Annotated in this window: 56 protein-coding genes and 1 tRNA gene (2 of these 57 running past the window's edge); 25 read left to right on the forward strand and 32 right to left on the reverse strand. The window is 66.9% G+C overall.

Annotation, left to right across the window (positions count from 1 at the left end):
* On the forward strand, positions 1–1,184 hold the 3' portion of the coding sequence (locus HN018_RS21075) for a condensation domain-containing protein (protein WP_171836968.1). 124 nt of this gene lie to the left of the window's left edge; 1,184 of the gene's 1,308 nt are visible here — the last part of the coding sequence; its start codon lies off the left edge, out of view; the stop codon is at positions 1,182–1,184.
* A gap of 2 nt (positions 1,185–1,186) precedes the next feature.
* Here the strand turns inward: HN018_RS21075 and HN018_RS21080 are convergent, their stop codons facing one another.
* Positions 1,187–2,104, reverse strand: a complete 918-nt coding sequence (locus HN018_RS21080) for an aliphatic sulfonate ABC transporter substrate-binding protein (protein ID WP_204259603.1) — start codon at positions 2,102–2,104, stop codon at positions 1,187–1,189.
* Between the two features lie 200 nt (positions 2,105–2,304).
* On the opposite strand from HN018_RS21080, the gene ssuD reads away from it, so the two are divergent.
* Positions 2,305–3,474 carry an FMNH2-dependent alkanesulfonate monooxygenase gene (gene ssuD, locus HN018_RS21085; RefSeq protein WP_171837067.1) on the forward strand — a complete coding sequence of 390 codons (1,170 nt, stop codon included), beginning with the start codon at positions 2,305–2,307 and terminating at the stop codon, positions 3,472–3,474.
* 294 nt (positions 3,475–3,768) lie between these two features.
* On the opposite strand, the gene HN018_RS21090 is transcribed toward ssuD, so the two are convergent.
* From HN018_RS21090 to rfbB, 8 genes are all read right to left on the reverse strand, one after another.
* On the reverse strand, positions 3,769–4,497 hold the full coding sequence (locus HN018_RS21090) for an ABC transporter ATP-binding protein (protein ID WP_171836966.1): 729 nt from the start codon (positions 4,495–4,497) through the stop codon (positions 3,769–3,771).
* Positions 4,494–5,252, reverse strand: coding sequence for an ABC transporter permease (locus HN018_RS21095; RefSeq protein WP_171837066.1), 759 nt, complete (start codon positions 5,250–5,252; stop codon positions 4,494–4,496). The genes HN018_RS21090 and HN018_RS21095 overlap by 4 nt, the downstream gene beginning before the upstream one ends.
* Before the next feature lie 246 nt (positions 5,253–5,498).
* Positions 5,499–5,939, reverse strand: coding sequence for a hypothetical protein (locus HN018_RS21100; protein WP_171836965.1), 441 nt, complete (start codon positions 5,937–5,939; stop codon positions 5,499–5,501).
* A gap of 30 nt (positions 5,940–5,969) precedes the next feature.
* Positions 5,970–6,878, reverse strand: a complete 909-nt coding sequence (locus HN018_RS21105; protein ID WP_171836964.1) for a glycosyltransferase family 2 protein — start codon at positions 6,876–6,878, stop codon at positions 5,970–5,972.
* 128 nt (positions 6,879–7,006) lie between these two features.
* Positions 7,007–7,915 carry a dTDP-4-dehydrorhamnose reductase gene (rfbD, locus tag HN018_RS21110; protein WP_171836963.1) on the reverse strand — a complete coding sequence of 303 codons (909 nt, stop codon included), beginning with the start codon at positions 7,913–7,915 and terminating at the stop codon, positions 7,007–7,009.
* Positions 7,915–8,475, reverse strand: a complete 561-nt coding sequence (gene rfbC, locus HN018_RS21115) for a dTDP-4-dehydrorhamnose 3,5-epimerase (protein ID WP_171836962.1) — start codon at positions 8,473–8,475, stop codon at positions 7,915–7,917. Before rfbC ends, rfbD begins: the two co-directional genes overlap by 1 nt.
* A 52-nt stretch (positions 8,476–8,527) precedes the next feature.
* Entirely contained in the window at positions 8,528–9,403 is an 876-nt protein-coding gene (gene rfbA / locus HN018_RS21120; RefSeq protein WP_171837065.1) for a glucose-1-phosphate thymidylyltransferase RfbA, read from the reverse strand.
* A 20-nt stretch (positions 9,404–9,423) separates the two neighbouring features.
* Positions 9,424–10,479, reverse strand: coding sequence for a dTDP-glucose 4,6-dehydratase (gene rfbB / locus HN018_RS21125; protein WP_171836961.1), 1,056 nt, complete (start codon positions 10,477–10,479; stop codon positions 9,424–9,426).
* A gap of 229 nt (positions 10,480–10,708) precedes the next feature.
* Between rfbB and HN018_RS21130 the strand changes: the two genes are divergently transcribed.
* Both HN018_RS21130 and HN018_RS21135 read left to right on the forward strand, forming a co-directional pair.
* On the forward strand, positions 10,709–12,958 hold the full coding sequence (locus HN018_RS21130) for a hypothetical protein (protein ID WP_171836960.1): 2,250 nt from the start codon (positions 10,709–10,711) through the stop codon (positions 12,956–12,958).
* A 100-nt stretch (positions 12,959–13,058) separates the two neighbouring features.
* Positions 13,059–13,721, forward strand: a complete 663-nt coding sequence (locus HN018_RS21135; RefSeq protein ID WP_171836959.1) for a histidine phosphatase family protein — start codon at positions 13,059–13,061, stop codon at positions 13,719–13,721.
* A 27-nt stretch (positions 13,722–13,748) separates the two neighbouring features.
* Here the strand turns inward: HN018_RS21135 and HN018_RS21140 are convergent, their stop codons facing one another.
* Together HN018_RS21140 and pdxH are read right to left on the reverse strand one after the other, a co-directional pair.
* A complete protein-coding gene (locus HN018_RS21140; RefSeq protein ID WP_171836958.1) occupies positions 13,749–14,642 on the reverse strand; it encodes a universal stress protein in 894 nt (297 codons plus the stop codon).
* Between the two features lie 41 nt (positions 14,643–14,683).
* Positions 14,684–15,289 carry a pyridoxamine 5'-phosphate oxidase gene (gene pdxH / locus HN018_RS21145; protein ID WP_239478880.1) on the reverse strand — a complete coding sequence of 202 codons (606 nt, stop codon included), beginning with the start codon at positions 15,287–15,289 and terminating at the stop codon, positions 14,684–14,686.
* Between the two features lie 180 nt (positions 15,290–15,469).
* On the opposite strand from pdxH, the gene fabI reads away from it, so the two are divergent.
* The 6 genes from fabI to HN018_RS21175 all read left to right on the forward strand — a co-directional run bounded on the left by fabI (position 15,470) and on the right by HN018_RS21175 (position 21,103).
* Complete coding sequence (gene fabI, locus HN018_RS21150; protein WP_171836957.1) at positions 15,470–16,309, forward strand: enoyl-ACP reductase FabI; 840 nt, start codon at positions 15,470–15,472, stop codon at positions 16,307–16,309.
* Between the two features lie 23 nt (positions 16,310–16,332).
* Positions 16,333–17,406: a chorismate synthase gene (gene aroC / locus HN018_RS21155; RefSeq protein WP_171836956.1), complete on the forward strand. Its 1,074-nt coding sequence runs from the start codon at positions 16,333–16,335 to the stop codon at positions 17,404–17,406.
* Positions 17,407–17,517: 111 nt separating this feature from the next.
* Positions 17,518–18,228 carry a lysophospholipid acyltransferase family protein gene (locus HN018_RS21160; protein ID WP_171836955.1) on the forward strand — a complete coding sequence of 237 codons (711 nt, stop codon included), beginning with the start codon at positions 17,518–17,520 and terminating at the stop codon, positions 18,226–18,228.
* Positions 18,225–19,532, forward strand: a complete 1,308-nt coding sequence (locus HN018_RS21165) for a 3-deoxy-D-manno-octulosonic acid transferase (protein WP_171836954.1) — start codon at positions 18,225–18,227, stop codon at positions 19,530–19,532. Before HN018_RS21160 ends, HN018_RS21165 begins: the two co-directional genes overlap by 4 nt.
* Before the next feature lie 4 nt (positions 19,533–19,536).
* Positions 19,537–20,547, forward strand: a complete 1,011-nt coding sequence (gene lpxK, locus HN018_RS21170) for a tetraacyldisaccharide 4'-kinase (RefSeq protein ID WP_408886735.1) — start codon at positions 19,537–19,539, stop codon at positions 20,545–20,547.
* A 193-nt stretch (positions 20,548–20,740) separates the two neighbouring features.
* Positions 20,741–21,103, forward strand: a complete 363-nt coding sequence (locus tag HN018_RS21175; RefSeq protein WP_171836952.1) for a hypothetical protein — start codon at positions 20,741–20,743, stop codon at positions 21,101–21,103.
* A gap of 176 nt (positions 21,104–21,279) precedes the next feature.
* Here the strand turns inward: HN018_RS21175 and HN018_RS21180 are convergent, their stop codons facing one another.
* Entirely contained in the window at positions 21,280–22,746 is a 1,467-nt protein-coding gene (locus tag HN018_RS21180) for a penicillin-binding protein activator (protein WP_239478882.1), read from the reverse strand.
* On the opposite strand from HN018_RS21180, the gene rsmI reads away from it, so the two are divergent.
* Entirely contained in the window at positions 22,728–23,741 is a 1,014-nt protein-coding gene (rsmI, locus tag HN018_RS21185; RefSeq protein ID WP_171837062.1) for a 16S rRNA (cytidine(1402)-2'-O)-methyltransferase, read from the forward strand. The two genes, HN018_RS21180 and rsmI, sit on opposite strands and share 19 nt — an antisense overlap.
* On the opposite strand, the gene nagA is transcribed toward rsmI, so the two are convergent.
* From nagA to HN018_RS21230, 9 genes are all read right to left on the reverse strand, one after another.
* Positions 23,636–24,892 (reverse strand): N-acetylglucosamine-6-phosphate deacetylase, encoded by a 1,257-nt coding sequence (nagA, locus tag HN018_RS21190; RefSeq protein ID WP_171836951.1) that lies wholly within the window; start codon positions 24,890–24,892, stop codon positions 23,636–23,638. The genes rsmI and nagA overlap by 106 nt on opposite strands.
* 203 nt (positions 24,893–25,095) lie before the next feature.
* Positions 25,096–25,278, reverse strand: a complete 183-nt coding sequence (locus HN018_RS21195; protein ID WP_171836950.1) for a CsbD family protein — start codon at positions 25,276–25,278, stop codon at positions 25,096–25,098.
* Between the two features lie 85 nt (positions 25,279–25,363).
* Positions 25,364–25,984: a LolA family protein gene (locus tag HN018_RS21200; RefSeq protein WP_171836949.1), complete on the reverse strand. Its 621-nt coding sequence runs from the start codon at positions 25,982–25,984 to the stop codon at positions 25,364–25,366.
* Between the two features lie 43 nt (positions 25,985–26,027).
* The gene (gene mbfA / locus HN018_RS21205) at positions 26,028–26,984 is read right to left on the reverse strand and encodes an iron exporter MbfA (RefSeq protein ID WP_171836948.1); all 957 of its coding nucleotides are present in this window, start codon (positions 26,982–26,984) and stop codon (positions 26,028–26,030) included.
* Between the two features lie 133 nt (positions 26,985–27,117).
* On the reverse strand, positions 27,118–28,692 hold the full coding sequence (gene purH, locus HN018_RS21210; RefSeq protein ID WP_171836947.1) for a bifunctional phosphoribosylaminoimidazolecarboxamide formyltransferase/IMP cyclohydrolase: 1,575 nt from the start codon (positions 28,690–28,692) through the stop codon (positions 27,118–27,120).
* Positions 28,693–28,739: 47 nt separating this feature from the next.
* Positions 28,740–30,632 (reverse strand): phosphoenolpyruvate--protein phosphotransferase, encoded by a 1,893-nt coding sequence (ptsP, locus tag HN018_RS21215; protein ID WP_171836946.1) that lies wholly within the window; start codon positions 30,630–30,632, stop codon positions 28,740–28,742.
* A complete protein-coding gene (locus HN018_RS21220) occupies positions 30,619–30,948 on the reverse strand; it encodes an HPr family phosphocarrier protein (RefSeq protein WP_171836945.1) in 330 nt (109 codons plus the stop codon). Before HN018_RS21220 ends, ptsP begins: the two co-directional genes overlap by 14 nt.
* A gap of 21 nt (positions 30,949–30,969) precedes the next feature.
* Entirely contained in the window at positions 30,970–31,464 is a 495-nt protein-coding gene (locus tag HN018_RS21225; protein ID WP_171836944.1) for a PTS sugar transporter subunit IIA, read from the reverse strand.
* Positions 31,465–31,786: 322 nt separating this feature from the next.
* Complete coding sequence (locus tag HN018_RS21230) at positions 31,787–32,287, reverse strand: HPr kinase/phosphorylase (protein WP_171836943.1); 501 nt, start codon at positions 32,285–32,287, stop codon at positions 31,787–31,789.
* A 136-nt stretch (positions 32,288–32,423) separates the two neighbouring features.
* On the opposite strand from HN018_RS21230, the gene HN018_RS21235 reads away from it, so the two are divergent.
* The 3 genes from HN018_RS21235 (at position 32,424) to HN018_RS21245 (ending at position 35,477) form a co-directional block, all read left to right on the forward strand.
* Positions 32,424–32,831 (forward strand): Rid family hydrolase, encoded by a 408-nt coding sequence (locus HN018_RS21235; protein ID WP_171836942.1) that lies wholly within the window; start codon positions 32,424–32,426, stop codon positions 32,829–32,831.
* Between the two features lie 116 nt (positions 32,832–32,947).
* The gene (locus HN018_RS21240; RefSeq protein ID WP_172443505.1) at positions 32,948–35,140 is read left to right on the forward strand and encodes a glycosyltransferase; all 2,193 of its coding nucleotides are present in this window, start codon (positions 32,948–32,950) and stop codon (positions 35,138–35,140) included.
* 67 nt (positions 35,141–35,207) lie between these two features.
* Positions 35,208–35,477 (forward strand): DUF3126 family protein, encoded by a 270-nt coding sequence (locus HN018_RS21245; RefSeq protein WP_171836940.1) that lies wholly within the window; start codon positions 35,208–35,210, stop codon positions 35,475–35,477.
* Here HN018_RS21245 and HN018_RS21250 read toward each other — a convergent pair.
* The 3 genes from HN018_RS21250 to HN018_RS21260 are packed head-to-tail and all read right to left on the reverse strand — an operon-like array spanning position 35,389 to position 37,966.
* On the reverse strand, positions 35,389–36,216 hold the full coding sequence (locus HN018_RS21250) for a metal ABC transporter permease (RefSeq protein WP_171837061.1): 828 nt from the start codon (positions 36,214–36,216) through the stop codon (positions 35,389–35,391). The two genes, HN018_RS21245 and HN018_RS21250, sit on opposite strands and share 89 nt — an antisense overlap.
* An 11-nt stretch (positions 36,217–36,227) precedes the next feature.
* Positions 36,228–37,058, reverse strand: a complete 831-nt coding sequence (locus HN018_RS21255; RefSeq protein ID WP_171836938.1) for a metal ABC transporter ATP-binding protein — start codon at positions 37,056–37,058, stop codon at positions 36,228–36,230.
* Complete coding sequence (locus tag HN018_RS21260) at positions 37,055–37,966, reverse strand: metal ABC transporter solute-binding protein, Zn/Mn family (RefSeq protein WP_171836937.1); 912 nt, start codon at positions 37,964–37,966, stop codon at positions 37,055–37,057. The genes HN018_RS21255 and HN018_RS21260 overlap by 4 nt, the downstream gene beginning before the upstream one ends.
* A gap of 65 nt (positions 37,967–38,031) precedes the next feature.
* Between HN018_RS21260 and HN018_RS21265 the strand changes: the two genes are divergently transcribed.
* Together HN018_RS21265 and HN018_RS21270 are read left to right on the forward strand one after the other, a co-directional pair.
* On the forward strand, positions 38,032–38,550 hold the full coding sequence (locus tag HN018_RS21265) for a transcriptional repressor (RefSeq protein ID WP_171836936.1): 519 nt from the start codon (positions 38,032–38,034) through the stop codon (positions 38,548–38,550).
* 129 nt (positions 38,551–38,679) lie between these two features.
* Positions 38,680–39,711 (forward strand): hypothetical protein, encoded by a 1,032-nt coding sequence (locus tag HN018_RS21270; protein WP_171836935.1) that lies wholly within the window; start codon positions 38,680–38,682, stop codon positions 39,709–39,711.
* Here HN018_RS21270 and HN018_RS21275 read toward each other — a convergent pair.
* The 5 genes from HN018_RS21275 to trpB all read right to left on the reverse strand — a co-directional run bounded on the left by HN018_RS21275 (position 39,677) and on the right by trpB (position 44,990).
* Complete coding sequence (locus tag HN018_RS21275) at positions 39,677–40,654, reverse strand: nucleoside hydrolase (RefSeq protein WP_171836934.1); 978 nt, start codon at positions 40,652–40,654, stop codon at positions 39,677–39,679. The genes HN018_RS21270 and HN018_RS21275 overlap by 35 nt on opposite strands.
* A 78-nt stretch (positions 40,655–40,732) precedes the next feature.
* Positions 40,733–42,037, reverse strand: coding sequence for a bifunctional folylpolyglutamate synthase/dihydrofolate synthase (locus HN018_RS21280; protein WP_171836933.1), 1,305 nt, complete (start codon positions 42,035–42,037; stop codon positions 40,733–40,735).
* A 3-nt stretch (positions 42,038–42,040) separates the two neighbouring features.
* Positions 42,041–42,922, reverse strand: a complete 882-nt coding sequence (accD, locus tag HN018_RS21285) for an acetyl-CoA carboxylase, carboxyltransferase subunit beta (RefSeq protein ID WP_171836932.1) — start codon at positions 42,920–42,922, stop codon at positions 42,041–42,043.
* Complete coding sequence (trpA, locus tag HN018_RS21290; protein ID WP_171836930.1) at positions 42,919–43,770, reverse strand: tryptophan synthase subunit alpha; 852 nt, start codon at positions 43,768–43,770, stop codon at positions 42,919–42,921. The genes accD and trpA overlap by 4 nt, the downstream gene beginning before the upstream one ends.
* Positions 43,767–44,990 (reverse strand): tryptophan synthase subunit beta, encoded by a 1,224-nt coding sequence (trpB, locus tag HN018_RS21295; RefSeq protein ID WP_239479357.1) that lies wholly within the window; start codon positions 44,988–44,990, stop codon positions 43,767–43,769. The genes trpA and trpB overlap by 4 nt, the downstream gene beginning before the upstream one ends.
* 242 nt (positions 44,991–45,232) lie before the next feature.
* Here trpB and HN018_RS21300 point away from each other — a divergent pair, with 242 nt between their 5' ends.
* From HN018_RS21300 to rho, 3 genes are all read left to right on the forward strand, one after another.
* Entirely contained in the window at positions 45,233–46,201 is a 969-nt protein-coding gene (locus HN018_RS21300; RefSeq protein ID WP_171836929.1) for a magnesium transporter CorA family protein, read from the forward strand.
* A gap of 14 nt (positions 46,202–46,215) precedes the next feature.
* Positions 46,216–46,767 (forward strand): hypothetical protein, encoded by a 552-nt coding sequence (locus HN018_RS21305; RefSeq protein ID WP_171836928.1) that lies wholly within the window; start codon positions 46,216–46,218, stop codon positions 46,765–46,767.
* 196 nt (positions 46,768–46,963) lie between these two features.
* Positions 46,964–48,238 carry a transcription termination factor Rho gene (gene rho, locus HN018_RS21310; protein ID WP_171836927.1) on the forward strand — a complete coding sequence of 425 codons (1,275 nt, stop codon included), beginning with the start codon at positions 46,964–46,966 and terminating at the stop codon, positions 48,236–48,238.
* A gap of 46 nt (positions 48,239–48,284) precedes the next feature.
* Here rho and HN018_RS21315 read toward each other — a convergent pair whose 3' ends face one another.
* Together HN018_RS21315 and HN018_RS21320 are read right to left on the reverse strand one after the other, a co-directional pair.
* Positions 48,285–49,259, reverse strand: a complete 975-nt coding sequence (locus tag HN018_RS21315) for a quinone oxidoreductase family protein (RefSeq protein ID WP_171836926.1) — start codon at positions 49,257–49,259, stop codon at positions 48,285–48,287.
* Between the two features lie 40 nt (positions 49,260–49,299).
* A complete protein-coding gene (locus HN018_RS21320) occupies positions 49,300–49,770 on the reverse strand; it encodes a methylated-DNA--[protein]-cysteine S-methyltransferase (protein WP_239478883.1) in 471 nt (156 codons plus the stop codon).
* Between the two features lie 103 nt (positions 49,771–49,873).
* Between HN018_RS21320 and mnmE the strand changes: the two genes are divergently transcribed.
* From mnmE to HN018_RS21350, 6 genes are all read left to right on the forward strand, one after another.
* Positions 49,874–51,166 carry a tRNA uridine-5-carboxymethylaminomethyl(34) synthesis GTPase MnmE gene (gene mnmE, locus HN018_RS21325; protein ID WP_171836924.1) on the forward strand — a complete coding sequence of 431 codons (1,293 nt, stop codon included), beginning with the start codon at positions 49,874–49,876 and terminating at the stop codon, positions 51,164–51,166.
* 32 nt (positions 51,167–51,198) lie between these two features.
* The gene (gene mnmG, locus HN018_RS21330; RefSeq protein WP_171836923.1) at positions 51,199–53,058 is read left to right on the forward strand and encodes a tRNA uridine-5-carboxymethylaminomethyl(34) synthesis enzyme MnmG; all 1,860 of its coding nucleotides are present in this window, start codon (positions 51,199–51,201) and stop codon (positions 53,056–53,058) included.
* Positions 53,058–53,708 carry a 16S rRNA (guanine(527)-N(7))-methyltransferase RsmG gene (rsmG, locus tag HN018_RS21335; RefSeq protein WP_171837059.1) on the forward strand — a complete coding sequence of 217 codons (651 nt, stop codon included), beginning with the start codon at positions 53,058–53,060 and terminating at the stop codon, positions 53,706–53,708. Before mnmG ends, rsmG begins: the two co-directional genes overlap by 1 nt.
* On the forward strand, positions 53,680–54,528 hold the full coding sequence (locus tag HN018_RS21340; RefSeq protein ID WP_275434360.1) for a ParA family protein: 849 nt from the start codon (positions 53,680–53,682) through the stop codon (positions 54,526–54,528). The genes rsmG and HN018_RS21340 overlap by 29 nt, the downstream gene beginning before the upstream one ends.
* The gene (locus tag HN018_RS21345) at positions 54,525–55,421 is read left to right on the forward strand and encodes a ParB/RepB/Spo0J family partition protein (protein WP_171836922.1); all 897 of its coding nucleotides are present in this window, start codon (positions 54,525–54,527) and stop codon (positions 55,419–55,421) included. Before HN018_RS21340 ends, HN018_RS21345 begins: the two co-directional genes overlap by 4 nt.
* 129 nt (positions 55,422–55,550) lie before the next feature.
* Positions 55,551–55,626, forward strand: a tRNA-Lys gene (locus tag HN018_RS21350).
* Positions 55,627–55,660: 34 nt separating this feature from the next.
* On the opposite strand, the gene hemJ is transcribed toward HN018_RS21350, so the two are convergent.
* Positions 55,661–55,669 carry the 3' end of a protoporphyrinogen oxidase HemJ gene (gene hemJ / locus HN018_RS21355; protein ID WP_171836921.1) on the reverse strand. Its footprint extends 441 nt past the window's final position, so only the last 9 of its 450 coding nucleotides appear in the window; the start codon falls outside the window, past its right edge; the stop codon is at positions 55,661–55,663.

Consider the following 55,669-nt stretch of genomic DNA (forward strand, 5'->3'; position numbering starts at 1 on the left):
TGCAACTCCAGGCCCGGCATCCGATGCTGTGCGTCGGCATCGTCCAGAAGGGCAAGCGCCCGCACTTCGTCACCCCCGACCCGATCCCCCCGATCAGCCTGCGCATCATCGACCGCACCGACGACGAAGACTGGTTCGAGGCGGTCCGCCATGAGATCGACCTGCCGTTCGACAATGCGCATGGTCCGCTACTGCGCGTGGTCTGGATCCGTTCATCGGCGGTGAGCGAGCTTGTGCTGGTCGGCTACCACTGCATCTGCGACGGCAAGTCGATGCTGTTGCTGACGCGCGAACTGATCGCGGAACTTGGGGGCATCCGGCCGGAGCCGGTCCCGGTGCGGCCGGCGCCGCGGCGGATCGCCACTATCCACGAACTGTTCACCGAAGATCGGCGCCTGAGCCGGCGCTGGCGCAGCCTGCTCTCGCATGCGAGTGCTGCGAAGTGGCTGCTGCACGCCGCGACCGGCCTTGCACGACGCGGACCGGCAGCCGCCGTCTTGCCGAGCTATGTCATCCGCTGGACCCTGGAAGCCTCGACTTGCGATGCCCTGCGGGCACGGTGCCGGGACGAGACGGTGACCCTGTATGCAGTCCTGGCCACCGCTTTCCTGCGCGCGGTCCGCAAGGTTCGGCCCGCGCAGGCCCGCAACCGCCTGCTATGCCCTATCGATGTGCGGCCGATGCTGCCGGCGATCGAGGCGGACATGCTGTTCGGCTATCCGGACACCGTGCATCTGTCGATCGATCGGGCGCTGGACCAGGGCTTCTGGGAGCAGGCACGCAAGCTGAAGCGGGATCTGACCGCGCGCCGGGGGCGGCTCGATCCGAGGCGGACGCTGCTGACCGCGGAGTGGCTGCATGCGCTGTCGGACTGGTTCATCGACCTGCAACTGCATGGCAAAGCCAGGAACGACCTGATGTTTTCCCATGTCGGGGAGGCCGTGGTTCCGCCGGGCGCGTCGGTGCTGGGCTTCCTGTCCTCGATGCCGTGGCGGGGCACCACGGCGGTCTTTTCCCTGCTTGACCAGGGATGCGTGCGGTTCTTCCTGGTCGCGCGGGAGACGTCGCTACCATCAGCCGATGCCGAGCGCATCCGTGCCTGTGCGATGTCTCTGCTGGATGCCGAACTCGGTGTGCCGGCGCAGGCCGCACCCCGAAGCGGCCGGAGACGATCGACGCGGTGAGCTCAGCCGGGCACCCAGACCGCATCCTGCACGGTCAGGTGCGTCGGGATCAGATGCTGGGCAAAGAACGCGTCGGCGATCCGCTGCTGCTCGGCGACCACGTCCGGCGTCATCGGCGATGCGCCGAAGGTCAGGCGGTCGACCGCCTTGGCGACTACAGCGAGGGGCAGGCCGGTATCGGTGGCGAGGTACTGGCTGACCTGATCCTTGTGCGCCTGCGTCCAGCTGTCCGACCGGTTGATCTGGGCCAGCAGCAGATGGACCAGGTCCGGACTACGTGTGGCGAACTGGCGATCGGCCAGGAAGAACTGCCGGTTGCCGACCACGCCGCCGGCCGAGGTCAGGATGCGCGGGTCGGACGCGGCCTGCACCGAGGAAAGGTACGGGTCCCAGATCGCCCAGGCATCCAGGCGACCGCTGTCGAAGGCCGGGCGGGCGGCACCGGGGATGAGGAACACCGGCTGTATGTCGGCCATCGTGAGCCCGGCCTTGGACAAGGCGGCCAGCAGGAGCCAATGGACGTTCGACGCACGGTTCAGCCCGACGGTCTTGCCCTTCAGGCCGGCGATATCGCGGATGGTGCTGGTTTTCGGCACGATGATCGCCTCGCCGAACGGCGCCACCGGCTCGGCCGCGACATAGACGACGCGGTTGCTGGCCGCCTGGGCGAAGATCGGCGGCGCATCGCCGGTGATGCCGAAATCGATCGCGCCGGCCCCCATCGCCTGCAGCATCTGCGGTCCGGCCGGAAATTCGCTCCACGCGACCTTGTCGCCGGTATGGGCAAGCTCGGCCTCGAGGTAGCCGGTATGCTTCAGGATGATGAGGGTACCGTAGCGCTGGTAGCCGATCCGGATCGTGCGCGGGCTGGCGGCCCTGGCTCGCCGCCCGGCAATCCCGGCAACCGTGAGTGCTGCCATAGAAACAACAGTGCGTCTGGTTATCGCCACTTGCATGGTCCCTTGTCTTTCTTCGTGCATTGCATGAAGTCACGAGCTGATCCAGCCTGTTGGCTAAATTAAACGATTGTCGAACGTGATTTAGTTCGCATCGTCAGGAGACTGCGACCTTGGCACCCGATACACACCCTGGCTCCGACCTTCTTAATCCCGCCGGCCCCCTGGAGCCGGATCATGCCGCGCGCGAGGCGGATGTGCTGTGGTTCCTGCCGACGCATGGCGACGGGCGCTACCTCGGCTCGCAGGTCGGTGCACGCCACGTCACCCTGAACTATCTGAGCCAGATCGCGCGTGCCGCCGACGAGCTCGGCTATTTCGGGATGCTGCTGCCGACCGGCAAATCCTGCGAAGATTCCTGGGTCGTCGCATCGTCGATGATCCCGCTGACCTCGCGGGTGCGGTTCCTGGTGGCGGTGCGGCCCGGCCTGTCCGAGCCATCGATGACCGCGCGGATGGCGGCGACCTTCGACCGGCTGTCCGGCGGACGCCTGCTGGTCAATGTGGTGACCGGCGGCGATCCGGCGGAACTGGCCGGCGACGGGGTGTTCCTGGACCATACCGAGCGCTACCAGGCAACGGATGAATATCTCCAGGTCTGGCGCCGGATGATGGCCGGCGAGACGGTGGATTTCGAAGGCAGGCACCTGCGCGTGCAGGGCGCGAAGCTGCTGTATCCGCCGGTGCAGGCGCCGTATCCGTCGCTGTATTTCGGCGGCTCCTCGGAGGTCGGCCAGCAGGTGGCGGCAGACCAGGTCGACGTTTACCTGACCTGGGGTGAGCCGCCCGCCGCGGTCGGCGAGAAGATCGCCGCCGTGCGTGCGCTCGCGGCCGCACGCGGTCGCACCCTGTCGTTCGGGATCAGGCTGCATGTGATCGTGCGCGAGACCTCCGAGGAGGCCTGGCGCGAGGCGGACGCGCTGATCAGCCACGTCAGCGAGGAGGATATCGCGCGGGCCCAGGCGGCATTCTCCAAATTCGACAGCGTCGGCCAGCAGCGGATGGCCGAACTGCACAAGGGCGGCCGCGACCGGCTGGTGATATCGCCCAACCTCTGGGCCGGCGTCGGCCTGGTGCGTGGCGGCGCCGGCACCGCCCTGGTCGGCAACCCCGACGAAGTGGCGGCCCGGATGCGCGAATACATGGCGCTCGGGATCGACCGGTTCATCCTGTCCGGTTATCCGCATCTCGAGGAATGCTACCGCTTCGCCGAGCTGGTTTTCCCCAAGCTCCCCCTGAGATCCACCACCGGAAACGGCTACGCCCCCGCCCGCAACGCCGGCCCCTTCGGCGAAATGATCGCCAACGTCGGAGCGCCCGCCGCCAAACGCTGAGCGCCAGCCTCGGCAGTGCAAGAGCGCGCTGCCGAACGAGAGCTCCCGTCGGGAACACGGGCGGCGGTTAAGGTAACCGGGGCGGAAAAGCCTTATCGGCTGTAGCAACGCTGGCCGGTTGAACAAGTCTCCTTGATCTCGGCGGTGAGAGATCGCTCGAGAACGGGCTGTGCCGAGTGAGAGCTCCCCCTCGGGGGAGCGCCCGTCGTGGGTATCGAGAACCGGAGCGGAGCGGCCGTCGGGCCGTGAGCACCGGCAGCGCAGAGACCCGCGTCGGATCGCCGACACAGCCCGTTATCGAGCGATCTCAACGTCCAGGGCGGTTAGGAGGGCCCGCCGCGCCGGCGCGAACTCAGGATCATCATGGCGCCGGGGCCGCGCCATATGGATCGGCAGGTTCCTGGAGATGCGACCGTGGTCGAGCACGACGGCCCGGTCGCCGAGCAGCAGCGCCTCGTCGACATCGTGGGTCACCAGCAACACGGCGCAGCGGTGCTTCTGCCAGAGCTCGGCCACCATGGCCTGCATGCGCAGCCGGGTCAGTGCATCCAGGCTGGCGAACGGTTCATCCAGCATCAGGAAATCCGGTTCACGCACCATGGCGCGGGCGATCCCAACGCGCTGGGCCTCGCCGCCGGAAAGCGTGAGTGGCCAGGCATCGAGGCGATGGCCGAGGCCGACTTCCTCCAGTGCCGCCACGGCGCGATCGCGCGCATCGCGGCCGGGCAGTCCGAGGGCGACGTTCTGCCAGACCCGCCGCCAGGGCAGCAGGCGGCTCTCCTGGAACACCACGGCGACATTGCGCGGCACCGATACGGCGCCCTCCTCGACCGGATCGAGCCCGGCCAGGGTGCGCAGCAACGTCGTCTTGCCGGACCCGCTGCGACCGAGCAGGGATACGAACTCGCCCGGCTCGATGGTCAGGTCGAGGTCGTCGAGCACGGCCGGCCCGCCGAAACGACGGCTCAGCCCCTCGACGCGGATGGACGGGCGCTCGGTCAGACGTGGATCGATGGCGTTCATCCGCGCCGGCCCAGCCCGACCGTCTGCGGCCGCCAGGCCAGGAATACCCGCTCCATCGTCCGTACGATCTGGTCGCTGATCAACCCCAGGGCTGCGTAGATCAGCAAACCCACCAGGATGATGTCGGTGCGCAGGAAGTCCTCGGCATCCATCATCATGTGGCCGATGCCGGAGTTGGCGTTGACCTGCTCGGCCACCACCAGCATCAGCCATGAGATGCCGACCGAGAAGCGCAGGCCGACCAGCAGGTCCGGCAATGCACCGGGAAGAACGATGTCGCGGATCGTCTGGGCCCGCGACAGGCCGAGCGTGCGGCCCATCTCGAGCAACTTCGGGTCGACCGAGCGGATGCCCTTGAACAGGTTGAGATAGATCGGGACCAGCGCACCAAGGGCGATCAGGGCGATCTTCGGGGTCTCGCCGATGCCGAACCACAGGATGAACAACGGCACCAGGGCCAGGGCCGGCAAGGTGCGTATCATCTGCATCGGCCCGTCGATCGCATCCTCGCCAACGCGGGACAGGCCGGCGATCAGCGCCAGGACGACGCCGGCGACGATGGCGATCGCCAGGCCGCTCCCGGCCCGGACCAGTGAAACCGACAGATTGTGCAACAGGCTGCCGTCGGCGATCAGGCCGCGCATGGTGACCAGGATGCGCCAGGGCGAGGCGAGGGTCTGTGGCGAAACCAGGCCGGACGAGGAAGCCGCCTGCCAGATCGCCAGGATCAGCAGCGGCGAGACCGCCCGGCGCATGCCATTGCCGGAAAGCCAGGCGAACAAGCGTGAAGGGCGGCGGGCGACAGAACGGCTCGTGCGGTTCGCCGGAGCCGAGCCGGTTCGCGTCCGAACTCCTGCAGTCATGTCGAGCATCGCGTGCTCCGTTCTCTGGCTGATGCGTCAGCCGGAGAAAACCATCATGAGCGACAGGACGTCAAGTTATCACGCGATGACAGAACGTGTATTAGCGGACATGTTATATGTCCAGCGTAGAACCCGGGTTCAGTTCCGGGATCTCCCGGACCATCGGTCGGACGCACCGCCGGACAGCAGACGTCGTGTCATCAGCAACGCCCCGCCGACCGTCAGCAGCAGAGCCAGCAGCCAGTGCGAGCCATGCAGCGACCGGCCCCAGTCATGCGGTTCGCCTGCCAACAGCAGGAACAGCAGGGTCACCACGATCGCCGCGGTCATCGACGGCATCCCTCTCCGGCGCGCCAGCACGCACAGCACGATGAACACCACGTAGGCGGCAATCGCGAAGCCACGGATCATCTCCCGCAGCGGATCGCCAAGCTGCGCCAGCACCCGGGAGACCGTATCGAAGCTACGGTCCAGCGCGCCTGCCAGCGTGGTGCCGAGCATGCCCGGGCCAATCACGGTCAGCAGTACCGCGAGCACTAGGCCACCGACCCAGATCAGGCCGATCGTGTTCCTGTTCATTCATCCATCCTGTCAGCACGATCAGGCTTGCTAGCCGATCAGGAACCATAGACGGAACAGGGCGGTTTCCGCCCGCGTCTGACGAACCAGGCCGCTGATCCGGCGCATCGCGCGCATCCGTTCCAGCGGACCACCGGACAGGGCCCGATCCAGCAGCGCCAGATCGTGCAGCGCCGACGGCGAGAGTGCCTGCGGATTAGCGACCAACCCACGAACATGACGGCGAAACAGCTGCATGAACTCGTCCGGACCACGGCGCACCGCCATCATCCCGCGCCTGACCGACGAGTGCGGCGCGCCGATGGCGTTCGCGCGATGCTGGCGATACAGCACCACCGGCACCGGATCCGCGATCAGCCGCCCGCCCGCCGCACTCACGACAAGGTAGGACCACCAGTCGTGCAGCGTTCCGTCGGGCGGATTGCTGGCAGCGATCAGCGCCACCGCCGCCGGGTTCAGCATGACGGTGCAGCCGGTCGCCACATTCTGGGTGAGGGCCGCCGGAAAAACCGCAGGCCCTCCCCGGTACGGCGACAGGCCGAGCGGCGCCAGGTTCCTGTCGACCAGGCGCTGGCGGGCGCAATAGAGGGCAGGCAGGTCAACTGGAACCGCCGCAAGCGCTTCGGCGCCGCGCTGGAGTTTGTCCGGCAGCCAGATGTCGTCCTGGTCCGCGAAGGCTGCGATCGTGTCCGGGGGTACCTGGTGCAGCAAGGTGAAGAACGAGCCGGCAATGCCGAGATGGCCGGCCTGGTCGGGCATCGGCAGGCAGCTCGCTTCGCCGTAACGCGCGGCGAACGCCTGCATCAGGGCAGCCGTGCCGTCGGTCGAGCCGTCATCGCGCCAGATCAGCGACCACCGCCGGAAGTCCTGGCGCGCGAGCGACTCGAGCTGTTCCGGCAGATATCGCATGCCGTTGTAGGTCGAGAGCAGCACGGCCACCGGAGGACTATCGCGGTGGACCCGACCGTCCGGATGACTGGACAGGCCGCGAGGTCGATAATCCGTCGCGGAGGCCCGGGCCACCGGCTCGACGGTTATCGTCCGGAGGACCCGGTTCGGAGAGGAGGTCAGAGTGATGAGGGCGCCATGAGTTCGTCCACCGTGTTTGTCAGGCTCTCCCGCCAAGGCGGCAGACGGATACCGAATACCCGTTCCAGCTTGCCGCAATCCAGGCGCGAATCCATCGGGCGGCGGGCTGGCGTAGGCCAGTCGGCGGTTTTGATCGCGACCACCTCCGGCATGGTGCGGCCATGCCGGGCAGCAACCTCCAGGGCTGCGACCGCAAGCCCATGCCAGGTGGTCTCACCGGTGCCCGCAGCGTGATAGATGCCGGCATAGTCGTCTTGCCAGCCACCGCTCTCGATACGCTCCAGGATCGCGACGATGGCACGCGCGAGATCGTCCGCTGCAGTCGGCCCGCCGAACTGGTCGCCGACGACGCGCAGGACCGGGTTCTTCTCGCCGGCATTGATCATGGTCCGGACGAAGTTCTTGCCGGTCGCGGAATAGACCCACGAGGTCCGCAAAACGATCGTGCGCGGATTGGCGGCCAGCACGGCCTGTTCGCCGTCCACCTTGGTGCGGCCATAGACGCCGGTGGGCGAGGTCGGATCGGTCTCGATATAGGGCGCCCCCTTGTCGCCGTCGAACACATAGTCGGTCGACACGTGGATCAGCGGGATCCCTGCCTGGGCACAGAGGGTTGCCAGGATTTCCGGTCCGTCGCGGTTGGCGCGGGTGGCACCCTCGACATTGGCTTCGGCAGCATCGACCGCGGTCCAGGCCGCCGCATTCACCACGGCGACCGGCTGGATTGCCGCAAAACTCGCGGCGAGGGTTTGAGGCTGGTCGAAATCGAACGCAGGCCTCCCGACCAGATGGATGCGTGGTCCGCCCAGTCGCACCATGGACGTAGCGAGCTGGCCGGCCCCGCCGGTCACGAGGATCGGTCCGGCGTTGGACGCAAGGCTGGTCATCAGTACTGGAACCAGCCGGCCGCAGCCGAGAAATGCGGTGCCTGGATGTCCTTGTCGGACAGGATCGCTTCCTCCGGCTTGATCGGCCAGTCGATGCCGATCTCTGGGCAGTTCCAGATCACCGCGCGCTCGCTCGCCTTGTCCCAGACGTCGGTGCATTTGTAGAGCACCTCGACATCGTCGGTCAGCGTGCAGAAGCCGTGCAGGAAGCCCGGCGGAATCCAGAGCTGGGCCCAGTTGTCGCCGGACAGCTCGGCCCCGACCCACTTGCCGTAGGTCGGCGAGCCGGTACGGGCATCGACCGCGACATCGTAGATCGCACCCTTCGAGCAGCGCAGCAGCTTGCCCTGCGCATGCGGCGCCAGCTGGCAATGCAGGCCGCGCATGACCCCCCGCTCCCGCGAGAAGGAGTGATTGTCCTGCAGGAACGGCAGATCGATGCCGGTCTCGGCAAGGACCCGTGGATAGTTGTAGGTCTCGGAAAAAAAGCCGCGATTATCCGTGAAGCGCGGCGGAGTGATCAGGATCACGTCTGGAATGGCCAGGCGGTCTACCTTCATGTGTCGTCCCTTTTGGCCGTGGCCCGGTGGCCATCGACCTCCGAATGGTGTGTCAGGCGTGAACACCGTCGGCCAGCTCGAGCAGCAGCCGTCCGAGCTCGGTCTTGGCGAGCTTGCGGGCCTGGTCGCGCAGCGAGGTGGCATCGATGTAGTTCATGCGGAAGGCGACCTCTTCCGGGCAGCCGACCAGCATGCCCTGTCGGGACTGGATGGTCTGCACGAAGGTTCCGGCCTGCATCAGGCTGTCCGGCATGCCGGCATCGAGCCAGGCGCAGCCACGGCCGAGACGCTCGACATGCAGCGAGCCCTCTTCGAGATAGATGCGGTTGAGGTCGGTGATCTCCAGCTCGCCGCGCGCGCTGGGCTTGATCCGCTTGGCGAAGTCGAGCACCCGGTTGTCGTAGAAATACAGCCCGGTGATGGCCCAGTTCGATTGCGGGTTGGCCGGCTTCTCGATCACTTCCAGCGCACGTCCGCTCTCGTCGAACGACACCACGCCGTAACGCTCGGGATCGCGCACCTGGTAGGCGAACACGGTGGCGCCTTCGGGACGCGCGCAGGCGGCCCGCAGCAGCACGCCGAGATGGTCGGCGAAAATCAGGTTGTCGCCCAGGGCCAGCGCACAGGGGCTGCTGCCGAGCCAATCGTCGGCGATCAGGAACGCCTGCACGATGCCGTCCGGCGACGGCTGCACACGGTATTCGAAGCGCACGCCGAAGCGCGAGCCGTCGCCGAGCAACCGCTCGAACTGCGGCAGGTCGTCCGGGGTCGAGATGATCATGATGTCGCGTATGCCGGCCAGCATCAGCGTGCTGAGCGGGTAATAGATCATCGGCTTGTCATAGACCGGCAGCAGCTGCTTGCTGGCCGCCAGCGTCATCGGATGCAGGCGGGTGCCCGATCCACCGGCGAGCAGGATGCCCTTCATCGTGGAGTCGCTTGGTTTGGTCATGCTGCAGTCCCCAGGCGCTGACCGGTGTAGCGACCGGACCTGATCGCCTCCCACCAATCCTGATGATCGAGATACCACTGCACGGTCCGCCTGATTCCGGTCTCGAAATCATGACCCGCTTTCCAGTCGAGCGCCTGCTCGGCATGGCTGGCGTCGATCTCGTAGCGCCAGTCGTGGCCGGGCCGGTCGGTGACGTAGCGGATCAGGCGCTCGCGCGGCCCGGCCGGATCAGGCCGAAGCTCGTCGAGGGTGCGGCAGATGGCCTGCACCACCTGAAGGTTGGAGCGTGGCTGGCGGGCTCCGATCGCGTAGGTCTCGCCGGGCTTGCCGAGCTCGACCGCGCGCACCAGGGCCTCGGCATGGTCCTCGACGAACAGCCAGTCGCGCACGTTCGAGCCATCGCCATAGACAGGCAGCTCACGGCCCTCGATCGCGTTGATGGTGACCAGCGGGATGAGCTTCTCGGGGAAGTGCCAGAAGCCGTAATTGTTGGTGGTATTGGTGATGAAGGCCGGCAGACCGTAGGTGTGATACCAGGCGCGCACCAGATGATCGGATGCGGCCTTGCTTGCCGAATACGGACTGCGCGGATCGTAGGGCGTCGTTTCGGTAAAGGGCGGATCGTTGGCTTCCAGGGCCCCGAACACCTCGTCGGTCGAGATGTGGTGGAAGCGGAACGCCGCCTTCGCATCGCCTTCGAGACCGGACCAGTAGGCGCGCGCGGCTTCCAGCAGGGAAAAGGTGCCGACCACGTTGGTCTGGATGAACACCGCCGGACCGTCGATCGAGCGATCGACATGGCTCTCGGCTGCCAGATGCATCACCGCATCCGGCCGGTGTTCGGCGAACAGCGCCTTCATGGTGGCGAGGTCGGCTACGTCGGCCTCGACCAGGGTATGGCGGGGGTCGTCGAGCGCTTCCTCGAGCGCGTCGCGCGACGCGGCATAGGTCATCTTGTCGATGTTGACGACCGAGTGCGTGGTCGACCGGATCAGGTGCCTGACCACTGCCGAGCCGATGAAACCGCACCCCCCTGTCAGAAGAATCCGCATTCTCGACCCCATCCCCGGCACGTTATCACGTCGACGTCAGCTTGGCAGCGAGAAGCATGTCAAGCAACAGTCGGGCACGCTTCGACGACGAACACCGGCCGTCTGCATCGTATCGGAAGACGATTTTTTAACGACTGTGCCTTCGCCAACACCGCCATCGAGCGGTATCCTGCCGCTGCGACCATGAATTCTTATCCGCAAGGCTTCGCCCCTTGCCAAGGAGCAGACGGTGTTTGCCGAGGCCCTGAACATCCAGTTGCTGGCCGCCCTCGATCGCCCCGACCTCCGCGTCGTCGCCGATCGCCAGCGTGTCGTTTTCGATGCCCAGCTCGATACCGGCTTCCGCGCCGATCCGGGCGGTCAGGTCGTGCTGGGTGCCGCGTGCCTCGGCGCGCCGCGGATCTGCGCGTTCCATATCCGTCACGCGCTCGAACTCTCGCTGCTGCTTGATGCGGCGACCCGGCCCGCCACGTGCATCGGGTTGCCGCCCGACCTCGAGAGCTTCGACCTGCCGATCCTGGCCGGGCTCTGCGCGGCCCGCACCGCCTCGCGCTTCTGGCTGCTGGATGCGGCGCCTGCGGACGAGCCGCCGGCGCCGGATCCGGCCTCGTGGCTTGCAGTCATGGCCGCAGACCGGATGCCCGGGCAGGAGGCGCTCGGCGTGGTGTGGGGCCGGGTGCGCAACCTGCAGGGATCGTCCTACCGCCTGCTCCGCGCCGCCAGGATCGGCCAGGACGATACGGTCGTTCCGGCATCGGTCATGCAAAGGCTGGCGGCCTGCTGGGATCTGCTCGGGCCGGCGGAGACGCTGATGGCGCAGGGTGGCGACGCTCGGCTCGCGATCGATCCGCATACCGGCCTCAACCATTACGGCTGCAGCCACCGACCACGTCCCTGGGCGATCACTTTCGCCTCCTCGACGGCATCCTCGTTGTCCGAGCGTGGCTTCGGTGGTGCGGAAGCCGCTCGCAAACGGCTGGCGGTTGCGGCTTTACAGGGACGGGCGCGTTGGGCGCTGGATCATGAAGCCGGGCAGGTGCGGCAATCGATCGCCGATTATTATGGCCTGGCCGACCCGGGATCGTCCGGCGTCGTGCTCGCGGCCTCGGGTACCGACAGCGAGCTGATCGCACTGGCGATGTGCGGGTTGGCCGGCCGGGACGATCGCGCGGCGCGCCCGATCAGCAACATCCTGCTGGCGCCCGAGGAAACCGGTGCGGGCGTGCCGCTGGCGGCGGCAGGCTGCCATTTCGCCGACGACACGGCACTCGGGCAGCACGTGGTGAAGGGCGGGCGGATCGATGGATTCGCCGGCACGACACGGGTGCTCAAGGTGGCGATCCGGGGCGAGGATGGCCGCCTGCTGCAACCGGATGCCGTCGATGCGGCCTGTATCCGGATGGTCGAGGCGGAAGCGGGCGAGGGGCGGACGGTGCTGCTGCATCGGCTCGACCTCTCGAAGACCGGGTTGCTGGCACCGAGCGAAGCCTGCCTGGAAATGCTGCAGGCCAGGCTGGGAGACCGGCTCGAGATCGTGGTCGATGCCTGCCAGGCGCGGCTGGATCGGCGACGGGTGCAGGCGGACCTCGCCCGCGGCTGGATGGTGATGATCACCGGCTCGAAATTCTTCACCGGGCCGCCGTTCTGCGGCGCGTTGCTGCTGCCGGCGCTGCATGCGGCAAGCCTGAACGCAGCCGCCCGGCTTCCCGCGGGGCTTGCCGACTATGGCGGCCGCCCCGACTGGCCGTCGGGCGCCACGGTGGGTGCGGCCAGCGTGCTGGGCGATCAGGCCAACCCGGGCATGCTGCTGCGCTGGCAGGCGGCACTGGCGGAGATGCAGGCGTTCGCGCGGGTTCCGGACATCGAGGCGCGGCAACGGACGGCCAGCTTCATCGCAGGCGTCGAGGCAGCGATCGCATCCAGTCCGGACGTCCTGGCGGTCGAGGTTCCGGCACCGTCGCGCATCGACCTGGTCCTCGATGATGCCGGAGCCGCCGAGCCGGGCTGGGACCAGCTCCAGACCATACGCAGCTTCATGGTGCTGGAGCCCGGCGCCGGACCGGACCTGCCGGCACGACGGCCTCTCGATGTGGCACGGGCGCGGAAGATCTACCGCTGGCTCAACGCCGATGTCAGCAGCGTCCTCGAGCCGGATGCCAGCGATGCCGACCGGGCACTGGCCCGGCTGCTATGCCATATCGGCCAGCCTGCGCCGGTCGCGCACGATACGCTCGGGTCGGTGATGGCCGGAGCGCTCCGGATTTCGGTCGGGGCCCGGCTGCTGTCCGGCGAACCGTCGCATGAAGGGCTCGACAGCGCTGCGCGGATGGCCCGCGAGATCGCCGATGTTCGCCGGATCATCGACAAGATCGGGCTGCTGCTCCGGCACTGGGACATGCTGGAACGGCTCGACCCGGAGCCGCGCTTTTCCTCGGACGCGCCGCTGCAGCGCCGTGCCGACCCCGGGCTCAACATCTAGACGTGACAGGGGCCGCCTGCCCTTTTGTTGCCACCGACGTTTGACCTGATGCGCGGCTTTCCAGCCGCACCTGAATGTTCCGCTCAATGACAGGGTTTCGATGACACAGCGCGCCGCCTTCCTCGACACACCCACCCTGGTTCCGGGGATCACGCGCTTCTGGCTGATCCGGCATGCTCTGGTCGAGCAGAATGCCCGAATGAAGCTCTACGGGTCGCTGGACGTGCCGTTGTGCCCCGAAAGCCTGATCGCCCAGGTGCCGATGTACGAAGCGCTGGCCGCCAGGCTGCCGCGCGACGCGGTCTGGGTCACGACGCCGCTTTCACGCACCCAGCACACTGCTCAGGCAATCCAGGCGGCCGGCTATCCGGCCACCGAGTGGTCGGTCGAGTCTGGCCTGATCGAGCAGTCGATGGGCGACTATCACGGACTTCAGCACCACGAGTTGCCCGAGCGGCTGATCATGCCGGCGCACCCGTTCTGGCCGATGGCCGCCGACGAAGTGCCGCCGGGCGGCGAGAGCATGGTGCAGGTGCTGGAGCGTGTAGGCGAAGCGATCGAACGCCTCGCAGACACCCATGATGGCCAGGACATTGTCGTGGTGAGCCATGGCGGCGCGATCCGCGCCGCGACGGCGCATGCGCTCGGGGTCGATGCCGACACCTCGCTGCGACTGTCGGTGCAGAACCTGTCCCTGACCATCCTGGAACGCCACCCCGCGTCCTGGCGGGTCGTGGCGGTCAACGAGCTTCCCGGGATCTGATTGCAGCGCGAACTGGCTGGTCCCGGCCTAGCGGGCCATCAGGACCGGCAGCGTCGCGTTGCCGATCACGTATCGGGTCACCCCGCCCATGATCAGCTGGCGAAGGCGGGAGTGCGAGTATGCTCCCATGACTAGGAGGTCGGCATCGAACGCCGTGGTGGCGGCGAGAAGGCCTGCACCGACCCTGCCGTCCTTCGGCTTGAAGAACGCAGCTGCCGTCGCGGTAATGCCATGGCCGGCTAGGTAGTTCACCAGTTCCGCCGCTTCCGGGCCGCGTCGCTGGTAGTCGTCGGAATAGAGCACCTGCACCGCCTCGGCCTGCTCCATCCACGGCAGCGCCGAGAAGACCGCGGATGCGCTTTCGGCAGTGCCGTTCCATGCGACGCAGATGCGGCGGCCGATGCTGGCCGGCACGACCTTGGGAGCGATGATCACGGGCCGGCCACTGTCGAACAACACGCCGTGCAGCGCCTCCGACGAGGAGATCGCATCGTCCGAGTCCGGGTGCGGGATGAGGATCAGGTCGGACAGGCGTGCCGCATGGGCGACCAGCTCATGTTCCCGCCCGATCACCGAGCGGAACCCGGCAGTCGCGGACCGGCCTGCGGCGGGTCCGTGCGGCAGCCGGTCGACCAGGACGACCGGCGTCTCGTTGGGCTCCGACAACGCCGCATCGAACAGGACCCTGGCCCGGGAGGTGCGCCGCACGGACTCGCGCTCCGCGACGCTCATCATTTCCTCGACCATCGCGCCGGACAGGCCCTCACCGGCCAGCGGTGCCACCTCGCGACTATCGGTGGCGACATGCAGGGCTTGCAGGTGCGCCGAGAAGCGCCGGGCAAGGCCGAGACCCATCTCGATGGCGGCCTCGTCCGTGGAGGCGCCGTTCAGGGGCAGCAGGATGGCAGCGATGTCGCCCATGGGCGGTATGTCCGAATGGTTTGAGTGCGGTTTGGCAGAGCTTACGGGTAAAGCCGCTCGGTCCGCCAACCGGCGTCGCCCTGCCGGCTATAGACCATCCGATCATGCAGCCGGAACGGCATGTCCTGCCAGAACTCGATCATCTGCGGCCGCACCCGGTAACCCGACCAGTGCGCCGGACGTGGCACATCGTCGCCGGGGTAGCGCGCATCGGCCTCGGCAAGACGCCGTTCCAGCTCGGCGCGACCGGATAACGGACGGGACTGGTCGGATGCGATGGCGCCGAGGCGGGAAATGCGCGCACGGGTGTCGAAATAGCGGTCGGCCTCGGCGTCGCCGACATCCTCGACCACACCCTCGACCCGGACCTGCCGGCGCAGCGACTTCCAGTGGAACAGCAGGGCGGCATGATGCGTCGCCGCCAGCTGCCCGGCCTTGTTGCTCTGCTTGTTAGTGTAGAACACGAACCCGCGGTCATCGAAATCCTTCAGCAGGACCATGCGCGCCGAGGGCCGCCCGTCCGCCGAGGCGGTTGCCAGCGTCATCGCGACAGGATCGTTCGGTTCGGTGGTCTTCGCCTCCTCCAGCCACTGGCCGAACAGCAGGATCGGGTTCGAGACCACTTCGAGCGCCGCTTCCGGCATCATGTTGCTCCAGGACGTGATAGGGACGTCTGGCGTCTCGAACCGTCCGGTCGAGAGCGCCTCTTGTTCCTCAAGGAACGGTGTGCGACCACCAAATCTGTATGTGGTGCGGCCGCCAGGTTCCGGCCGGTGACTTTCAGGTCCATGACATTTGGACCGATATTTTTTCAGGATCAAACCGCCATGCCAGAGGGCTCTGCCAACCTTCCCCTCCGTGGCACCCTGATGCAGGGCAAGCGCGGACTGATCATGGGCGTCGCCAACGAGCGCTCGATCGCATGGGGCATCGCCTCCGCCTGTGCAGCACAGGGCGCCGAGCTCGCCTTCACCTTCCAGGGCGAGGCACTCGAAAAACGGGTGCGGCCGCTGGCGGACGGGATCGGCTCCAAGCTGGTGCTGCCCTGCGACGTGTCCGACGACGCTGCGATGGATGCCGCCTTCGCGCAGATCAAGAGCGAATGGGGTGGTCTCGACTTCCTGGTCCATGCGATCGGCTGGGCCGACAAGCAGTATCTGCGGGGCCGCTACATCGACACGCCGCGGGACGCCTTCCTGCAGGGGATCGACATCTCCTGCTACTCGTTCACCGCGGTCGCCCGGCGCGCCGCCGCCCTGATGGGGGCCGGTGGATCGATGCTGACGCTGACCTACCTGGGTGCCGAGCGGGTGATGCCGCACTACAACATGATGGGCGTGGCCAAGGCGGCGCTCGAAGCCTCGGTGCGCTACATGGCGGCCGATCTCGGCTCCGACGGCATCCGCGTCAACGCGATCTCGGCCGGGCCGATCAAGACGCTGGCGGCGAGCGGGATCGGCGACTTCCGCTACATCCTGAAATGGAACCAGCTCAACGCGCCGCTCGAACGCAACGTCACCATCGACGAGGTCGGCGGCGCCGGGCTCTACCTCCTGTCGGACCTGTCCAGCGGCGTCACCGGCGAGATCCACCACGTCGACAGCGGCTACCACCTGGTCGGCATGAAGAACCCTGCCGCCCCGGATATCGCCGCCATCACGGACTGAGGCCCGGACCGGACACGCCGACCATGTCGCATAACAGCTTCGGCCATCTGTTCCGCGTCACCACCTGGGGCGAAAGCCACGGGCCGTCGATCGGCGGCGTGATCGACGGATGCCCGCCCGGGCTGGCGCTGACCGAGGCCGACATCCAGCCGTTCCTGGACCGGCGCCGGCCTGGCCAGTCCCGCTTCACCACGCAGCGGCAGGAGCCGGATGCGGTGAGGATCCTGTCCGGCACCTACGAGGGGCTCACCACCGGCACCCCGATCTCGCTCATGATCGAGAATACCGACCAGCGCTCCCGCGACTACGGCAACATCGCCGATCGCTATCGTCCCGGCCACGCCGACGTCACCTACGACCTGAAATACGGATTGCGCGATCCGCGCGGCGGCGGCCGTTCGTCGGCGCGCGAGACCGCCGTGCGCGTGGCGGCGGGTGCGGTGGCGCGACGGGTGATGGGGCCGCAGGTCCGGGTGCGCGGCGCGCTGGTGCAGATCGGGCCGCACGCGATCGACCCGGTCCGCTGGGATTGGGACCAGGTCGGGCAGAACCCGTTCTTCTGCCCCGACGCCGACATGGTGCCGGTCTGGGAGAGCTATCTCGACCAGGTGCGCAAGAGCGGCTCCTCGACCGGCGCGATCATCTCCCTGGAGGCCGATGGCGTGCCTGCCGGCCTGGGCGCGCCGATCTACGCCAAGCTCGATGCGGAGCTGGCGTCGGCCCTGATGGGTATCAATGCGGTCAAGGCCGTGGAGATCGGTGCCGGGTTCGCCGCGGCGGCACTCAGCGGCGAGGAGAATGCCGACCCGATGAGGATGCAGGATGGCCGCATCGCGTTCCAGTCGAACCATGCCGGCGGTATCCTCGGCGGCATCTCGACCGGCCAGCCGATCATCGCGCGGTTCGCCGTGAAGCCGACCAGTTCGATCCTGACCGCGGTGGCCTCGGTCACGCGCGACGGCGAGGCGGTGGATGTGGCCACCAAGGGCCGCCATGACCCCTGCGTCGGCATCCGTGCCGTGCCGGTCGGCGAAGCCATGCTGGCCTGCGTGCTGGCCGACCATCTGCTCCGGCATCGGGGCCAGACAGGGCGCTAGTCCGCCTGCTGGCCGCTGTCGTCCCGGGCCGGGTCGTGCTACCGGCGCGGCCATGGGTCTGTTGTGGTTCTCGATCGGGTTTCTGCCGGGCACGAGCGGTCGGCCGGCAGGATGAAGCGCCTGATCCGCAGCCGGTTCGTGCGCATGCTGTCGGCCAGGGTGATCGGCCTGTACCTGGTGGTGGCACTCCGTACCACGCGCTGGACCGTCGAGGCACCGGACGAGGCCTGGCCTTACATGCTGGGCGTCGATGGACGCAGCGCCATCGTCGCGTTCTGGCACGAGTTCCTGCCGCTGGTGCCCGCCCTCTGGTGGCACGCGCACCGGGCCAGCCCGGGTCTCAGGATGACCGTGCTGATCAGCCGGCATCGCGATGGCCGCATGATGACCGACATCGTGCGAAAATGGGACGTGCAGGTCATCGCCGGATCGTCCGACCGACCAAAGCCCGGCGATACCGGCCCCTCACGCGACAAGGGCGGCGCTGCGGCAATGCGCAGCCTGCTCGGACTGCTGCGCTCGGGCAGCCTGGTGGCCATCACCCCGGATGGTCCGCGCGGCCCGCGCCGCATCGTCCAGCCGGGCGTGGCACGGCTCGCGGCCTTGTCCGGTGTTCCGGTGGTGCCGGCGGCGGCGTCCTGCCGGCCGTCGCGGCGGCTGCGCTCCTGGGACCGGATGGTGCTGCCGTTGCCGTTCGGACGCGGGCGGATCGTGTGCGGCGCGCCGATCCCGGTTCCGCGCCATGACTGGGAGGCGGCATCGGCTGCGATTGCGGCGGCGCTGGACGCCGTGGCCGCCAAGGCTGAAGCGGGTGGGGCATGAGCGCGCCCCGGTTCGGCCTGCCGTTCGCGCTCTGGGCCGGTGCGGCCAGCGTCGCGGCACCGGGCTTGCGGCTGCTGCTGCGCCGCCGCCTGCGCCGGGGTAAGGAGATCGCCGGACGGATCGCGGAACGCACCGGCGTCGAACGATCGCCGCGACCGGACGGCACGCTGCTCTGGCTGCACGCGGCCAGCGTCGGCGAAACATTGTCGCTATTCCCGTTATTGGGCGCGCTCTGCCGGATCGACCCGGACCTGCACATCCTGCTGACCACCGGCACCGTCAATGCGCAGCGTCTGGCCGTGCGGCGGCTGGCCGAGGAGGGGCTGGATGCACGCGTGCGGCACCGCTTCGTCCCGCTCGACGTGCCGCGCTGGATCGGCCGTTTCCTCGATCACTGGCGGCCGGACCTGGTGGCGCTGGTGGAAAGCGAGCTGTGGCCGAACCTGATCGTCGGATGTGCCCGGCGCGCCATTCCGCTGGCGTTGCTCAATGCCCGCATGTCCGACCGCAGCGCGAAGGCATGGGGAATGACCGGCTTCGTCGCGCGACGGCTGTTCGGCGCGTTCGCCTGGATTACCGCCCGCTCGCCGCAGGATGCCGAACGGCTGCGCGCGCTAGGCGCTATCGATGTGGAGCATGATGGCGACCTCAAGCAGGCCGCCAGCGCCCTGCCGGTGGACGAGACCGAGCTCGACCGGCTGCGCGCCCTGCTTGGCGACCGTGCGGTCTGGCTGGCCGCCAGCACGCACGAGGGCGAGGAAGCCCGGATCGGCGCCATCCACCAGTCGCTGGTGTCCCGTCATCCAACGCTGCTCACCATGGTGGCGCCTCGTCATCCGGAGCGCGGAGCGGATATCGCCGCGGCACTCGGGGATGCACCCAGGCGAGCCGCCGGGCAGGATCCGGACCCGGGATGCGGCATCTGGATCTGCGACACGCTGGGCGAGCTCGGGCTGCTCTACAGGCTGGTCGGTATCGTGTTCATCGGCAACAGCCTGGAGGCGGTCAAGCCACCGGGGGGCGGGCATAACCCGCTGGAGCCGGCACGTCTCGGCTGCGCGATGGCGATCGGCCCGCTGTCCCAGAATTTCAACGAGGATGTCACCCGCCTGCAGGCCGCGGCGGCGCTCGTCACGACGACCGACGAGGCCGGACTGGAGGCCTGGGTCGACCGCATGCTGACCCAGCCGGAAGAGCTTCAGGCCATGGCGGATGCAGCCCTGGAGCAGGCGGGCGCGTCGAACGGCCTGCCCGAGCGCCTGGCCCACCGGTTGCTCGGCCTGGTCGCGGACGGGCGGGCGTAACCCGGTGCGGTCCCCTGCCTTCTGGTCTTCCCGCCGGCCGAGCCTGGCCGGGACATTGCTCGGGCCACTGGGGGCTATCACCGAGCGTATGACTGCCCACCGCCTGCGGCGTCCCGGCTGGACGGCCCCGGTCCCGGTGATCTGCTGCGGCAATGCCGGCGTCGGCGGTGCCGGCAAGACCACGCTGGTCCTCGACCTTGCGGCACGGATGCAGGCACGGGGCGTCGCGGTGCATTGCCTGACCCGGGGCTACGGTGGACGCGCCGGCCGGACGGTCCTGCGGGTCGACGTAGGTCGGCATGATGCCGCCCTGGTCGGAGACGAGGCGCTGCTGCTGGCGGGGCAGGCGCCCTGCTGGGTCTCCGCGGATCGTGCTGCCGGCGCGCAGGCCGCGATCGCAGCCGGCGCGCAGATCCTGCTGATGGATGACGGGCTGCAGAATCCCGGCCTGATACAGGATTGGCCGCTGCTGGTGATCGATGGCGCCGCGGGCTTCGGCAATGGCAGGCTGCTGCCGGCCGGCCCCTTGCGCGAGCCGGTCGGCACCGCCGCTGCCCGGGCGGGTGCGGCCGTGATGATCGGCGCGGACGAAACCGGCGACGGCGCCAGGCTGCCGTCCGGCCTGATGGTGCTGCATGCGGAGCTGGTCATGGACGAGGCGGCGCTGGCGCTTCGCGGACGAAAATTGCTTGCGTTCGCCGGCATCGGCAGGCCGGAGAAGTTCTTCCATGCCCTGGACCGGATCGGGCTCGGCCTGGCCGGCACACATGCCTTTTCCGATCATCATCGCTTCCGCGCCCGGGAGCTCGATGCACTCCGACGCGACGCCGCACGATTGGACGCTACCCTGGTCACGACGCCCAAGGATGCGGTGCGGCTGCCGACGGCATTCCGCAGGGAGGTCGTCGTTGCCGGCGTGTCTCTGCTCTGGCAGGACCCGGCCGCACGCGATGGATTGATCGACCGGATGATCCGGACCAAGGGCGTCGACGTAGACGATTTCGATCTTGGCTGATCAAGCTAACACGGCACATGAAGTAAAGCCGTCAGCATCGTAACGGATCATTGCATTTTTATCACACAAGATTTTGGAAGAGTAGAAACCACTGGTCCAGACCCGGTCGTTCAGCAGAATCCAGTTGGCGAGGTGAAGTGGAGCCAGTTACCGTCCTCACGATATAGCGAGCCTCTCTGCTAAGGGTTCATCAATGGCCAAGCCTGCGCTGCTTCGTGACTTCTCGGTCGACTCAAATATCGTTTCTCTTCGGCTCCGTTTCTTGCCACGTCACCGGGAATATTTGATGCGCTGGCTACAGGCTGGTGCCTCGATGGGTCTCTGCGACGTGGATGTATCCCCGCGCACCCTGACCGACGCGCCTGTCGTGCTGGAACACGTGCTTGTCTGGGTCCGGGAAAACGCCGACCCGGCCTACATGGTTCGTCCCGACGGCATGCGCTGGCTGGTGATCGATCACGTGCGCAATCACCGCCTCGGCAGCTTCCCGAGCTTCGAGGCGGCCTTGTCGTGCATCCGGCCGGTCCTGACCCCCTCGGCCATCGCCGCCGCCTGAGATCGTTGACAATGCTACTGCGCCGGCGAGCCGACGCGACGGTCTCCGCTTCCGGTGCTCACGGCCAATAAGGCCGCTCCGCGCCGGTTCTCGACCGTCACGCCGGGCGCTGCGCTCTCACTCGGCGCAACGCATTCTCAACGATCTCATTATTCGGGGTGACGACAGGAAGCAGGTCAGCTTCCTGTGTCGTTGAGGGTGCTTGGGGCGGGCTGGACGATGGTGGAGCCGCCGCCGGGCTGGACCTGGAAAATGGCCAGGGCACGATGGACGTGGCCGTCGGGCTTCAGGGTGAACACACCGTCCACGCCGGCGAAGCCGTCGGCCCGGGTCAGGTCGCCGACATCGTAGCTCTTCGAGGCGATGCTGCGTGCCAAAGCGGCCGCGTCATACGGGATATCGGTGAGCAGCTTCGGCGACTGGTGGTAGGCAGCCTGATACAGCTGGACGAAACCGAGGCGGGCCGTCGGCTGCGGACCCGCATACCAGGCGCCGGCAAGCGCATGCAGCTTGCTCGCGAAGGCGCCCCACAGGAGCGGACCCATGATCCGCACCTGCGCCGCATTTATCCCGGACGTGTGCAGCGACGTGATCACCTGCTGAAGCTGAAGACCCGTGTCGCCCAGCAGCAAGGCGTCGAACGGGGGGGCAGGCAGTGGGGGTCCCGGAGCCACGACCGCTGGCGTGGTCGCGGCAGTCGCCGAGATTCCGGACAATGGTGCGGCCGGTGCCGGCCAGACCTGCTGGCCCGGTAACGCGGCTGCGGGCGCCGCGGGCGTGGCAGCCACGGCGGCATCCTTCAGCTGCTGGTCGACCACGCCCTGACGGGTCGCGAAGTCGGACAGCTGTTTCATCGTGGCATCGATGCTCTCGTTGGTCCCGGCATGGGTCAGGATCGTCGGCGGCGGCAGGCCGGCATCGGCACAGGCGAGGGTCAGGCCCTGGGCCATTGCCTCCCCGAGCGCGCTCGATGGCAGCAGGGCGGCGATGCGGGTGCGGCCTTCCTGCTTGGCCGCGAACACCAGCCGGCGCACCTGCTGCTCCGGTGTGACACCCATCACCCAGACCCCGGGATGCGACTGGGTCACGTCGCTGGTAAAGGCCAGGACCGGCACGTTGGCGGCGGCGGCGATCGGCGCGACCTGGGCAGTATCGGCGGAGGTCAGCGGTCCCAGGATGATGCGGTCACCGGCATTGATAGCCACGGTCGTGGCATTGGCCGCACCCGACGGGCCGGCGGTGTCGTGCGGATCCAGGATCGGCGATCCGGGCGCCGCAAGCGCCAGCTTGGCCGCGCGGAGCATGGCTTCGCCCAGGCCGCCGTTCGGACCGCTCAGCGGCAGCAGGATGCCGACCTTGGGGCCACTGGGCGGAACCACCGGCGGGGCCGGCAAGCCGATCGCACCCGATGTGACATCGGACTGCAGCGTCGCCTGGTCGCTGGGCATGACCGGCGCAACCGGAGCACCGGAGCCGAACATGTTGGCGCAGGCGGTCACCAGCAGGGTCGAGGCCAGGAGCGGCAGGCGGAGCATCCGGGCAGGCGAGCACCAGTGCCCTGTTTGAGACGATCCTGTGCCTGCTTCGCGTTGACGCCGCGCATCGAGGCGCGCCCACTGGCGTGATGCCTGAAGACTCGTCATCCCTTCCCCCTGATTCACCCGAACTCGATCCTTCTGCTTCGGTCCCGGACCCGACCGACGACGTGTCGGACCGCGTAGCACGAGATGCCGGAGGACTGGTGCTCGTGTCCACGCCGATCGGCAACCTCGGCGACATGACCCAGCGCGCCATCGAGTATCTGCAACAGGCCGACCTGGTACTGTGCGAAGACACCCGGACGACCGCCCGGCTGTTCTCTGCAAAGCATATCTCCGCTCGCACCGAAGCGTTGCATGAGCACAATGAGCGGCAGCGCATTCCCGCCCTGCTGGACATGCTCCGGGCCGGACGGCGTATCGCCCTGGTCTCCGACGCAGGCACGCCGCTGGTGTCCGATCCGGGCTTCCGGCTGGTCCGCGCGGCGATCGAGCAGGGCATCCATGTCACCGCGGCACCCGGCGTGAACGCGGCGATCACCGCGCTGACCCTGTCCGGCCTGCCGCCGCATCCGTTCCTGTTCTTGGGGTTCTCGCCGCCACGCTCCGCCGCCCGCCGCGAGACGTTCGGCCGGCTGCTGGCCGCGGAACGTGCAGGATTGTCGGCAACGCTGATCTGGCACGAGGCGCCGCACCGGCTGGCGGAGATGCTGGCCGACCTGCACGCCGTGTTCGGCACACGCGATGCCGCCGTGGCCCGCGAGTTGACCAAGCGGTTCGAGGAGGTCCGGCGCGGCACGCTGGACGTGCTGGCAGCGCACTACGCGACCAACCAGCCCCGTGGCGAAATCACCGTCCTGATCGGGCCTGCACCGGAGGATTCCGGCGATGCGGGCGGACTCGACGAACGGTTGCGGGCGGCACTCGCCACCCACTCGGTCAAGGATGCCGCGACCCTGGTGGCGGCGGTGGTGAGCCTGCCACGCCGGGTGGTCTATGCGCGGGCAATGGAACTGGCGGCAGACGCTGCGGCACTGGCAGCCTCTTCGGACGACGAGCCCGAAGAACCGGTGGAGGACGATGCCGGCGCCACGAGCTGAGGCAGTTCGACACCACGGCGCCAGCAGCGCTGGCACGTCAGCTCGTTATCGAGCAGCACCAGGTCGGCAGCACGCCCGGCTTCCAGCCGGCCATGCGTCCGCTCCATGCGCATGAACCTGGCCGGGTAGAGGCTGGCCATGCGCAGTGCTTCCTCGACCGGGATGTCCAGGTCGAATGCGGCATGGGCGACGGCGCGGTCCATGGTCAGGTCCGAGCCGGCCAGGGTCCCGTCGGCCAGGGTCAACCGCCCATCCTCGCGACGCACGGTACGGCCGTTCAGCAGGAACTCGTCCTCGTCGTCGTCGAGCTCGATCCCGGCCAGCGGCATCGCGTCCGTCACCAGCATCAGCCGCCCCGGCAGGCGCTTCGACGCCAGGGCGATCCGCAGCATGACCGGGTCGACATGGTGCAGGTCGGCAATCAGCCCGGCCCAGATCTCGCCGCGTTCCAGCGCCGCACCGACCAGGCCCGGCGCGCGGCCGGTCATCTGCGACATGGCGTTGAAAAGATGGGTGACGCCGGTGGCGCCGGCGTCGATTGCGGCAAACACGGTATCCGCATCGGCATCGCTATGGCCGAGACTTACGGTGACGCCTGCACGTACCAGCCGCTCGATCTGTTCCGGCGATACGATTTCAGGTGCCACCGTGAGCAGAAGATGCTCGATCCCTGACTCGAGGATCAGCACCATGTCCTCCTCGCCCATCGGGCGGATCAGTGCCGGATCGTGCGCACCACGGCGGGCCGGACTAAGGAACGGACCTTCCAGATGCAGGCCGGCTATCCCCGGCGTGCCAGCCTCGATCGCCGCCTGGACCGCACCGATCGCCGCCCTCATCGCATCCGGGCGATCCGTGATGAAGGTAGGCAGCAATGCTGTCGATCCGTGCCTTGCATGCGCGGAGGCGATCGTGTTCAGCCCTTCAGGGCTGGGATCCTCGTTGAACAGCACGCCGCCGCCGCCATTGACCTGCACATCGACGAAGCCTGGCACCAGCAAGCCTTCGAGCCGCTGCATGCGCGTGTCACGAGGCAGTGATGCCATCGGCGCAAAGCCGATGATCCTGTCGTCTGCCAGCAGCAGGGCATGATCGACCAGCGTCGTGTCGCCGGTGAAGATGCGCGCACCGACCAGAGCTATCTGGAACATCAACGAGACCCTGCAGCATGGCGCAGTGATAGCCAGATGATCGGCAGGATCGATTGCCTGGATGGCGGTGACAAGCACGTCATGACGGCACGATAAGCTCCTGGGGCACGCTCTCTAATATAGGGAGCCTATCACTGGACGTGCCGAATATCGAAGACGCAACCGCCGGAGCAGTCGCGCCTTCGGACAAACTATGAGTTGGATCAGTCCTTTAGGACGTCCCGCACGGCATCCTTGCCCTTGCCGACACCTTCCTGGACGTGGCCACCGGCCTTCTCGACCTTGCCTTCGGCTGCAAGCTTGTCGTTGCCGGTCACCTTGCCGGCGGCTTCCTTGAGGGTCCCCTTGATCTGGTGGCCGATGCCGCCAGCGCGATCCTTGTCCATCGTTCTCTCCGGTCGGGAATAGTCCCGTCGAGATAACGATGTTGTCGCATATCGGTTCCGGCCGGGGTCCGGCTGGACGGAACCGTCAGGGTTCGACCTTGGTATCGAACAGCTTCTGCTCGATCGGCATGCCGACAGTCAGGTCGAACAGGTCGATCTGCGTCTCGCGTCCCTGCGCGTCGATCACGCTCCACGCCTTCAACGACAACGGAGCGTCGGCGAGCACCAGCGTCAGGCTGCCGTCGCCGGGGCTCGCGGTGCGCACCAGGGTCGCCTGCACGATCCCGTTCGCATGACTGAACGCGGTCACCGTCACGTCGCCCGCAAGGCTCAGGTTCGGGCGCAGGAGCAGCCCGAGCGGGGTCTTGTCGAGCGGGATCTCGGTCGTCTGCTTGAGCTCGCTGTCGGTGAACACGAGCCGCCCGTTGCCCGCGACCAGCAGCAACGGACTTGGCTTGTCATAGGCAAAGCGCATCCGCCCGGGACGGTCCAGCCAAACGATCCCGGTGCTGCGCCGGCCATCCGGCGCGAGCTGCTGGAACCGGCCCTTCAGGGTGGTGATGCCGTTCAGGGTATCCTGGATACGGGCAACCCATCCCAGGTCGGCGGGGGTGAGCTGTGCCTGCCGGGCTGTCTGGGCCAGCGCGCCCGCAGCACCGGACATGGAGGAGATCAGCAACAAGGTCGGGAGCAGGAAGCGGCGCATGGGACCACCTTCTATCCCGCCGGCGCATGCTTGACGATACGCCTCAGGCAGATCCGATCAGCACCCCGGCCGCGAAGACCAGGCCGCCGCCGAACAGGATCTGGATCGCCGCCGACAGGAAAGGCGTGTCCTGGTAGCGCCACCGGATCCAGGAAATGATCGCGAGCTCGACCACCACCACCACACCGGCGACTGCGAGCGCATCGTTGAAGTTCGAGATCAGGAACGGCAGCGTATGGCCGATGCCGCCCAGCGTGGTCATCAGCCCGCAGATCACCCCGCGCAGTAGCGGTGCGCCGCGCCCTGAGAGCTTGCCGTCGTCGGACAACGCCTCCGCAAAGCCCATCGAAATGCCGGCACCGACCGAGGCCGCGATACCCACCAGGAAAGCATTCCACGGCAGGTGCGTCGCGAACGCTGCCGCGAACACCGGCGCGAGCGTCGAGACCGAGCCGTCCATGAGCCCGACCAAGCCGGGCTGCACCACCTGCAGCACGAAGCGCCGGCGCGCATCGTCATCCTCGATTTCGCGCTTGCTGGCCGGAAGCCGCTTCAGCTCGATCGCACCGGCCGCCTGTTCATGGGCGTCCTCGGCCATGGCCAGGTCGCCCAGCAGCTTGCGGATCGCCGGATCGGACGAGCGGCCTGCCGCCTGCCGATAGAAGCGGGCAGCATCGAGTTCCATCTGTCTCGCATGCCGGCGCATCGCCTCGATGCCTTGCCGCTGCACCTGCCACGGTGCCCGGCGCTGGACGAAGCCGGCGACATCCTGCCGTCGCACCATCGGGATATGGTCACCGAAGCGGCTGGCATACAGGTCGATCAGCCGCTGCCGATGCTGCTGCTCCTCGACGGCCATCTCGGTAAAAATCCCCGCGCTGTCGGGGTAGTTTGCGCGAAGCTGATGCGAGAAGTCGGCGTAGACGCGCCCATCCTCTTCCTCGCTGGCAATTGCCAGAGCAAGAATCTCGCCTTCGGTCAGATCATCGAATTTCCGCATAGCGAAGTAATTGCCGTTGCGGACAAACTTTTCAAGTCACGTTAACTCATTGCAACTGCTTCGCAAAAACGATTTCTCTTGTAATAATGCGATCTGTTCTCGATCGCACGCTTGCAGCGGAACGGTCTCGCTCTCAATGGCGGAAGTGACGCATCCCGGTAAACACCATCGCCACGCCGGCCTTGTCGGCGGCGGCGATGATCTCGGCATCGCGGATCGAGCCACCCGGCTGGATCACCGCGGTGGCCCCGGCCTCGATCGCGATCTCGAGTCCGTCGACGAACGGGAAGAAGGCGTCCGATGCGACCACGCTACCCTCGGTCAGCCGGCCTTCGAGCCCTGCTGCCTTGGCGGCCTCGGCACTCTTCGACGCGGCGATGCGGGCGGAGTCCACGCGGCTCATCTGGCCGGCACCAACCCCGACGGTCGCACCGTCCTTCACGTAGACGATCGCATTCGACTTCACGTGCTTGGCGACGCGGAACGCGATGATCAGATCGGCCAGCTCGGCATCCGTCGGCGCCCGCCTAGTCACCACCTTCAGGTCGCCGGGACTGCCATTGTCGCGGGTCTGGGCCAGGAAGCCGCCGGCCACGCTCTTGATCTGTACCGCTGGTGCCGAGGGGTCCGGCATGGCACCGGTCAGCAGCAGCCGCAGGTTCTTCTTGGCCGCCAGCACCAGCCTGGCGGCGTCGGTGGCGTCCGGCGCCACGATCACCTCGGTGAAGATCTTGACGATCCGCAGGGCGGCTGCCTCGTCCAGGGTGCGATTGACCGCGACGATCCCGCCGAATGCCGAAACCGGGTCGCAACGCAGGGCCAGGTCCCAGGCCGTCTCGAGATCGGCGGCGGTGGCGACGCCGCAGGGATTGGCGTGCTTCACGATCACCACGGCCGGGTGCTCGAACTCGGCGACGGCCTCGAAGGCGGCATCGGTGTCGTTGAGGTTGTTGTAGGAAAGCGCCTTGCCCTGGATCTGGGTAGCGGTGGCGATGCCGGGACGTCCGCTGCCGTCGGTGTAGAAGGCTGCTTTCTGGTGCGGGTTCTCGCCGTAGCGCAGCGCTTCGGCACGGGTGCCGCCAACCACCATGCGTACCGGCAACAGGTCGCCGCGCTCGGCGCTGAACCAGGCGGTGATGGCGGCATCATACGTCGCGGTGCGGGCGTAGGCGGTGCCGGCCCAGGAACGGCGATCGGCCAAGGTGGTGCCGCGCAACGTCTTCACGCTGTCGATCAGTGCCTGATATTGCGTGGGATCGGTCAGTATCGCGACATGCGGATGGTTCTTGGCGGCCGCGCGGATCAGCGCCGGGCCGCCGATATCGATCTTCTCGATGCAGTCGGCGACATCAGCACCCGACGCCACGGTCGCCTCGAACGGGTAGAGGTTGACGCACACCAGGTCGATCGGCGCGATCGAGTGTTGATCCATCTGCGCCACGTGCTCGGGGAGGTCGCGACGGCCCAGGATGCCGCCATGGATCTGCGGCACCAGGGTTTTCACCCGCCCGTCCAGGATCTCCGGGAAGCCGGTATGGTCCGACACCTCGATCACCGTGAGGCCGGCATCGCGCAACGCCTTGGCCGAGCCGCCGGTCGAGAGCAGTTCGGCGCCATGTGCTGCCAGGGCCTTCGCCAGTTCGACCAGCCCGGTCTTGTCCGAAACGGAAAGTAGGGCGCGCCGGATCGGCAGGATGTCGGAAGTCATGGTGCTGGGTCCTATCCCGGGTCGGGCAAGCGGGGTGCAGGCGGGGCTTATCTCGCCGCGAACTCGGTGAGAAGGCGTGAGATGTGGTGCGGGTCGCTCTCCTCCATCACGCGCCGCGCAAGCCTGCGGCATTCATCCAGCGCCGCCTGCCGCACCACCTGCTTCACGCGCGGGATCGCCGAGGCGTTCATGCTGAACGAGCGCAGGCCCATGCCCATCAGCAATGGCACCACCAGCGGATTGCCGGCGATCTCGCCGCAGAGCGATACCGGCCGGCGCAGGCGCAGCGCGGCATCGGTGGCGTGGCCGATCAGCCGCAGCACCGCCGGATGCAGCGGGTCGTAAAGCGACGCGACGTCGTTCGAGGCGCGGTCCACCGCGAGCGTGTACATGGTGAGGTCGTTGGTGCCGATCGCCAGGAACTCGGCCTCGAGCGCCAGCGTCTCGGCGCCCAGTGCCGCGGCCGGGGTCTCGATCATGATGCCGAGCTGCGGCAGCTTGTCGGGCAGGCGGACACCGCGGCGTCGCAGGCGCCGTACAACACGGTCATAGATCTCGCGTGCCATACGCAGCTCGGCCAGGGTGGTGACCATCGGCAGCAGGATGCGCACGTGTCCGTCACGGGCAGCGCGCAGGATCGCCGCCAGCTGGGTTTCCATCACCAGCGGATTCTGCAGGAGCAGTCGCAGCCCGCGCAGGCCGAGGGCGGGGTTGAGATCGGTGGTTCCGGTGAAGAAACCCACCGAACTCAAGGCTTCGCTTTGTTTCTCGCCGCCCCAGTCCAGCAGGCGGATGGTGGTGCACTCGCCGCCCATGGCGTCGATGATGCTGCGATAGGCCTCTTCCTGTTCGAGTTCGTCGGGCAGGGTGTCGGCATTGATGAACAGGAACTCGGTGCGCAGCAGGCCGATCCCGGCCGCACCGGCCTGGGCGATCAGCGGCAGCTCGGCCGGCAGTTCCAGGTTCGCCTGCAGCTCGACCGCCTCGCCGCCCGTGAGCTTGGCCGGCAGCCGGCGCAATCGCCCGAGCCGCTGCCGCTCCTTGGCGTATGACACCACGTCCCGGCGCGCCGTCTGGATGCTGTCGGGACTGGGATCGAGGGTGACCAGACCGGCACCGCCATCGACCACGATCTGGCAGCCGGCACGGGCCTGCGCGGTGATCCCGGCGACCCCGAGCACGGCGGGAATCCCCAAAGCGCGCAGCATGATCGCCGTATGATCTGCGGTGCCGCCATCATCCATCACCACCCCGGCGATCCGGGCCGGGTCGATCAGGGCGGCATCCGAGGGACGCAGCTGCTCGGTGACCAGGATGACCCCGGCCGGCAGCTTGGCGAAGGAACGGAACGGTGCGCGGGTCAGGTTGCGGATCAGCCGGCGGCCAATCTCGCGCACTTCCTCGGCGCGACGCAGGGCGGCAGCGGCCTCCTCGCCATCGAGCGCCACGGCACCGGGCAGGCGTGACGGGGTGAGCAGCTGGGCCAATGCCTCGGCTTCCACCATCACCGCGGCTTCGGCGTTCAGCTTCTCCCTGACGATCCGGGCAGCGGCGTTCCGCAACAGCCGGGACGGTCCGAGCATCTGGCGATAGACGTCGAGCAGTGGCGCGATCTCGGCCTGGCTCTCCTCGGACAGGAAGGCGAGCCTGGATTTCAGTTTCTCGAGCTGGCGCAGCGACCGTTGCACCGCCTCGTCGAGCCGCGCGGTCTCGAATGCGATTTCGGAGCTCTGCAGATTACGCGGAGCCACCGGCGCCGGGGCCTCGGCGGCGAAGGCGACCGGACCGATGGCGATCCCGGGATAGATCCCCTGGCCCGAGAAACGTCGTTCCTGCACCGGCGTGGGGGCCGTAGCCCTGGCGCTGGCAGGCTTGGGGCCGGACGCCCTGGTTCTTGGCCGGGACGGAACCGATCTGCCGCTGTCGTCAGTCCTGCTCATCGAAGCCAGCCTCGACCAGCGTGGCGAGCGCGTCGAGCGCTTCCTGCGCATCCCACCCGTCCGCCTCGGCCTGCAGGATGATGCTGGCGCCCCGGCCGGCGCCCAGCATCATCAGGCCCATGATCGAGCGTGCTGACACCACCTGGCCGTCACGCGACACATCGACGGGGGTGTTGAAGCGCTCGGCCATCACCACGAACCGGGCAGCGGCGCGCGCGTGCAGGCCGCGCAGGTTGACGATAGTGACGGTTCTGGTCAGCAGGTCGGGTTGTGAGGCCACCGGCTCGCGGTCCGGTTCGTTATCTGCAGTCGCCATACGCGCCGAACCGCAGGCCGGTCAGCCGGCGACCGTGACGGGGCGTCTGCGGACCGGAGCGTCGATCACCGGTTCCAGGGCCGCGTCGATTGCCTTGCAGCACACGGCACCGCCGAGGCATGTCTCGGGCAGTCGCGAGGCAGCCGCGATGTATTTGCGGCCGGCTCCCTCGGCGATGTCGATGCATTCGTCCAGCGTGCGGTTCGAGCGGACCTTGGCCAGCTTGACCAGCATCGGCAGATTGACGCCGGCGATGACCTCGATGTCACCACGCTCCAGCATCGAGATCGCGAGATTCGAGGGCGTGCTGCCGAACATGTCGGTCAGCAGGATAACGCCGTCATCGTGATCGACTGCGACGATCGCGGCTTCGAGGTCGCGGCGGCGGGCCTGGATGTCGTCGTCGGCACCGATCGACAGGGTCGCCATCTGCTGCTGCTTGCCGACCACATGCTCCATGGCGGCGCGAAGTGATGCGCCGATATCGCCATGGGTGATCAGCACCAGGCCGATCATAGGATCGATCCGGCCGGAGCCGTCCCGGTGGACGCATCCAGGGACGAACTGCCATCCGATACTGTCGCCTGATCTATTCGGCCGGGCAAACAGACGGACACCTGGTCCATGGACACTCTTTTCACCTGTTCCGAGCTAACCACAGCATTGTCCACGACATGTCCAGAAACAGTTCGTGCTCTGGCCGTGCTGCAACAGATCGGGCAGACGGATTCAATGTGGGCAGGACCTCATGGATATGGTGCGGCAGAACGGGTTGCAGCGGATTCTTACGATGTGATCCATGTGTTACGCACGTGTCAGATATGTATGATTTGCAATGTTATTGGGACGGACTAAGGCCACCGCACGAGAGCGACCTGCGCCCCGCCAGGCAGTCGAGGGCGATCTCGACCCGTAGCGGCGCCGAGGCGTGGAATGGCTCGGTCCGTATCATCGGCACGCCGAGCCCGGCGTGGTGGCCTGGGGTCGGCAGCCGGGCGGTTCCGCGATCAGAAGGTTGCTCGGTACGCCTCTCGTGCTCAGCCACGTTGTCCAGCGCCACGACCAGCAACAGCGGCACCGGGGCAACGTATGCCATCCGTAGCAGTCCGAGCCCGCGAACTTCGATCAGTCCGGCAAGCGCAGCCGGCGGCGAGATCAGTCCGGCCTCGATAATGACCTGGTCGTCTGCGACCAGTTCGAAGCCGCGATCGAGCAGGCGAAGCAGCAGATCGGATTTCCCGGCGCCGGGGCGACCAAGCAACAGTACGGCCTGGCCATGGAGCGCACCGCTGCTGCCATGGATCGTCAAAGGCGTTGAGCTTGCATGCAGGGTGGCCATCCGAAGGTCCTCGATACTATCGACAAACGACCCGAGTTTTGCGATTTGATGCTGAAATCGTGAACACTGGATAAATATTGATTTGAAAAATCCGCCATTCTAACGCAGTTGTGACGAAACCCGAACTGGAGCGTTCATGGTGTCGGTCACGACGAGGACGCAGCTGCACGATCCCGAACCCACCCTGACGTCGCGGATCGAGCGCCGTCCCGGGGAGGGCCGACAGGAGGTTCGGGTGCGGCGCGTCACCGGTTTCGATCGCCGCCAGGGTGGGTTTCCGCGACGTCTGTCCGAACAGTGCCGACAGGCGCTGATGAACGGGGCGCAGTCTCTCGAGGCGGTCGGACTGTCGATGAGCGACGTGGTCCGGGTGATCTACCTGGTGCACGATGCTGACGCATTCCCGGCCTGCTTTCCGTTGCTGCGCGATGCGTTCGGCGATGCAAGGCCCGCTCTGACCCTGCGCCTGGTCGGCGGTTTCGATACGCCCGACGTCAAGATCGAGCTCGAGCTGATCGCGCGCGGCCGCAGCCTGATCTCGTAGCGTCGCGTCGCGATCGTTCGCGGTCGGCGCTGCCGGCAACCATCATGGATAGTGTGTTCGGAGACGAGCGGGCCGCTGGAGCGGCGGCTCTCCCTGTGCCGGATCCGGACCGATGCGTGATCGATGCGCACGTGCAGCAACAGGATGCGGAGATCGCGCTGCTTCGGCTGCATCTGGCAGCCCACCGGGCAAGCCGGTTCTGGCGCGCCACCTGGCCGATGCGGCACCTCCTCGACCAGCGTCCCAAGGTCGTGCGGCGGACCCGGCAGGCGCTGAAGGCCCTGTGGTGGACAGCGACACTGCAGCTGCCGATGCGGCTCAGGGCGAGGACCGCGTATCGGGCGGCGATCGCTTTGCCTGTACATGCGGATCACGGACCGGTCGTGCAATCCGTGCCGCCGGTGCTGCCGACCACGACCACTCCCATGGTGTCGGTCATCATCCCCGCTTACGGACAGGCCGGGGTCACGCTGATCTGCCTCGAGGCGATTGCGGCCTCGCGAACCATGACGCCATTCGAGGTCATCGTTGCCGAGGACGCGTCGGGCGATCCGGACATGATGGTGCTGGACGCCATCGTCGGGCTGCGCCTGGTCCGCAACCAATCCAATCTTGGCTTCCTGCACAATTGCAACACCACCGCTTTGCTGGCCCGCGGCCGCTACCTGCTGTTCCTGAACAACGACACCGAGCCATTGCCCGGGTTTATCGACGAGTTGGTCGCCCTGGCGGAGGCTAGGCCGGATGTCGGGCTGGTCGGCTCCAAGCTGCTGTTCCCGGATGGGCGGCTGCAGGAAGCGGGCGGCATCATCTGGCAGGACGGGACCGGTTGGAACTACGGCCGAGGCGATGATCCGACATTGCCCCGGTACAATACCGTGCGTGAGGTCGACTACATCTCCGGCGCGTCGATCCTGCTGAAGCGGGACCTGTTTGAAGCACTCGGGGGCTTCGATCCGCTGTTCGCGCCCGCCTACTACGAGGATGTGGATCTGGCCTTCCGGATCCGCGCACGGGGCTTGCGGGTGATGTACCAGCCGGCCAGCGTGGTGATCCACCATGAGGGGGTGTCGCACGGTACCGATCCCACATCCGGTATCAAGGCGCAGCAGGAGGTGAACCGGCATCGGTTGCTGGCGCGCTGGCCGCAGCTTCTGGCCTCTGAGCATAGCCCGTCCGGGACCGACCCGATGCGGGCGCCGGAGCATGCGAAGGGACGTACGACCATCTTGGTCATCGACCATTATGTTCCGGAGCCGGATCGCGATGCCGGATCGCGCTCGACCATGGGCATCGTGACGGCGCTGCGGGACGCCGGGTGGGTGGTGAAGTTCTGGCCGCAGAACCGCACGCACAACGACTATACCCAACTGCTGGAAGCAATCGGCATCGAGGTGCTGGATGGTCGCCTGGACCTGAACTTTCCGCAGTGGATCGCCCGGAACGGCGCCGAGCTCGACCATGTGCTGGCGATCCGGCCGGAGGTCGCCGACGAGTACATCTCGGATCTGCTCTCTCACACGAAGGCACGCCTCAGCTTCTATGGCGTCGATATCCATCATGTGCGGATGCGGCGTCAGGCCATCCTGCTCGGTGACGCTGCCCTGGCGGCGGAAGCCAACGAGATGGAGAAGCTCGAGCGACGGCTCTGGGGCATGTTCGACGTGCTGCTGTATCCGTCGGAGGCGGAAGCGGCTCAGGTCCGGTCCCTGGTTCCCGGGGCGCCGGCGCGCGGAATCGTCCCGTTCAGCTTCGACCGCTTCCGCGCACGGGGCGCACCACCCGTTGAACCGGTGATCCTGTTCGTGGCCGGGTTCGCGCATCCACCCAACATCGATGCGGCAACATGGCTGGTCCGGGAGATCCTGCCGCTGGTCCGTGCGCGGGTGCCGGCGACCAGGCTGGTACTGGCCGGATCGCATCCGACCGCCGAGGTGCGGGCGCTGTCTGATGGCGACAGGATCACCGTGACCGGCAACCTGAGCGAGGCCGGGCTTGCGGCGATCTATCTCGAGGCGCGTGCGTCGATCGTACCGCTCCGGGTCGGTGCCGGGGTGAAAGGCAAGGTGGTCGAGGCGCTGCAGCAGGGCCTGCCCCTGGTCACCACGTCGATCGGCGCGGAAGGAATACCGGGGCTGGAGCAGGTGGCGACGGTGACCGATGACGCGGCCGGGCTGGCTGCCGGGCTCGTCATGCTTCTGCTGGACGACCGGCGCTGGGCGGTCAACTCGGCCGTGCAGGTCGCGTTTGCCGAGCGCCATTTCTCCCGGGCAGCCCTGGCCGAGAGCCTGTTTGCCGCTCTCGCGTGATCTTCGTTTTCATCGGCGGCGATTATGGCCTATCCCACCGGGCCCAACGGACTTGAAAGATCGTTCCATGAACACTTCCGATATCACCCGCGTCCAGGCCTACCTGCGCAAGCTGCTCGGCTCGGAAAAAGTCATGGTCGTGGCTCCTCCGCGCAAGGGTGCCACGGTCGAGCTGGCGATCGACAAGGAAGTCATCGGCACCGTGCATCGTGACGAGGACGAGGGTGAAGTGTCCTACTCGATCCACATCACCGTGCTGGAAGAAGACCTGGCGCCGGCGACCGACGAGACGAAGACCGCGGTGTCAGGCAAGACAGCAGGTACGCCGCGGCGCTGAGGGCGGTAATCCAGAAGCTTGCCGGCCAGTCGGTGGCCCAGGCGAGCATGATACCGCCCCAGGCCTCGACCAGCGCCAGCAGAGCCGACAGGGCGATCCCCGCCCAGAGAGAGCTTGTGACACGCTGAGCCGCCGCGGCCGGCCCGACCATCAGGGTAAACACCAGCAGCACGCCGACGATCTGCGCGCAGCCCGCGGTCGCCAGTCCGACCAATCCCAGGAACAGCACCGAGACCAGCCGCAGGCGCACCCCACGCGCCTCGGCAAGCTCGGGTTGCAGGCTGGCGAACAGCAGGGGCCGCGCGATGATCGCCAGGCCTGACAGGGCAAGTGCCCCGAGCACCAGCAACGTCCAGAGCGTGGCGCAATCGACACCGAACACGTTGCCGAACAGCAGCGCCGTCGCCTGCGATGCGTAGGCGGTGAAGAAGTGCAGGAACAGCAGGCCGAACCCGAGCGACAGCGCCAGCACCATGCCGATCGCCACGTCCCGGCCAGCCACCTTCTCGCCCAGCAGTCCCATCGCCAGGCCGGCCAGCAGGGTCAACGCGACGAGCCCCCATAGCGGCGGCAGGCCCAGCAGGACCGCGCCGGTGGCGCCGGTGAAGCCGACATGGGACAGGGCGTGGCCGGCGAAACTCTGCTGGCGCAGCACCAGGAAGAATCCCACCGGCCCGGCCACCAGTGCCACGATGGTCGCGGCGGCGAAGGCATTGACCATGAAGCCGTAGGCGAACAGGCCGGACAGCATCACGCGGACCTTGCAGGGGCATGATCGTGCGAGTGGACATGACACGGACCGTGCGCGTCGCGCTCCATGTCGTGGGCATCGGACATCACGAAGATCCGGCCATCAAGCCGTACGACCTCGATCGCCGCACCATACAGGCGGGACAAACTTGACGAGGTGATGACCTCGTCCACACTGCCGAGGGCGGCATGACCGCGACCGAGATAGAGCACGCGATCGAGTGCGCCGAGCAGCGGGTTGAGCTCGTGCGCGCTGAACAGCACCGCGATGCCGAGTGTCCGCTGCAGAGAGCGCACCAGCGCCACCACCTCGGATTGCCTGGATGGATCCAGGCTGATCAACGGCTCGTCGAGCAGCAGCAGCCTCGGTTCGCCCAGCAGCGCCTGTGCCAGCAGCAGCCGCTGGCGTTCGCCGCCGGACAGCTCTGCGAGGGGTCGTGCCGCGAGCGACGTCGCCTGCACCAGTCCGAGCACGCGGTCGACTTCGCGACCGGCGGCGGCACTCGGCAGCTGCATGCCCCAACGATGACCGTCGAGTGCCGCCATCACCATCGTCGTGCCGCTGAGGCGTGGCGCGACCTGCGCCCGCATCTGCGGCATGTAGCCGATCAGCGGATTGCCGCGCCGGACCGGATGGCCGAACACCTCGATATGTCCGGTCGCCGGCCGCAGGAGACCCAGGATCGCCCGCATCAGGGTGGTCTTGCCGGCGCCGTTCGCCCCGAGCACGCCGATGAATTCATCGGAACCGATCTCGAGGGAGATGTTGGACAATACCGCCCGCCCGCCCTGGACCAGGGTCGCATCCGCGATCGCGATGGCGGCCTTCATGGGTGACCGCGCGGGCGATCGAGCGCGTGGTCGACGGCATCGAGGTCTGCCAGCATCCACTGCGTGTAGTCCAGGCCATGCGGCTCGGTCTCGGTGACGCCGACCACCGGGATGCCCGCCCGCTGGGCAACGGCCCTGAGGCGCTGCGCTGCGCTGTCGGTCGCCTGGCTGTTGAAGAACAGCAGCCTCACGCGCCCGAGCCGGAGATCCTGTTCCATCATGGCGATATCGGATACGGCCGGCTCGGTGTCGTTCATCACCGCAAGCTGGAAGCGCTGGTTGTGCATGTCGAGCCCGAGTGCCGATGCCATGGCTCCGAACACCGGCTCCGTGGCCGTGACCGGCGTGCCGGCGTAGCGGGATTTCAGCGCAGCCACACGCACCGCGACCGGCGCGATGGTGGCCAGCACTTGAGCCAGCCGGGCGGCATAATCGACCGCGTTGGCTGGATCCTGCCGCGACAGCTGTGCCGCCAGGGCGCGGGCATAGGACGGCATGGTCACCGGATCGTACCAGAGATGGGGATTGTCTCCTGCATGACGCCCGACCAGGTCCGCGACGACCAGGATCGACCGGGGCGGGCTGCCGTGGGCGAGAGTGGCGGCAACCAGTGCCGCCATCCAGGGATCGTAGCCGATGCCGTTGGAGACGACGATCGCGGCACCGGCGACCGCCCGGGCAACGCTTGGGCTGACCTCGAAGAGATGCGGGTCCTGGTCGGGGTTGGTCAGGATGCTGGTCACACTTACATGTGGACCTCCGAGGGAACGCGCCACGTTGCCGTAGACATCCTCGGCCGCGACGATGACCAGCGGTGTCGCCGCATGCGCGGAAATGCAATGCAGGCCCAGTACGCCCAGGGCGAGCCGGATCGCCAGCCAAGTGGCCGTGGTCTGTATCCGCTTCATGATCCGGGCTCTCCCAACAGGGTCGGAACTGTTATACTATAACGTGCGGGATCGAAAGAGGCGCCATGCAGACCAAGGACGACGAGGGGCAGCCGGCTGGTTTCAGCCCGGCCACGTCAGGATTGCTGGATCGGGCGGGGGTCATCTGCGACCAGCGTGGTTCCAGGCTGACCGAGTTGCGCCGCCAAGTGCTGGGGCTGGTGCTGGACAGCGAGACGCCGATCGGCGCGTACGACCTGCTCGACCGTCTGCGGGCCGCGCACAAAGGCGCCGCGCCACCGACCGTTTATCGCGCGCTGGATTTTCTGCTCGACCAGGGGCTCGTGCACAAGGTGGAGAGATTGTCGGCGTTCGTCGGTTGCGTGCATCCGGCGGGAACCGGGGAACCCCACCATCACGGCGATGGGGCCGTCCACCACCATGCAGCACAGTTCCTGATCTGCACTCGATGCGGGCGCACGATCGAACTCGAGAACGACGATGTCGCGGCGGCGCTGAGCACTGCGGCAAAGACCGCCGGTTTCATGCCGCACCGGTCTACCGTCGAAGTCGAAGGCCTGTGTGCAGCCTGTACGAGCGGTTGACCAACCGGGCCGGACAACTATAAAAACAGCTTATTCTGGCCCATCCAATCCTGCGGCGAATAATCGTCGCAACCTGTAACACGGTAATATTTCGCTACTGTGTCCAGGGCAAACATGAACGCGCAGGCTTTGACGAACAACAGCAAAATCCGGGTCAGACAAAGCGGCTTCATCAGTCCGGTCACGCGCAGGCCGATTTTCAGGATCGAGGATCAGCAGGGACAGGTGCTGCGACGTATCAGCAGCGCCCGGAATCCGGACGAGGCGGTCGCACACTACTGGCGCAGTGCCGGTTCCGATGCCAAATTCGGCGTTGCCATGCCAGACCAGCCTTCGGACGCCTCGCTACGCCGCCGGATCGCCGCGGCGCGAACCGGACGTGTCCCAGGCACTGCCGGCCGCGTTGCCATGCGGACGCACGAGCTTGCGCTGCCGGAACTGGAACTGCCGACGCAGCCGGACGTGAACGAGACGCTGCCCGAGGATATCGAGACATCCGCTCCGGTCCGTGCCGCACCCACACCAAAACGCCGGGTTCTCAAGCCGAAACCGCAGCCGCAGGCGGAAGACCTGTTTGAGCCGCTACAGCCGAAAGCGGCGCCGGAAGCGATCGAGCCCGTCGAGGCCGAACCGACGGTAGCCGAAGCGGCACAACCCAAGGCCGACTTGCCGGAAGCCGAGGCAATCGAGCCAGAGCTGGCACCGGCGTCGGCCGTAGAGGAGCCGGGGCCCGAACCGATCCACGAGCCCGAGCCCGAGCCCGAGCCCGAGCCCGACATGTCGGCGCCATACCATCTCGATCCGCAAACGGTCTTGCTGCAACAGGTCGATCATCGGAACCTGCGTCCGAACGACCGGACCGATTCCTACCTCTATCATGTGACCAACCGGGCCGAAGCGAAGGTCGCGCTGGATAACGGCCTGGTCGTCAGCGCACAGGATCCGGTCATTCTCACCGAGCGCCCCGGGGTGGCCTACTGGCTATCCGTGCTGGCGGAGGATTTCGACTTTATCCTGGATGGGCCAGCCGATTTCGTCGTGCTGCGGATGCGGCGGTTTGCCGTCGAGACGCTGCTGGAGCCGGACCCGCACGCATCCCGCAGCGCCGGCTGTGCGTGCTACCTGCTTACCGGTGGGCCTGCACAGGACCGGCAGGGATGAACGTGCCGGCGTAGAGCGCAAGCACGCCGGCAACATCGACATCGACCGCTACCGATTGCTCGGGGTGCGCGTCCCAGGCGCCGACCGGAAACGGGGATTGCTTCGGCTTCTGGATCGTCTGTCCCGAGGCGAGCCCGCCGCAGACCACCCGGACCGGGCCCCGCCTGATGGTGAACAACTCCGGAGCGACGGCATAGGCCACCGCTAGGCTGTCATGGGTGAAGATGCCGTCCAGGCGGCGGGTGCGCTGGTGGAACGCCTGGTAGCCGCGACTGAGGTCCCACAGGAATTGCCCGTCCTCGCCGCCGTCCCGGCGCAGGCGTTCGAGATACGCCGCATCCATCACCACCTGCTGGGTGACGTCGAGGCCGATGATGGTCACCGGCCAGGGTGCGGTGAACACGACGTCGGCGGCCTCGGGGTCGTTGGAGATGTTGGCCTCGGCGACCGGGGATACGTTGCCGGTATGGCCGTGCATGCCGAACGCACCGCCCATGACCACGACGCCCTGCACCAGCCGGGCGATCTCGCGGTCCTTGTCCAGGGCGCGGGCGAGATTGGTCAGCGGGCCGACCGCGATGATGGTGATTTCGTGCGGGTTCGCACGGATCAGGTCGATGATGAACCGATGACCGCGTCTCAGATCCACCGTGGACCGGATCGTATCGGGGATGTCGATGTCGCCGAGCCCGTTCGAGCCATGCACATGGCCGGCGGGACTACCCTGGCGATTGAGCAGGGTGACGCCCGACCCTTGCGACACGGGCGCGGGAAAACCGAACCGGTCCTTCAGGAAGAGCGCGTTGCGGGTGACGGTGTCGATATCGGCGTTGCCGTGCACCGTGGTGACGCCCAGCAGGTCGAGTTCCGGACGCCGGGTCAGGAAGCGCAGGGCCATCGCGTCGTCGACGCCCGGGTCGGTGTCGAAGATCACCTTGCGCATTGTCCTGACCCCGTAACTGGTAATAGCCCAGGAAAGACCGCGCGGACATGAAACGCAACAAGGACCGCCCGCAGCCCGCTAGTCCGGCACCCAGCCATCGAGCTTGAGCACCTCGCCGGCCAGGTACAGGCTGCCGCAGATCAGCACCCTGCCAGGCGGGCGGGGCGTTTCGAACAGGCTCGAGAGCGCCTGGACCACCGTCGGGCCGGGCCGGGCCACTCCGCCCGATGATGCGACGATGGCCTCGACCGGGAGAGCGAGATGCTGCCCCGGCTCCGAGACCGCCCAGACGGTCTCGGCGTGCGTCAGCAGGGGTGCGAGGAAGCCGGCCGGGTCCTTGCTCTGCTTCATGCCGACCAGCAGATGCACCGGCCGGTCCGACCAGCCGTCGAGCGTTGCCGCGAGTGCCAGGCCGGCGCCGGGATTATGGCCGCCATCGAGCCAGAGCTCCCAGCCTGGCGGCAGGGTCGTCGCCAATCGGCCGGTCAGGCGCTGCATCCGTGCCGGCCACGTCGCCTGCGCGATGCCGGCGAAGGCATGCTCCGGAAGTGCCAGTCCCGATGCGCGCAGCGCGGCGATCGCCAGCCCGGCATTGTCGATCTGATGCGGGCCGTCCAGGCCGGGCAATGGCAGGTCCACCACCCCATGCCGGTCCTGGTAGCGGAGCGGCTGCGCGGCGTTCGTGGTGCGCTCGATGGTCCAGTCGCGGTCGCGCAGCAGGAGCGGCGCCTGTTGCCGATCGGCTTCCGCGACGATCTCGGCCAGCGCTTCCGGCTGGTGCCGCCCGGTTACGATCGGCGATCCCGGCTTGATGATGCCGGCCTTCTCCCGTGCGATACCGGCCAGGGTGTTCCCGAGAAACCCTTCATGGTCCATCGACAATGATGCGATGGCGCAGGCGGCGGGGCCTGCGAGCAGGTTGGTCGCGTCGTAACGGCCGCCGAGCCCCACCTCGATGATGGCCAGGTCCGCCGGCGTTTCGGAAAACAGCAGGAACGCGCAGGCGGTCAGCACCTCGAACACGGTGATTGGTGCACCGGCATTGACGTGCTCGATGCGCTCGAGCGTCGCCACCAGATGCGCCTCGGTCACCAGTCGGCCGGCGACCCGGAACCGCTCGGTGACGTCGACCAGATGCGGGCTGGTGGTTGCGTGCACGCTGAGCCCGGCCGCCTCGGCGATCGCGCGAAGATGCGCGCAGGTGCTGCCCTTGCCGTTGGTGCCGGCAACGTGGATGACCGGTGGCAGCTTCCGTTCCGGATGATCCAGCTTGCCGAGCAGCGCTTCCAGCCGGCCGAGGCTGAGGTCGATCAGTGCCGGATAAAGCCGCTGCAGCCGCTCCAGCACGAGAACGCTACGGCCACTGAACTCGGGCGACAGCATGGGCTAGGCCGCGTAGGCGGCAGCCTTGACCAGCGTATCCCTGGTGCCGAGCAGGGAGAGCAGGCGGCCCAGCGTCGTGCGCATCTCGGACCGCTGGACGACCATGTCGAGCATGCCATGCGCCAGCAGGTATTCGGAGCGCTGGAAGCCGTCGGGAAGGGTTTCGCGCACCGTCTGCTCGATCACCCGGGGGCCCGCGAAACCGATCAGGGCGTTGGGCTCGGCGATCTGGATGTCGCCCAGCATCGAGAAGCTCGCAGTGACGCCACCGGTGGTCGGGTTGGTCATCACGACGATGTAGGGCAGGCCCGCTTCCTTCACCATCTGCACGGCGATGGTGGTGCGCGGCATCTGCATCAGGCTGATCATGCCCTCCTGCATGCGGGCTCCACCGGATGCGGTGAAGATGACCAGCGGCGCCTGTTGCAGGACGGCCAGCCGGGCGGCGGCGACGATGCCTTCACCTAGAGCCGCACCCATCGTGCCGGCCATGAACTCGAACGCCATGACGGCGACCACGGCCTTGTTACCGACGATGGTGCCGTGCGCCACGACCAGCGCCTCGTCGAGATGCGTCTTGGTGCGGTTTTCCTTGAGGCGATCGGTGTATTTCTTCTGGTCGCGGAAGCCGAGAGGATCGGCCGGCGCCTTGGGCAGCTCGATGCGGGTGAACTGGCCGTCATCGAAGGTCCAGGCAAGCCGGTCGTTCACCAGGGCGCGCATGTGATGACCGCAGTGCGGGCACACGTTCAGCGACTTCTGCAGGTCCTTGCTGAAGATCATCTGGTTGCAGGATTCGCACTGCGTCCAGAGATTGTCTGGCACGTCCCGCTTGCCGAGCAGGTTGCGTATCTTCGGCCGGACGTAAGTGGTCAGCCAGCTCATGCGACGATTTCCTTAACCTGTGCGCCCACGCGTGCCGTCCTGACGCCCTCGGCCAGCATCCTGACCTGGTCGAGCACCAGGCTTACCGTATCGGGACCGGCCTGGCCGTGCCGGTCCAGGCTTTTCGCCAGCGTCTCGATCAGGGCAGAGGCGACCACCGCACCGTCCGCCACCCTGACGGCCGCAGCCGCCTGGGCCGGAGTGCGGATGCCGAAGCCGATCGCCACCGGGAGGTCGGTCGCCTTGCGCAGGTTCGGCAGGGCCAGGACCAGATCGGCCTCGGACGCGGTACGGGTGCCGGTCACGCCGGTGATGCTGACGTAATAGATGAAGCCGGAGCTGCCCTGGAGCACGGTGGGCAGCCGGACTTCATCGGTGGTCGGGGCGACCAGCCGGATGATGTCGAGACCATGCTCGGCGGCATGGTTTTCCAGCAGGTCGGCTTCTTCCGACGGCAGGTCCACCACGATCAGCCCGTCGACCCCTGCACGCCCGGCATCGGCACAAAAACGTGCAGGGCCGTAGCTGTCGATCGGGTTCAGGTAGCCCATGAGGATGATTGGCGTGTCGACGTCGTGCTCGCGGAAGCTAGCCACCATCGACAGCGTGCGGCCGAGCGTCGCACCGGCCAGCAATCCGCGCTTGGACGCCGCCTGGATGGTCGGTCCATCCGCCATCGGATCGGTAAAGGGAACGCCGATCTCGATCAGGTCGGCACCGGCACCCGGCATGCCGCGCAGGATAGCCGCCGCGGTGTCAAGGTCAGGGTCGCCTGCTTCGAGATACGGGATCAGCGCGCCGCGACCGGCCTGCCTGAGGGCGGCGAACCGGGCGGCGATCCGGCTCACAGGCTTACGCCCAGATGCTCGGCGACGGTGAAGATGTCCTTGTCGCCCCGACCGGAGAGATTCATCACGATGATCTCGTCCTTGCCCATCGCCGGCGCGATCTTTGCCACGTGCGCCAGGGCATGCGCGCATTCGAGCGCCGGGATGATGCCCTCGGTGCTGGTGCAGAGCTGGAACGCGGCGAGCGCCTCGTCGTCGGTGATCGCTACGTATTCGGCCCGGCCGATATCGTGCAGCCACGAATGCTCCGGCCCGATGCCGGGATAATCCAGCCCGGCGCTGATCGAATGTGCTTCCTGGATCTGGCCGTGCTCGTCCTGCAGCAGGTAGGTGCGGTTGCCGTGCAGCACACCCGGACGGCCGCGGCTTATGCTGGCGGCCTGCTCGCCGCTGTCGAGGCCGCGCCCGGCTGCCTCGACGCCGATCAGCCTGACCGAGGCATCGTCCAGGAACGGATGGAAAATCCCCATCGCGTTGGAGCCGCCGCCGATCGACGCCACGACCGCATCCGGAAGGCGGCCCTCGACCTCATGCAGCTGAACACGGGTCTCGTCGCCGATGACGCACTGGAAATCACGGACCATCGCCGGATACGGGTGCGGGCCAGCGACCGTGCCGATCAGGTAGTAGGTGTCGGCAACGTTGGCGACCCAGTCGCGCATCGCGTCGTTCATCGCGTCCTTGAGGGTGCCGGCACCGGTCGTCACCGCATGCACCTCGGCACCGAGCAGGCGCATCCGGAACACGTTCGGCTTCTGTCGCTCGCAATCGGTGGCGCCCATGTAGACGACGCATTTCATCCCGAACAGCGCGCAGACGGTCGCAGTGGCGACGCCGTGCTGGCCGGCGCCGGTCTCGGCGATGATGCGGGTGCGGCCCATGCGGCGGGCCAGCAGGATCTGGCCCATGACGTTGTTGAGCTTGTGCGAGCCGGTGTGGTTGAGCTCCTCGCGCTTCAGGTAGATGCGCGCACCGCCCAGCTCGGCGGTCAGCCGGCGGGCATGCCAGAGCGGGCTCGGGCGGCCGACGTAATCCTTGAGGTAGTAGTCGAGCTCGCGCCGGAACTCCGGGTCGGCCTTGGCCGCCTCGTAGGCCTGGTCCAGCTCCAGGATCAGCGGCATCAGCGTTTCGGCTACGAACCTGCCGCCGAAGATGCCGAACCGGCCACGCTCGTCCGGGCCGGACCGCAGCGTGTTGGGGCGGAGGGTTTCGCGGCGCAGGTCGGCGGTCCGCTCGGCGAGCTGGACCGAGACCGGGATGGCGGGATCCAGCGTCGGGCTGGACGAACGGGAAACTGGTGTGGCGGACAGAGGCAGCGGGCTCACGAGGCGATCTCCGGGACGGCGTCTTCCTAGCGCAGGGGTCACGGAAGGTCACGCCTCACCGATATGGGATGCAAAGCCATGGTTTGACACGGTCGCGCGTCTATCGGTTATCACGTACATCCGATCGAGGTCTGCTTATGTTCCTTGCCCATCCTTCCGGTGGTCCGCCGATTGCCGTGACGTCCGAAGCGGAGAGCGACGAGGCAGCATGGCTCGACCTGCTGAACCCGACCGAGGAAGAGCGGGCGCTCGCGGCAGCGATCACCGGGCTCCGCATGCCGACCCGTCAGGACGTCGAGGAGATCGAGAGTTCCAGCCGCGTCTATATGGAAGAGCAGACCTTCTATCTCTCGACGCCGCTGGTCAGGCGGATCGACGACGTCTCGTTCACCTCACCGGTCGGCTTCGTGCTGAGCCACGATCGGCTGGTGTCGATCCGCTACACCGACTTCCCGGTGTTCGAGACCGTCAGCCGACGCATGTCCGGGCATACTTCGCCGCACGGCAGCGCCGACACACTGGTGATGCTGCTCGAAGGGTTCATCGACCGGATCGCCGACCTGCTCGAACTATCCGCGCGCGACCTGGACCAGCTCTCGAAGGGCGTCTTCCACTCGGCCGAGCCGAGCGGGCAGAATGTAGACCGCCTATTGCGGGACATGCTGCAGAAGGTCGGCAAGGAAGCGGACCTGATTTCCTCTGCGCGTGACAGCCTGCTCGGGCTGCAACGGATCATTCTCTACATCAGCGAGAACACAGAGCGCGCATGTCCGGAACGGCTGGCCGGCCGGCTGCGGCTGCTGGGCAAGGATATCGGCTCTCTGACCGACTATGCCATCCAGATGAGCAACAAGGTGCAGTTCCTGCTCGACGCCACGCTCGGCTTCATCAACATCGAGCAGAGCAACGGCATCAAGATCCTGACCGTGGTCAGCATCGTCGGCATTCCACCTACCCTGATCGCCAGCATCTACGGGATGAACTTCAAGAATATTCCGGAGCTGAACTGGAGCTTCGGCTACGAGTATGCGCTTGTCCTGATGGGGGCCACGATCGTGCTGCCGCTGATCTGGTTCTGGCGGAAGGGCTGGCTGGGCTGGCGATAGAGGAGAACGCGCCGATGCGGATCCATACGAGCTGGGCGCTTGCCATAACGGCCTGCTGCCTGCCGGTGAGCGCCATCGCGGCGTCTTCGGCCCCGGGCTCCAATCCGGGCGCCACCATGCTGCGGATCGCATCGCAGCCGTTCCGCTATGGAGGAGAACTCCAGGGAACCGTGCCCGGACTGCAGGACGCCATCGACCCGCCGACGATGCATCTCTCGATGGGGCTGTCGGCTCCGGCCGCCGACGGGTCGCTGCACGGCGAGGCGATCCTGTTCCGGACGGATCGTCGCCTGATCGCCGAGGGCATGGTGTCCGGACGTCTGGTTGCCGGGCCGACGGCCGGCACCGGGGAGTGCACCCTGCACCTGACGCTGCCGACCCAGGACGTCGTGATGCAGGGCGTATGCACTGCCGGCGCCCTGTCCGGCGAGATCGTGTCGCAGCCTCGTCATGTCGGGCTGCTGACCCGGTTGGCGACATGGTGGGGCGACCGGGCTGTCGCCGGGCGCTACTGGCTGACCCCGGCGTCCTTCGACCCCGCAGACCGGTCTTCTTCGACTTCTTGACGGGGCACCGGTTGCCACCTAGTTTGTCGTTGTCCTGACGGCGCCTCCTGCCGGTCCACGGATCTCTCCACTCGGAACGATGTCGATCGAACAAGCGCGGGGTCCTCCCGTGTTCGGTCACAACCGGTCTGGCTGCCTATCCGGCACTCGACCCGTTCCCCTCCCTCTGCACGATCAGATATATTCGAGGCGTCCAATGCACCTCGCCGAACTCAAGGCAAAAACTCCCTCGGATCTGCTCTCCTTCGCGGAGTCGCTGCAGATCGAGAACGCATCATCCTTGCGCAAGCAGGACATGATGTTCGCCATTCTCAAGAACCTGGCGGAAAACGACCAGGAAATTCATGGCGAAGGCACGCTGGAGATCCTCTCCGACGGCTTCGGCTACCTGCGCTCTCCGGGTGCCAGCTTCCTGCCGGGACCGGACGACATCTATGTGTCGCCGAGCCAGGTCAGGCGGTTCGGTCTCCGCACCGGTGACACGGTCGAGGGCCAGATCCGGGCGCCGAAGGACGGCGAGCGGTATTTCGCGCTGCTCAAGCTCAACACCATCAATTTCGAGGCTCCCGAGGCGGTCAAGCACCGCATCAACTTCGACAATCTGACGCCGCTCTATCCGGACCGTCGATTGAAGATGGAGAACGAGAACGCGCCGGTCACCGCCAAGGGCCAGACGCGCGATTTCACCCCACGGGTGATCGACCTCGTATCGCCGATCGGCATGGGCCAGCGGGCCCTGATCGTCGCACCGCCACGCACCGGCAAGACGGTCATGCTGCAGAGCATCGCCACCGCGATCTCGGCCAACCATCCGGAAGTCTTCCTCATCGTCCTGCTCATCGACGAGCGGCCCGAGGAAGTTACCGACATGCAGCGCACGGTGAAGGGCGAGGTTGTGTCCTCGACCTTCGACGAGCCGGCGACCCGCCACGTCCAGGTGACCGAGATGGTGCTCGAGAAGGCCAAGCGGCTGGTCGAGCACAAGCGCGACGTGGTGATCCTGCTGGACTCCATCACCAGGTTGGCCCGTGCCTACAACACCGTCGTGCCATCCTCCGGCAAGGTGCTGACCGGTGGTGTGGACGCCAACGCGTTGCAGCGTCCGAAGCGCTTCTTCGGTGCGGCTCGCAACATCGAGGAAGGCGGCTCGCTGACCATCATCGCGACCGCGCTGATCGATACCGGCTCGCGCATGGACGAGGTGATTTTCGAGGAGTTCAAGGGTACCGGCAACTCGGAGCTGATCCTCGACCGCAAGCTGTCCGACAAGCGCACCTTCCCGGCGATCGATGTCACCAAGAGCGGCACACGCAAGGAAGAGCTGCTGGTCGACAAGGCCTCGCTGTCCAAGATGTGGGTCCTGCGACGGATCCTGCAGCCGATGGGCACCATGGATGCGATGGACTTCCTGCTCGACAAGCTGAAATACAGCAAGACGAACCAGGACTTCTTCGACGCGATGAATACCTGATGAAAGGCCCCGGTTCACCGGGGCCTTTTTCAGTTGGGCCGAACTCTCAGTTCGGGATGAGGATCGTGCTGCCGGTGGTGGCCCGGCTCTCCAGGGCACGATGCGCGTCGGCGGCATCGGCGAGCGGGAAGCTCTGCCCTATCATGATCTTGACCGCGCCACTGGAGACGATCTCGAACAGCTCTGCCGATGCCGAGACGAGATGCTCGCGCCGGGCGATGAAGGTCATGAGCTTCGGGCGTGTCACATACAGGCTGCCACGGGCCGCGAGCTGACTCAGTGAGACACCGGTTACCTCGCCCGACGCGTTGCCATAACTGACCAGCAGACCACGTGGCGCCAGGCAGTCGAGGCTGGGCAGGAAACCGTCCTTGCCGATGCTGTCATAGACGACCGGCACCATCGCTCCGCCGGTGATCCGCTTCACCTTGGCGGGCAGGTCGGCGAGCCCGACGATGGTGTGAGCCGCGCCATGTGCATGGGCAAGCTCGGCTTTTTCCTCGGTCGAGACGACGCCGATCACCGTGGCACCCAGGTGCGCCGCCCACTGGCACAGCAGCAGCCCTAGTCCACCGGCGGCCGCGGTGACCAGGATGGTATCGCCCGGATCGAGCACGCGGACCTGTCGCAGCAGCGCTTGCACCGTCAGTCCACGCAGCATCATCGCAGCCGCGGTGCGCATGTCGATCTCGTCGGGGAGTTGGACCACCAGATCGGCTGCAATGGCCCGATAATTCGTATAGGCGCCGAGCTGGGTCGGATAGGCGACGCGATCTCCGACCTTCAACAGCGTGACATCGCTGCCGATCGCCTCCACCACGCCGGCGGCCTCCATGCCGATGACCGCGGGCAGGCTCGGCAGCTTGTAGAGACCGGTGCGGCAGTAGATGTCGATGAAGTTCACACCGATCGCTTCCTGCCGGATCAGCACTTCCTGGGCGGCCGGAGACGGCGTCGGTATATTGTCCACGCGCAGCATGTCGGGGCCGCCATAGGCATGCACCCGGACGGCGGTGGTCATGCGATTTGGCCTATGCTGGGCATATCGTGCGTCCTCTGCATCATGCGGCCTGCCCGATCTGCTGCCTGTCCCGGCGTTCCAGGGACAACAGGAAGCGTTTGGTCTCGAGCCCCCCATCCATCGAAAAGCCGCCTATGTGGGTGGCTGCGACGACGCGATGGCAGGGGATCAGGATCGGCAATGGGTTGACGCTGTTGGCCTGACCGATCGAGCGCGCGGACCCGCCGGCGATTTTCGCGAGGTCTGCATAGGTCCGGGTTTCCCCGAACGGGATGGCAGACAGTGCAGCCCAGACACGGGTGCGATACGGCGTAGCCATGACCGGTGCCAGTGGCAATGCGAAGCGGGGCAGGTCACCGTCGAAATAGGCGTGCAGTTGATCCCGGGCCTCACGGAGCAATGTCGTTTCTTCCTGGTCGCGGCCCCAACCCATATCGAGTGCGACGAGGGCATCGTCTTCCTGTGTCAGGGTCAGCGACCCCAACGGAGAATGCAGTGACAATTGTGGCAAGCTGGCCGATCTCCCGGGCCGGCACGGACACCGGATGCGGGGCATCGCAGTGCAGGGCCGGAATTGTGTCAAGTGGATCGTGGACGCACAGACAGGAGGAGACATGATCGACGGTGACGCAACCATTTTCGCAAGGGCGACCGGCAGCGGGCGAGCGGCGATCGCGGTGATCCGCATCAGTGGAGCGTCCAGCGGGCACATCCTGAAGCGGCTGGCGGGCGATGTGCCGGCGCCGCGACGCGCTGTGGTGCGCGCGCTCCATGCCAGCGCGCACGGCGGGGACCTCCTGGACAGGGCGCTGGTGCTGTGGTTCCCGGGACCTGGCAGCTATACCGGCGAGGATAGTGCCGAACTGCATCTGCATGCGGGCCCGGCCGTCATCGAGGCCGTCTCCGACGCCCTGGTGGCCTTGGGTGCCCGCCCTGCCGAACCGGGTGAATTCACCAGGCGGGCCTTCTCGAACGGACGGCTCGACCTGCTGGAAGCAGAGGGCATCGCCGATCTGATCGAGGCAGAGACCCAGAGCCAGCGCAGGCAGGCGCTGCGTCAGGCCGACGGCGCGTTGAGCCGGCTCTATCACGGCTGGGCGGAGCGATTGCGATATCTGCTCGCACATCAGGAAGCGCTGATCGACTTTCCCGACGAGGACCTGCCGCCCGAGATCGAGGCGGGCTTGGTCAGCGACCTGGGCCGGTTGCTGGACGACATGCTGGCACATCTCGCCCAGGGTGAGCAGGCGCAGCGGATCCGGTCGGGCCTGGTGGTTGCGGTGGTTGGGCCGCCGAATGTCGGCAAGTCGAGCCTGGTCAACCGGCTCGCTGGGCGGGACGCGGCGATGGTGTCCGAATGGGCCGGTACGACGCGGGATGCGATCGAGGTCCGGCTGATGCTCGGCGGTGTGCCTGTCACTCTGGTCGACACGGCAGGACTTCGCGAGACGCTCGATCCCTTGGAAGCGGAGGGGGTGCGCCGGGCCCGTTTGCACGCGTCACACGCCGATCTGGTAATCGAAGTCGCGGCCGGAACATTGCCTGCAGACGCCGGAACGAGCCGGCTGCAGGTCTGGAACAAGGTGGATTTGGCTCAGGCCCCTGCCGGATGGATCGGCGTCAGCGCGAAGACGGGTGACGGGATCGATCGACTGGAGGCGGAACTGATCCGGGAGGTGGTTCGCCTCACCGACACCGGAGTGGCGCCGCCGATGACCCGCGCCCGGCATCGTGCCGGCATCGACGAGGCAGTCGGGCATCTACAGGCGGCGCAGCAGCTCGCGCTGCCCGAGTTGCGCGGCGAGGCATCGAGGCTCGCGATGCAGGCCCTGGGGCGGCTGACAGGCGCCATCGGCGTCGAGGATCTGCTAGACAGCGTGTTTGGACAATTCTGCATCGGGAAATAGCCGGCGCGGACTGCATCGAGAAAGAAGCTGATATGGGCGGCAAGCTGGACGTGATCGTCATCGGCGGCGGACATGCGGGATGCGAGGCGGCTGCAGCCTCGGCCCGGATGGGCGCCCGCACGCTGTTGCTGACCCATCAGCTCGAAACGATCGGCGCGATGTCGTGCAACCCGGCGATCGGCGGAATCGGCAAGGGCCATCTGGTGCGGGAGATCGATGCGCTGGACGGGCTCATGGGGCGTGCAGCCGACCGCGCCGGCATCCATTTCAAGCTGCTCAACCGGTCGAAAGGACCCGCGGTGCATGGTCCGCGGGCCCAGGCGGACCGCTCGCTCTATCGCACGGCGATCAACGACCTGCTGCGGGATACCGCCAACCTCACGATCATCGCCGGCGCCGTGGACGACCTGCTGCTGGATGCGGATGGCGAGGCGTGCGGTGTGGTCTGTGCGGATGGGCAGCGTTTCGAAGCGGGAGCGGTCGTGCTCACGGCGGGCACGTTCCTGCGTGGAGTCATCCATATCGGCCATGAGACCACCCAGGCCGGCCGGGTCGGAGAGGCACCGGCGGCGGCGTTGGGGCATCGGCTGGAAGCGATGAAGCTGCCGCTGGCCCGCCTGAAGACCGGGACACCGCCCCGCCTTGCACGGGACAGTATCGACTGGGAGAGCCTGCAGGACGATCCAGGCGACACGGTCCCACAGCCGTTCAGCCGGATGACGACGTCGATCGTCAACCCCCAGGTTTCGTGCCGGATCACCTCCACCACCCCGGAAACCCACGCGCTCATCCGCGAGAGCCTGCATCTGTCGGCGGTGTATGGCGGGGGTATTTCGGGACGCGGTCCACGCTATTGCCCGTCAATCGAGGACAAGGTGGTCCGTTTCGCCGACAAGGAGCGGCACCAGGTTTTTCTCGAACCGGAAGCGCTGCCTGGAAATCCCGGTGGTGACCTGGTTTATCCGAACGGGATCTCGACCAGCCTGCCTGCATCGGTGCAGGCACGCCTGGTGGCGACGATCCCTGGATTGCAGCATGCGCGCATCGTCCGGCCCGGCTACGCCGTCGAATACGACCACATCGATCCACGGGCGCTCTGGCCGACGCTGGAGCTGAAGCAGATCGGGCGCCTGTTCCTGGCCGGCCAGATCAACGGCACCACCGGCTACGAGGAGGCAGGCGCGCAAGGCCTGCTGGCTGGGCTGAATGCGGCACGACGCGCCTCCGGGAGCGACCCGATCGTGGTGGATCGGGGGATGGGCTATCTCGGCGTCATGGTCGATGACCTCACCACGCAAGGTGTGTCGGAGCCGTATCGCATGTTCACCTCGCGGGCCGAGTATCGCCTCACGCTCAGGGCCGACAACGCGGATCTGCGATTGACCGGAGCCGGGATCGCATGGGGCTGTGTCGGACCGGCACGGGCACAGATGTTCGTGGCCGATCGCGACCTGATCGACCATGCCATGATCCGGGCGGAGACGGAGAGCTTCCCGCCATCGGTGTTGCTGACGCATGGGCTGGCGGTGACGGCGGACGGCCGGCGGCGGACGGTGCTGGACCTGCTGTCGGGCGAACCTGATCCGGTGGCGCTGCATGGCGTGGCACCTTGGCTGGCGGACATGCCGGAGCGAGTGAGACTTCATGTCGAGACCGAGGCCCGCTACCGCGGCTATCTTGGGCGGCAGGCGCGGGAAATACGGCAACTCTCGGCCGAGACGGTGATGCTGTTGCCGCCATCTTTGGACTACCGGAAGATCGGCGGCCTCAGCACCGAGATGCGCGAACGGCTGATCGCGGCGCGGCCGGCGAATTTCAGCGCAGCCCAACGTGTTCCCGGGATAACACCGTCGGCACTCATGGCGCTGCTCGCCCATCTGAAAGCCGCATGATGTTTCACGTGAAACATTCTCCCGGCGGTGACACAGGCGCTGGCGCCAAAATTGTTTCACGTGAAACAACGGAGCGGCTGACGATCTTTGTAGAGCTGCTGGGTCGCTGGAACCGGAAGATCAACCTGGTGTCGCAGAACGACCTGCCGCACCTCTGGACCCGTCACATCGAGGACAGCCTGCAACTCGAGCCATTGCTCCCGACCGGCGAGCCGTTTGTCGATCTGGGGTCCGGTGGTGGTTTCCCAGGACTGATCCTGGCGATTGCCAATGACAGTCCGGTAACCCTGATCGAGGTCGATCAGCGGAAGGCAAGCTTCCTGCGCGAGGCTGCGCGGGCGACGGGAGTCAACGCCACCATCATCGCCAGCCGTCTGGAACAGGTCGATCTGCCACCCACCCGCTACGTCACGGCCCGTGCGCTCGCCCCGCTGTCACGCCTGCTGGGCTGGGCGACACGCTTCCTCGCCGAGGACGGTGTCTGTCTGTTCCTGAAGGGCCGAACCGCAGACGATGAATTGACCGCGGTCGCGTCGGAATGGCACATGATCGTGTCCCGACGACCGAGCCGTACCGATCCGGACGGCGTCATCCTCAGACTGAGTGAAATCAGGCGTGTCAGTGAGCCCGACCGGGCGGCCGGCCGGTAAAACCGGTGCAGCCTCATCCAATATCTCTCCCCACATCATCGCCATTGCCAACCAGAAAGGCGGCGTCGGCAAAACCACGACTGCAATCAATCTCGCGACCGCTTTGGCCGTCGCCCGGTATCGGGTCCTGCTGATCGACCTGGATCCGCAGGGCAACGCGTCGACTGGTCTCGGGATCGACTATGCAAATCGTCGCGCAGGCAGCTACGCGCTCATGGCGGAAAATCGATCCGTCGACGAGTTGGCCTGTACCACACTGGTTCCTTTGCTATCGCTGGTGCCGTCCGACAACGAGCTGGCCGGTGCCGAGATCGAGCTTGTCGACATGGAGAAACGCGAATATCGCCTGGCCGAGGTTCTTTCGCCGCCGGATGCGCCGCTTGCCTACGATTTCATCCTGATCGACTGTCCGCCAAGCCTTGGCCTGCTGACCCTGAACGCGCTGGTCGCAGCCCATTCCGTACTGGTGCCGCTGCAGTGCGAGTTCTTTGCCCTGGAGGGCGTCAGCCAGCTCATCCGCACGGTCGAACGGGTCCGGCGCGCCTTCAACTCGAAGCTGCACGTCCAGGGCCTCGTGCTGACCATGTTCGATCGGCGCAACAACCTGTCCGAACTGGTTGCCGCTGATGCAAGGGGCTTCTTTGGCGAGCAGGTGTTCGAGACGGTGATCCCGCGCAATATCCGGATCTCGGAGGCCCAGAGTTACGGCAAGCCGGCGCACCTGTACGATGCGAAGTCCAGCGGCGCCCTCGCCTATGACCGACTTGCCCACGAACTGCTCACCCGGACCAACACACCCGCCCCAGGACATGCATCATGAGCGCCAAGAAGGACGCCCACGCGCCCCGGCTCGGCAGAGGCCTTGCTGCCCTGCTTGGCGACAACCTTGCATCCACCCAGGGCAGCGTATCCGGCGGAAGCATCAACACGCTCCCTGTCGAGTTGCTCGAACCCGGTGCCTTCCAGCCACGCCAGGTTATGGAGCAGGAACCGCTCGAGGAACTGGCGGACTCGATCCGCTCCAGGGGTATCCTGCAGCCGATCCTGGCCCGCGTGCATCCGGACGATCCGAGCCGCTACCAGATCATTGCCGGTGAGCGCCGCTGGCGTGCGGCCCAGCTGGTCGGGCTGCACGAGGTGCCGGTTCATATCCGTGCACTGACCGATGCCGATGCCATGGCCGCTTCCCTGGTCGAGAACCTGCAGCGTCGAGACCTGAACGCGATCGAGGAAGCCGAGGGCCTGCAGCGCCTGATGGGCGAGTTCTCGATGACCCAGGAAGAGCTCGCCGGTGCGGTCGGGAAGTCACGCAGCCATGTCGCCAACACGATGCGGCTGCTGCAATTGCCCCTGTCGGTGCGGCGCGACGTGATGAAGGGCGACCTGTCGGCAGGCCATGCGCGTGCCCTGATCGGGCACCCCGACCCGGCCAAGGCGGCCATGGCGGTCATCGCGAAGCGCCTGACCGTGCGGCAGACCGAGGCACTGGCGCAGGCCCACATCACCGCCGCTCGGATCGCCCCTGCCACGGCACGTACTCCGGTTAACCAGCGCGAAGGCAAGGACCCGGAGATCGACGCGCTGGAACGCGATCTGCGTGAGAAGCTCGGCCTGCGCGTGGAAGTGCAGTTCAACGGTCGTGGCGGTCAGCTTCGCATTCATTACGAGACCCTCGATCAGCTCGACGGCGTGCTGCGCCTGCTCAACGGCTGAGATTTGCAGACCAGCCGAGCACCGGATCCCGCAGTTAATGCAGGCGCCCCACTTGCCCCGGCCCCGCGCACGCTGCTATAGCGCCGTCTCCCGTAGGGGAACCGGGCTTCGGCCAGGGTTCGACGATGGGGGCGCATAGCTCAGTTGGTAGAGCAGCTGACTCTTAATCAGCGGGTCGTAGGTTCGAATCCTACTGCGCCCACCACCATCCTTTGGGAATTCCCTGATCCTACCCAGTCTCAGAACGG

Origin of the sequence: Lichenicola cladoniae, assembly GCF_013201075.1 — a bacterium.
Taxonomy (GTDB): domain Bacteria; phylum Pseudomonadota; class Alphaproteobacteria; order Acetobacterales; family Acetobacteraceae; genus Lichenicola; species Lichenicola cladoniae.

Excerpts from the sequence above, each read along its gene's own strand:
- mnmE (WP_171836924.1), top strand. The coding sequence starts at position 49,874 with ATGATCGACGGTGACGCAACCATTTTCGCAAGGGCGACCGGCAGCGGG.
- HN018_RS21195 (WP_171836950.1), bottom strand. The coding sequence starts at position 25,278 with ATGGACAAGGATCGCGCTGGCGGCATCGGCCACCAGATCAAGGGGACC.
- HN018_RS21255 (WP_171836938.1), bottom strand. The coding sequence starts at position 37,058 with ATGAAGGCCGCCATCGCGATCGCGGATGCGACCCTGGTCCAGGGCGGG.
- HN018_RS21080 (WP_204259603.1), bottom strand. The coding sequence starts at position 2,104 with ATGGCAGCACTCACGGTTGCCGGGATTGCCGGGCGGCGAGCCAGGGCC.
- rfbB (WP_171836961.1), bottom strand. The coding sequence starts at position 10,479 with ATGCGGATTCTTCTGACAGGGGGGTGCGGTTTCATCGGCTCGGCAGTG.
- HN018_RS21300 (WP_171836929.1), top strand. The coding sequence starts at position 45,233 with ATGTTCCTTGCCCATCCTTCCGGTGGTCCGCCGATTGCCGTGACGTCC.
- HN018_RS21345 (WP_171836922.1), top strand. The coding sequence starts at position 54,525 with ATGAGCGCCAAGAAGGACGCCCACGCGCCCCGGCTCGGCAGAGGCCTT.
- HN018_RS21280 (WP_171836933.1), bottom strand. The coding sequence starts at position 42,037 with ATGCTGTCGCCCGAGTTCAGTGGCCGTAGCGTTCTCGTGCTGGAGCGG.
- purH (WP_171836947.1), bottom strand. The coding sequence starts at position 28,692 with ATGACTTCCGACATCCTGCCGATCCGGCGCGCCCTACTTTCCGTTTCG.
- accD (WP_171836932.1), bottom strand. The coding sequence starts at position 42,922 with ATGAGCTGGCTGACCACTTACGTCCGGCCGAAGATACGCAACCTGCTC.
- ptsP (WP_171836946.1), bottom strand. The coding sequence starts at position 30,632 with ATGAGCAGGACTGACGACAGCGGCAGATCGGTTCCGTCCCGGCCAAGA.
- HN018_RS21220 (WP_171836945.1), bottom strand. The coding sequence starts at position 30,948 with ATGGCGACTGCAGATAACGAACCGGACCGCGAGCCGGTGGCCTCACAA.
- HN018_RS21095 (WP_171837066.1), bottom strand. The coding sequence starts at position 5,252 with ATGCGCCGGGCGGTCTCGCCGCTGCTGATCCTGGCGATCTGGCAGGCG.
- HN018_RS21135 (WP_171836959.1), top strand. The coding sequence starts at position 13,059 with ATGACACAGCGCGCCGCCTTCCTCGACACACCCACCCTGGTTCCGGGG.
- nagA (WP_171836951.1), bottom strand. The coding sequence starts at position 24,892 with ATGTTCCAGATAGCTCTGGTCGGTGCGCGCATCTTCACCGGCGACACG.
- HN018_RS21225 (WP_171836944.1), bottom strand. The coding sequence starts at position 31,464 with ATGATCGGCCTGGTGCTGATCACCCATGGCGATATCGGCGCATCACTT.
- HN018_RS21265 (WP_171836936.1), top strand. The coding sequence starts at position 38,032 with ATGCAGACCAAGGACGACGAGGGGCAGCCGGCTGGTTTCAGCCCGGCC.
- HN018_RS21235 (WP_171836942.1), top strand. The coding sequence starts at position 32,424 with ATGGTGTCGGTCACGACGAGGACGCAGCTGCACGATCCCGAACCCACC.
- HN018_RS21165 (WP_171836954.1), top strand. The coding sequence starts at position 18,225 with ATGAGCGCGCCCCGGTTCGGCCTGCCGTTCGCGCTCTGGGCCGGTGCG.
- HN018_RS21260 (WP_171836937.1), bottom strand. The coding sequence starts at position 37,966 with ATGAAGCGGATACAGACCACGGCCACTTGGCTGGCGATCCGGCTCGCC.
- rfbC (WP_171836962.1), bottom strand. The coding sequence starts at position 8,475 with ATGAAGGTAGACCGCCTGGCCATTCCAGACGTGATCCTGATCACTCCG.
- HN018_RS21200 (WP_171836949.1), bottom strand. The coding sequence starts at position 25,984 with ATGCGCCGCTTCCTGCTCCCGACCTTGTTGCTGATCTCCTCCATGTCC.
- HN018_RS21275 (WP_171836934.1), bottom strand. The coding sequence starts at position 40,654 with ATGCGCAAGGTGATCTTCGACACCGACCCGGGCGTCGACGACGCGATG.
- rsmG (WP_171837059.1), top strand. The coding sequence starts at position 53,058 with ATGTTTCACGTGAAACATTCTCCCGGCGGTGACACAGGCGCTGGCGCC.
- HN018_RS21100 (WP_171836965.1), bottom strand. The coding sequence starts at position 5,939 with ATGAACAGGAACACGATCGGCCTGATCTGGGTCGGTGGCCTAGTGCTC.
- HN018_RS21305 (WP_171836928.1), top strand. The coding sequence starts at position 46,216 with ATGCGGATCCATACGAGCTGGGCGCTTGCCATAACGGCCTGCTGCCTG.
- HN018_RS21090 (WP_171836966.1), bottom strand. The coding sequence starts at position 4,497 with ATGAACGCCATCGATCCACGTCTGACCGAGCGCCCGTCCATCCGCGTC.
- rsmI (WP_171837062.1), top strand. The coding sequence starts at position 22,728 with ATGCCTGAAGACTCGTCATCCCTTCCCCCTGATTCACCCGAACTCGAT.
- HN018_RS21180 (WP_239478882.1), bottom strand. The coding sequence starts at position 22,746 with ATGACGAGTCTTCAGGCATCACGCCAGTGGGCGCGCCTCGATGCGCGG.
- mnmG (WP_171836923.1), top strand. The coding sequence starts at position 51,199 with ATGGGCGGCAAGCTGGACGTGATCGTCATCGGCGGCGGACATGCGGGA.
- pdxH (WP_239478880.1), bottom strand. The coding sequence starts at position 15,289 with ATGATGCCGGAAGCGGCGCTCGAAGTGGTCTCGAACCCGATCCTGCTG.
- HN018_RS21245 (WP_171836940.1), top strand. The coding sequence starts at position 35,208 with ATGAACACTTCCGATATCACCCGCGTCCAGGCCTACCTGCGCAAGCTG.
- fabI (WP_171836957.1), top strand. The coding sequence starts at position 15,470 with ATGCCAGAGGGCTCTGCCAACCTTCCCCTCCGTGGCACCCTGATGCAG.
- HN018_RS21140 (WP_171836958.1), bottom strand. The coding sequence starts at position 14,642 with ATGGGCGACATCGCTGCCATCCTGCTGCCCCTGAACGGCGCCTCCACG.
- aroC (WP_171836956.1), top strand. The coding sequence starts at position 16,333 with ATGTCGCATAACAGCTTCGGCCATCTGTTCCGCGTCACCACCTGGGGC.
- HN018_RS21160 (WP_171836955.1), top strand. The coding sequence starts at position 17,518 with ATGAAGCGCCTGATCCGCAGCCGGTTCGTGCGCATGCTGTCGGCCAGG.
- HN018_RS21315 (WP_171836926.1), bottom strand. The coding sequence starts at position 49,259 with ATGACCACCGCCGTCCGGGTGCATGCCTATGGCGGCCCCGACATGCTG.
- HN018_RS21230 (WP_171836943.1), bottom strand. The coding sequence starts at position 32,287 with ATGGCCACCCTGCATGCAAGCTCAACGCCTTTGACGATCCATGGCAGC.
- rho (WP_171836927.1), top strand. The coding sequence starts at position 46,964 with ATGCACCTCGCCGAACTCAAGGCAAAAACTCCCTCGGATCTGCTCTCC.
- rfbA (WP_171837065.1), bottom strand. The coding sequence starts at position 9,403 with ATGAAGGGCATCCTGCTCGCCGGTGGATCGGGCACCCGCCTGCATCCG.
- rfbD (WP_171836963.1), bottom strand. The coding sequence starts at position 7,915 with ATGACCAGCCTTGCGTCCAACGCCGGACCGATCCTCGTGACCGGCGGG.
- HN018_RS21175 (WP_171836952.1), top strand. The coding sequence starts at position 20,741 with ATGGCCAAGCCTGCGCTGCTTCGTGACTTCTCGGTCGACTCAAATATC.
- mbfA (WP_171836948.1), bottom strand. The coding sequence starts at position 26,984 with ATGCGGAAATTCGATGATCTGACCGAAGGCGAGATTCTTGCTCTGGCA.